This window comes from Serratia sp. SCBI (assembly GCF_000747565.1).
Lineage (GTDB): Bacteria > Pseudomonadota > Gammaproteobacteria > Enterobacterales > Enterobacteriaceae > Serratia > Serratia ureilytica.
On sequence record NZ_CP003424.1, the window covers coordinates 2,711,770 to 2,768,319 of the forward strand.

Annotated in this window: 54 protein-coding genes, 2 tRNA genes and 1 pseudogene (2 of these 57 cut by a window edge); 30 read left to right on the forward strand and 27 right to left on the reverse strand. The window is 57.9% G+C overall.

Annotated features, from left to right (window positions below; all coding sequences use genetic code 11):
* The 5 genes and pseudogenes from trpD to SERRSCBI_RS12635 all read left to right on the forward strand — a co-directional run.
* Positions 1-14: pseudogene (gene trpD, locus SERRSCBI_RS25110) on the forward strand (bifunctional anthranilate synthase glutamate amidotransferase component TrpG/anthranilate phosphoribosyltransferase TrpD); it begins 1,583 nt to the left of the window's first position.
* Positions 15-17: 3 nt separating this feature from the next.
* Entirely contained in the window at positions 18-1,379 is a 1,362-nt protein-coding gene (trpCF, locus tag SERRSCBI_RS12620; RefSeq protein WP_198036341.1) for a bifunctional indole-3-glycerol-phosphate synthase TrpC/phosphoribosylanthranilate isomerase TrpF, read from the forward strand.
* Positions 1,380-1,405: 26 nt separating this feature from the next.
* Complete coding sequence (gene trpB / locus SERRSCBI_RS12625; RefSeq protein WP_170852993.1) at positions 1,406-2,611, forward strand: tryptophan synthase subunit beta; 1,206 nt, start codon at positions 1,406-1,408, stop codon at positions 2,609-2,611.
* A complete protein-coding gene (gene trpA / locus SERRSCBI_RS12630; protein ID WP_033650237.1) occupies positions 2,611-3,417 on the forward strand; it encodes a tryptophan synthase subunit alpha in 807 nt (268 codons plus the stop codon). Before trpB ends, trpA begins: the two co-directional genes overlap by 1 nt.
* A 218-nt stretch (positions 3,418-3,635) precedes the next feature.
* Positions 3,636-3,950, forward strand: coding sequence for a BON domain-containing protein (locus SERRSCBI_RS12635; protein ID WP_016927515.1), 315 nt, complete (start codon positions 3,636-3,638; stop codon positions 3,948-3,950).
* A 44-nt stretch (positions 3,951-3,994) separates the two neighbouring features.
* Here the strand turns inward: SERRSCBI_RS12635 and ompW are convergent, their stop codons facing one another.
* On the reverse strand, positions 3,995-4,627 hold the full coding sequence (gene ompW, locus SERRSCBI_RS12640) for an outer membrane protein OmpW (protein WP_099785823.1): 633 nt from the start codon (positions 4,625-4,627) through the stop codon (positions 3,995-3,997).
* 286 nt (positions 4,628-4,913) lie between these two features.
* On the opposite strand from ompW, the gene SERRSCBI_RS12645 reads away from it, so the two are divergent.
* Positions 4,914-5,354, forward strand: a complete 441-nt coding sequence (locus tag SERRSCBI_RS12645) for a YkgJ family cysteine cluster protein (protein WP_033643277.1) — start codon at positions 4,914-4,916, stop codon at positions 5,352-5,354.
* 34 nt (positions 5,355-5,388) lie between these two features.
* On the forward strand, positions 5,389-6,141 hold the full coding sequence (locus tag SERRSCBI_RS12650) for a YciC family protein (protein ID WP_033643278.1): 753 nt from the start codon (positions 5,389-5,391) through the stop codon (positions 6,139-6,141).
* A 50-nt stretch (positions 6,142-6,191) separates the two neighbouring features.
* Here the strand turns inward: SERRSCBI_RS12650 and SERRSCBI_RS12655 are convergent, their stop codons facing one another.
* Positions 6,192-7,895 (reverse strand): SulP family inorganic anion transporter, encoded by a 1,704-nt coding sequence (locus SERRSCBI_RS12655; RefSeq protein WP_033643279.1) that lies wholly within the window; start codon positions 7,893-7,895, stop codon positions 6,192-6,194.
* 221 nt (positions 7,896-8,116) lie between these two features.
* Between SERRSCBI_RS12655 and SERRSCBI_RS12660 the strand changes: the two genes are divergently transcribed.
* Positions 8,117-8,656 (forward strand): septation protein A, encoded by a 540-nt coding sequence (locus tag SERRSCBI_RS12660; protein WP_033643280.1) that lies wholly within the window; start codon positions 8,117-8,119, stop codon positions 8,654-8,656.
* Positions 8,657-8,732: 76 nt separating this feature from the next.
* The gene (gene yciA, locus SERRSCBI_RS12665; RefSeq protein ID WP_004932085.1) at positions 8,733-9,161 is read left to right on the forward strand and encodes an acyl-CoA thioester hydrolase YciA; all 429 of its coding nucleotides are present in this window, start codon (positions 8,733-8,735) and stop codon (positions 9,159-9,161) included.
* A 70-nt stretch (positions 9,162-9,231) separates the two neighbouring features.
* Here yciA and tonB read toward each other — a convergent pair whose 3' ends face one another.
* Positions 9,232-9,975 carry a TonB system transport protein TonB gene (gene tonB / locus SERRSCBI_RS12670; RefSeq protein ID WP_033643281.1) on the reverse strand — a complete coding sequence of 248 codons (744 nt, stop codon included), beginning with the start codon at positions 9,973-9,975 and terminating at the stop codon, positions 9,232-9,234.
* 235 nt (positions 9,976-10,210) lie between these two features.
* Positions 10,211-10,864, reverse strand: coding sequence for an epoxyqueuosine reductase QueH (locus SERRSCBI_RS12675; RefSeq protein ID WP_033643282.1), 654 nt, complete (start codon positions 10,862-10,864; stop codon positions 10,211-10,213).
* A gap of 176 nt (positions 10,865-11,040) precedes the next feature.
* Between SERRSCBI_RS12675 and SERRSCBI_RS12680 the strand changes: the two genes are divergently transcribed.
* A complete protein-coding gene (locus tag SERRSCBI_RS12680) occupies positions 11,041-11,337 on the forward strand; it encodes a YciI family protein (protein ID WP_033643283.1) in 297 nt (98 codons plus the stop codon).
* Between the two features lie 109 nt (positions 11,338-11,446).
* Here the strand turns inward: SERRSCBI_RS12680 and SERRSCBI_RS12685 are convergent, their stop codons facing one another.
* Complete coding sequence (locus SERRSCBI_RS12685; protein ID WP_033650235.1) at positions 11,447-12,301, reverse strand: LysR family transcriptional regulator; 855 nt, start codon at positions 12,299-12,301, stop codon at positions 11,447-11,449.
* Between the two features lie 91 nt (positions 12,302-12,392).
* Here SERRSCBI_RS12685 and SERRSCBI_RS12690 point away from each other — a divergent pair, with 91 nt between their 5' ends.
* The gene (locus SERRSCBI_RS12690) at positions 12,393-13,352 is read left to right on the forward strand and encodes a DMT family transporter (RefSeq protein ID WP_042784689.1); all 960 of its coding nucleotides are present in this window, start codon (positions 12,393-12,395) and stop codon (positions 13,350-13,352) included.
* A gap of 37 nt (positions 13,353-13,389) precedes the next feature.
* Here the strand turns inward: SERRSCBI_RS12690 and SERRSCBI_RS12695 are convergent, their stop codons facing one another.
* Positions 13,390-14,391, reverse strand: a complete 1,002-nt coding sequence (locus tag SERRSCBI_RS12695) for a LacI family DNA-binding transcriptional regulator (protein WP_042784690.1) — start codon at positions 14,389-14,391, stop codon at positions 13,390-13,392.
* 71 nt (positions 14,392-14,462) lie between these two features.
* Positions 14,463-15,017, reverse strand: a complete 555-nt coding sequence (locus SERRSCBI_RS12700) for a D-lyxose/D-mannose family sugar isomerase (RefSeq protein WP_042784691.1) — start codon at positions 15,015-15,017, stop codon at positions 14,463-14,465.
* Between the two features lie 228 nt (positions 15,018-15,245).
* Between SERRSCBI_RS12700 and SERRSCBI_RS12705 the strand changes: the two genes are divergently transcribed.
* Genes SERRSCBI_RS12705 through SERRSCBI_RS12725 form a run of 5 tightly spaced genes read left to right on the forward strand, consistent with a single transcriptional unit; the run spans position 15,246 to position 21,400 of the window.
* A complete protein-coding gene (locus tag SERRSCBI_RS12705; protein ID WP_042784692.1) occupies positions 15,246-16,280 on the forward strand; it encodes an NAD(P)-dependent alcohol dehydrogenase in 1,035 nt (344 codons plus the stop codon).
* Positions 16,281-16,284: 4 nt separating this feature from the next.
* A complete protein-coding gene (gene xylB, locus SERRSCBI_RS12710; RefSeq protein ID WP_042784693.1) occupies positions 16,285-17,802 on the forward strand; it encodes a xylulokinase in 1,518 nt (505 codons plus the stop codon).
* Positions 17,796-19,304, forward strand: coding sequence for a sugar ABC transporter ATP-binding protein (locus SERRSCBI_RS12715; protein WP_369795933.1), 1,509 nt, complete (start codon positions 17,796-17,798; stop codon positions 19,302-19,304). Before xylB ends, SERRSCBI_RS12715 begins: the two co-directional genes overlap by 7 nt.
* Before the next feature lie 17 nt (positions 19,305-19,321).
* On the forward strand, positions 19,322-20,359 hold the full coding sequence (locus tag SERRSCBI_RS12720) for an ABC transporter permease (protein WP_042784696.1): 1,038 nt from the start codon (positions 19,322-19,324) through the stop codon (positions 20,357-20,359).
* A gap of 33 nt (positions 20,360-20,392) precedes the next feature.
* A complete protein-coding gene (locus SERRSCBI_RS12725) occupies positions 20,393-21,400 on the forward strand; it encodes a substrate-binding domain-containing protein (RefSeq protein ID WP_042784697.1) in 1,008 nt (335 codons plus the stop codon).
* 142 nt (positions 21,401-21,542) lie between these two features.
* On the opposite strand, the gene SERRSCBI_RS12730 is transcribed toward SERRSCBI_RS12725, so the two are convergent.
* On the reverse strand, positions 21,543-22,106 hold the full coding sequence (locus SERRSCBI_RS12730) for a TetR/AcrR family transcriptional regulator (protein WP_042784698.1): 564 nt from the start codon (positions 22,104-22,106) through the stop codon (positions 21,543-21,545).
* 127 nt (positions 22,107-22,233) lie between these two features.
* On the opposite strand from SERRSCBI_RS12730, the gene smfY reads away from it, so the two are divergent.
* Positions 22,234-23,706, forward strand: coding sequence for a multidrug efflux MFS transporter SmfY (smfY, locus tag SERRSCBI_RS12735; protein WP_042784699.1), 1,473 nt, complete (start codon positions 22,234-22,236; stop codon positions 23,704-23,706).
* A 200-nt stretch (positions 23,707-23,906) separates the two neighbouring features.
* Complete coding sequence (locus SERRSCBI_RS12740) at positions 23,907-24,398, forward strand: Dps family protein (protein ID WP_019452735.1); 492 nt, start codon at positions 23,907-23,909, stop codon at positions 24,396-24,398.
* Between the two features lie 46 nt (positions 24,399-24,444).
* On the opposite strand, the gene SERRSCBI_RS12745 is transcribed toward SERRSCBI_RS12740, so the two are convergent.
* The gene (locus tag SERRSCBI_RS12745) at positions 24,445-24,621 is read right to left on the reverse strand and encodes a YciY family protein (RefSeq protein WP_025159792.1); all 177 of its coding nucleotides are present in this window, start codon (positions 24,619-24,621) and stop codon (positions 24,445-24,447) included.
* A gap of 242 nt (positions 24,622-24,863) precedes the next feature.
* On the opposite strand from SERRSCBI_RS12745, the gene cls reads away from it, so the two are divergent.
* Both cls and SERRSCBI_RS12755 read left to right on the forward strand, forming a co-directional pair.
* Positions 24,864-26,324 (forward strand): cardiolipin synthase, encoded by a 1,461-nt coding sequence (gene cls / locus SERRSCBI_RS12750; protein ID WP_042784700.1) that lies wholly within the window; start codon positions 24,864-24,866, stop codon positions 26,322-26,324.
* A gap of 56 nt (positions 26,325-26,380) precedes the next feature.
* Positions 26,381-26,704: an HI1450 family dsDNA-mimic protein gene (locus SERRSCBI_RS12755; RefSeq protein ID WP_004932139.1), complete on the forward strand. Its 324-nt coding sequence runs from the start codon at positions 26,381-26,383 to the stop codon at positions 26,702-26,704.
* Positions 26,705-26,775: 71 nt separating this feature from the next.
* Here the strand turns inward: SERRSCBI_RS12755 and oppF are convergent, their stop codons facing one another.
* The 7 genes from oppF to SERRSCBI_RS12790 all read right to left on the reverse strand — a co-directional run bounded on the left by oppF (position 26,776) and on the right by SERRSCBI_RS12790 (position 35,493).
* Positions 26,776-27,777 carry a murein tripeptide/oligopeptide ABC transporter ATP binding protein OppF gene (gene oppF / locus SERRSCBI_RS12760; protein WP_019452737.1) on the reverse strand — a complete coding sequence of 334 codons (1,002 nt, stop codon included), beginning with the start codon at positions 27,775-27,777 and terminating at the stop codon, positions 26,776-26,778.
* Positions 27,774-28,790, reverse strand: a complete 1,017-nt coding sequence (locus tag SERRSCBI_RS12765; RefSeq protein WP_042784702.1) for an ABC transporter ATP-binding protein — start codon at positions 28,788-28,790, stop codon at positions 27,774-27,776. Before SERRSCBI_RS12765 ends, oppF begins: the two co-directional genes overlap by 4 nt.
* Positions 28,791-28,801: 11 nt before the next feature.
* Positions 28,802-29,710 (reverse strand): oligopeptide ABC transporter permease OppC, encoded by a 909-nt coding sequence (oppC, locus tag SERRSCBI_RS12770; RefSeq protein ID WP_033643297.1) that lies wholly within the window; start codon positions 29,708-29,710, stop codon positions 28,802-28,804.
* A 14-nt stretch (positions 29,711-29,724) separates the two neighbouring features.
* Positions 29,725-30,645 carry an oligopeptide ABC transporter permease OppB gene (oppB, locus tag SERRSCBI_RS12775; protein WP_004932150.1) on the reverse strand — a complete coding sequence of 307 codons (921 nt, stop codon included), beginning with the start codon at positions 30,643-30,645 and terminating at the stop codon, positions 29,725-29,727.
* An 83-nt stretch (positions 30,646-30,728) separates the two neighbouring features.
* The gene (gene oppA / locus SERRSCBI_RS12780; RefSeq protein WP_033643298.1) at positions 30,729-32,366 is read right to left on the reverse strand and encodes an oligopeptide ABC transporter substrate-binding protein OppA; all 1,638 of its coding nucleotides are present in this window, start codon (positions 32,364-32,366) and stop codon (positions 30,729-30,731) included.
* A gap of 149 nt (positions 32,367-32,515) precedes the next feature.
* Positions 32,516-34,153, reverse strand: a complete 1,638-nt coding sequence (locus tag SERRSCBI_RS12785; protein WP_042784704.1) for an ABC transporter substrate-binding protein — start codon at positions 34,151-34,153, stop codon at positions 32,516-32,518.
* Positions 34,154-34,848: 695 nt separating this feature from the next.
* A complete protein-coding gene (locus SERRSCBI_RS12790) occupies positions 34,849-35,493 on the reverse strand; it encodes a YchE family NAAT transporter (protein ID WP_015378089.1) in 645 nt (214 codons plus the stop codon).
* A gap of 529 nt (positions 35,494-36,022) precedes the next feature.
* Between SERRSCBI_RS12790 and adhE the strand changes: the two genes are divergently transcribed.
* Positions 36,023-38,695 (forward strand): bifunctional acetaldehyde-CoA/alcohol dehydrogenase, encoded by a 2,673-nt coding sequence (gene adhE, locus SERRSCBI_RS12795; protein WP_033650225.1) that lies wholly within the window; start codon positions 36,023-36,025, stop codon positions 38,693-38,695.
* Positions 38,696-38,814: 119 nt separating this feature from the next.
* On the opposite strand, the gene SERRSCBI_RS12800 is transcribed toward adhE, so the two are convergent.
* Entirely contained in the window at positions 38,815-39,399 is a 585-nt protein-coding gene (locus SERRSCBI_RS12800) for a thymidine kinase (RefSeq protein ID WP_033650224.1), read from the reverse strand.
* Positions 39,400-40,102: 703 nt separating this feature from the next.
* On the opposite strand from SERRSCBI_RS12800, the gene hns reads away from it, so the two are divergent.
* The gene (gene hns, locus SERRSCBI_RS12805; RefSeq protein ID WP_004932170.1) at positions 40,103-40,510 is read left to right on the forward strand and encodes a histone-like nucleoid-structuring protein H-NS; all 408 of its coding nucleotides are present in this window, start codon (positions 40,103-40,105) and stop codon (positions 40,508-40,510) included.
* 188 nt (positions 40,511-40,698) lie between these two features.
* Here the strand turns inward: hns and SERRSCBI_RS12810 are convergent, their stop codons facing one another.
* The 5 genes from SERRSCBI_RS12810 to rssA all read right to left on the reverse strand — a co-directional run bounded on the left by SERRSCBI_RS12810 (position 40,699) and on the right by rssA (position 46,256).
* A complete protein-coding gene (locus SERRSCBI_RS12810; protein ID WP_042784705.1) occupies positions 40,699-41,709 on the reverse strand; it encodes an NAD-dependent epimerase in 1,011 nt (336 codons plus the stop codon).
* A gap of 9 nt (positions 41,710-41,718) precedes the next feature.
* Positions 41,719-43,062, reverse strand: a complete 1,344-nt coding sequence (locus SERRSCBI_RS12815; protein WP_042784706.1) for a UDP-glucose/GDP-mannose dehydrogenase family protein — start codon at positions 43,060-43,062, stop codon at positions 41,719-41,721.
* A 43-nt stretch (positions 43,063-43,105) separates the two neighbouring features.
* Positions 43,106-44,023 carry a UTP--glucose-1-phosphate uridylyltransferase GalU gene (gene galU, locus SERRSCBI_RS12820; RefSeq protein WP_033650221.1) on the reverse strand — a complete coding sequence of 306 codons (918 nt, stop codon included), beginning with the start codon at positions 44,021-44,023 and terminating at the stop codon, positions 43,106-43,108.
* A 213-nt stretch (positions 44,024-44,236) separates the two neighbouring features.
* Entirely contained in the window at positions 44,237-45,250 is a 1,014-nt protein-coding gene (gene rssB / locus SERRSCBI_RS12825) for a two-component system response regulator RssB (protein WP_042784707.1), read from the reverse strand.
* 103 nt (positions 45,251-45,353) lie between these two features.
* Entirely contained in the window at positions 45,354-46,256 is a 903-nt protein-coding gene (rssA, locus tag SERRSCBI_RS12830; RefSeq protein ID WP_042784708.1) for a patatin-like phospholipase RssA, read from the reverse strand.
* 118 nt (positions 46,257-46,374) lie between these two features.
* On the opposite strand from rssA, the gene SERRSCBI_RS12835 reads away from it, so the two are divergent.
* The 7 genes from SERRSCBI_RS12835 to SERRSCBI_RS12865 all read left to right on the forward strand — a co-directional run bounded on the left by SERRSCBI_RS12835 (position 46,375) and on the right by SERRSCBI_RS12865 (position 50,331).
* Positions 46,375-46,839, forward strand: coding sequence for a YchJ family protein (locus SERRSCBI_RS12835; RefSeq protein ID WP_033643306.1), 465 nt, complete (start codon positions 46,375-46,377; stop codon positions 46,837-46,839).
* Positions 46,840-46,907: 68 nt separating this feature from the next.
* On the forward strand, positions 46,908-47,756 hold the full coding sequence (purU, locus tag SERRSCBI_RS12840) for a formyltetrahydrofolate deformylase (RefSeq protein WP_004932187.1): 849 nt from the start codon (positions 46,908-46,910) through the stop codon (positions 47,754-47,756).
* 175 nt (positions 47,757-47,931) lie between these two features.
* Positions 47,932-48,016 (forward strand) — tRNA-Tyr (locus tag SERRSCBI_RS12845).
* A gap of 96 nt (positions 48,017-48,112) precedes the next feature.
* Positions 48,113-48,197, forward strand: a tRNA-Tyr gene (locus tag SERRSCBI_RS12850).
* A gap of 206 nt (positions 48,198-48,403) precedes the next feature.
* Positions 48,404-48,976 (forward strand): TIGR00730 family Rossman fold protein, encoded by a 573-nt coding sequence (locus SERRSCBI_RS12855; RefSeq protein ID WP_004932190.1) that lies wholly within the window; start codon positions 48,404-48,406, stop codon positions 48,974-48,976.
* A 102-nt stretch (positions 48,977-49,078) separates the two neighbouring features.
* The gene (gene xthA, locus SERRSCBI_RS12860) at positions 49,079-49,885 is read left to right on the forward strand and encodes an exodeoxyribonuclease III (RefSeq protein ID WP_004932192.1); all 807 of its coding nucleotides are present in this window, start codon (positions 49,079-49,081) and stop codon (positions 49,883-49,885) included.
* A gap of 44 nt (positions 49,886-49,929) precedes the next feature.
* Positions 49,930-50,331: a pyrimidine (deoxy)nucleoside triphosphate diphosphatase gene (locus SERRSCBI_RS12865; RefSeq protein WP_042784709.1), complete on the forward strand. Its 402-nt coding sequence runs from the start codon at positions 49,930-49,932 to the stop codon at positions 50,329-50,331.
* A 21-nt stretch (positions 50,332-50,352) separates the two neighbouring features.
* Here the strand turns inward: SERRSCBI_RS12865 and SERRSCBI_RS12870 are convergent, their stop codons facing one another.
* From SERRSCBI_RS12870 to SERRSCBI_RS12890, 5 genes are all read right to left on the reverse strand, one after another.
* Positions 50,353-50,649 (reverse strand): YnjH family protein, encoded by a 297-nt coding sequence (locus SERRSCBI_RS12870; protein ID WP_033643308.1) that lies wholly within the window; start codon positions 50,647-50,649, stop codon positions 50,353-50,355.
* Entirely contained in the window at positions 50,646-52,571 is a 1,926-nt protein-coding gene (locus SERRSCBI_RS12875; RefSeq protein ID WP_042784710.1) for a DNA topoisomerase III, read from the reverse strand. The genes SERRSCBI_RS12870 and SERRSCBI_RS12875 overlap by 4 nt, the downstream gene beginning before the upstream one ends.
* Complete coding sequence (gene mnmH, locus SERRSCBI_RS12880; protein WP_042785713.1) at positions 52,571-53,680, reverse strand: tRNA 2-selenouridine(34) synthase MnmH; 1,110 nt, start codon at positions 53,678-53,680, stop codon at positions 52,571-52,573. Before mnmH ends, SERRSCBI_RS12875 begins: the two co-directional genes overlap by 1 nt.
* A gap of 8 nt (positions 53,681-53,688) precedes the next feature.
* Positions 53,689-54,732, reverse strand: coding sequence for a selenide, water dikinase SelD (gene selD / locus SERRSCBI_RS12885; RefSeq protein ID WP_042784711.1), 1,044 nt, complete (start codon positions 54,730-54,732; stop codon positions 53,689-53,691).
* Positions 54,733-54,889: 157 nt separating this feature from the next.
* A complete protein-coding gene (locus SERRSCBI_RS12890; protein ID WP_004932204.1) occupies positions 54,890-55,441 on the reverse strand; it encodes an NAD(P)H nitroreductase in 552 nt (183 codons plus the stop codon).
* Positions 55,442-55,601: 160 nt separating this feature from the next.
* On the opposite strand from SERRSCBI_RS12890, the gene sppA reads away from it, so the two are divergent.
* Positions 55,602-56,550: the 5' portion of a signal peptide peptidase SppA gene (sppA, locus tag SERRSCBI_RS12895; protein WP_033643311.1), read on the forward strand. It continues 908 nt past the right edge of the window; 949 of the gene's 1,857 nt are visible here — the first part of the coding sequence; it begins with the start codon at positions 55,602-55,604; the stop codon falls past the right edge of the window.

Sequence of the window (56,550 nt, forward strand, 5' to 3'; positions counted from 1 at the left end):
CGGCAAGAGGATAAATGATGCAGGAAACCGTGCTACACAAGATTGTCCGCGACAAAGCGCAATGGATCGCGGCGCGACAACAGCAACAGCCCCTGGCCGGCTTTCAGAATGACATCGTACCGAGCGAACGCAGCTTCTACCACGCGCTGCAGGGCACCCGTACGGCTTTCATTCTCGAATGCAAGAAGGCCTCGCCTTCCAAGGGGCTGATTCGCGAGAACTTTGATCCGGTGGAGATCGCCACGGTCTATAAAGATTTCGCCTCGGCGATCTCGGTGCTGACCGACGAGAAATACTTCCAGGGCAGCTTTGATTTCCTGCCGCTGGTGAGCAAAACCGTCAGCCAACCGGTGTTGTGCAAAGACTTTATCATCGACCCGTATCAGATTTACCTGGCGCGCTACTATCAGGCCGACGCTATCCTGCTGATGCTGTCGGTGTTGACCGACGAACAGTACCGCCAGCTGGCGGCGGTGGCCCACAGCCTCAATATGGGCGTGCTGACAGAAGTGATCAGTGAAGAAGAGCTGCAGCGGGCGATCGCGCTGGAAGCGCGCGTGGTCGGCATCAATAACCGCGATCTGCGCGATCTGAGCATCGATCTGGACCGCACCCGGCAGTTGGCGCCGCGCGTGCCGCATGGGGTGACGGTGATCAGCGAGTCGGGCATCAACAACTACGGGCAGATCCGCGAGCTCAGCCACTACGCCAACGGTTTCCTGATCGGCAGCGCGCTGATGTCGGAACCCGATCTGCGCGCCGCCGTGCGCCGTGTGATCCTGGGCGACAATAAAGTGTGCGGCCTGACTCGCCCACAGGACGCCGCCGCCGCGTATCAGGCCGGCGCCATCTACGGCGGATTGATTTTCGTCGGCCGCTCGCCGCGCTATGTGGATATCGTCCGCGCCCGCGAAGTCATTTCCGGCGCGCCGCTGAAGTACGTCGGCGTCTTCTGCGACGCCCAGCTCGATACCGTGGCGCTGACCGTGGAGCGCCTCGGTCTGCAGGCGGTGCAACTGCACGGCGCGGAGGACCAGGCCTATATCAGCGCCCTGCGCGCTCGCTTGCCGGCCGATTGCCGCATCTGGAAAGCGCTGAGCGTGAAAGAACAGGTGCCGCCGCGCGATCTGCAGCATGTCGATCGTTATCTGCTGGACAACGGCGCAGGCGGCACCGGCCAACGCTTCGACTGGTCGGTATTGCAAGGCGAAGATCTGACTAACGTTATGCTGGCGGGCGGTCTGCGCGCCGACAACTGCGTCGAAGCGGCCAAGCTCGGCTGCGCCGGTCTGGACTTCAATTCCGGCGTGGAAAGCGAACCGGGCATCAAGGATCCCGCGCGCCTGGCCTCGGTCTTCCAAACCCTGCGCGCTTACTGAATACGGCTCTACATTAATAACGGATAATGACGGGAACTCTCATGACGCTGCTTAACCCCTACTTCGGCGAATTTGGTGGTCAATACGTACCGCAAATTCTGATGCCGGCCCTGAAACAACTCGAAGAAGCCTTTGTCAGCGCTCAGCGCGATCCGGCGTTTCAGGCGGAATTCATCGATCTGTTGAAGAACTACGCGGGCCGCCCTACGGCGCTGACGCTGTGCAAAAATCTCACCGCCGGCAGCAACACCAAGCTCTATCTGAAGCGGGAAGATCTGCTGCACGGCGGCGCGCACAAGACCAACCAGGTGCTGGGCCAGGCCCTGCTGGCCAAGCGCATGGGCAAAACCGAGATCATCGCGGAAACCGGCGCCGGCCAACACGGCGTCGCGTCGGCGCTGGCCTGCGCGCTGCTCGGCCTGAAATGCCGTATCTATATGGGCGCCAAAGACGTTGAGCGTCAGTCGCCGAACGTGTTCCGCATGCGGCTGATGGGCGCGGAAGTGATCCCGGTGCACAGCGGCTCCGCCACCCTGAAAGACGCCTGCAACGAAGCGTTGCGCGACTGGTCCGGCAGTTATGAAACCGCGCACTATATGCTCGGCACCGCGGCCGGCCCGCACCCGTACCCCACCATCGTGCGTGAATTCCAGCGCATGATTGGCGAAGAGACCAAAGCGCAGGTGCTGGAGCGCGAAGGCCGCCTGCCGGATGCGGTCATCGCCTGCGTCGGCGGTGGCTCCAACGCCATCGGCATGTTCGCCGATTTTATCGATGACGCCGACGTTGGGCTGATCGGCGTGGAACCCGCCGGTCTGGGCATCGAAACCGGTCAGCACGGCGCGCCGCTCAAGCATGGCCACGTCGGCATCTATTTCGGCATGAAGGCGCCGATGATGCAGACCGCCGAAGGCCAGATTGAAGAATCCTATTCAATCTCCGCCGGGTTGGACTTCCCGTCCGTCGGGCCGCAACACGCCTACCTGAACAGCACCGGTCGCGCCGAATACGTGTCGATCACCGACGACGAAGCGTTGGAGGCGTTCAAAGCGCTGTCGCGCCATGAAGGCATCATCCCTGCGCTGGAATCTTCACACGCCCTGGCGCACGCGCTGAAAATGATCCGTGAAACGCCGCAAAAAGAGCAAATCCTGGTGGTCAACCTGTCCGGCCGCGGCGACAAAGACATATTTACCGTTCACGACATTTTGAAAGCACGGGGAGAAATCTGATGGAACGTTATCAGCAACTGTTCACGCGTCTGGAAAGCAGCAAGGAAGGCGCCTTCGTCCCGTTCGTGACGCTGGGCGATCCTAATCCGGCGCTGTCGCTGCAGATTATCGACACCCTGATCGAAGCCGGCGCGGACGCGCTGGAGCTGGGTATCCCCTTCTCCGATCCGTTGGCGGATGGCCCAACCATCCAGAGCGCGACGCTGCGCGCCTTCGCCGCCGGCGTTACGCCGACCCAGTGTTTCGAGCTGCTGGCGGCCATTCGTCAGAAGCACCCGACCATTCCCATCGGCCTGCTGATGTACGCCAATTTGGTGTTCCATAAAGGTATCGATGCTTTTTACCAACGCTGTGCGGAAGTGGGCGTGGATTCGGTGTTGGTCGCCGACGTGCCGTTTGAAGAATCGGCGCCGTTCCGCGCCGCGGCCGTGCGCCACGGTATCGCGCCCATCTTCATTTGCCCGCCGAACGCCGACGACGATCTGCTGCGTGAGATCGCTTCACACGGTCGCGGCTACACCTATCTGCTGTCGCGTTCCGGCGTCACCGGCACCGAAAGCCGGGCGCAGTTGCCGCTGCATCACCTGGTGAACACGCTGCGCGAGTATCACGCCGCGCCGCCGCTGCAGGGCTTCGGCATCTCCGAGCCCGAGCAGGTGAAGGCTGCGCTGCAGGCCGGCGCCGCCGGCGCCATCTCCGGATCGGCAATCGTCAAAATCATCGAACGGCACCATGCCAACCCGGCGGAAATGCTGACCAAGCTGGCGGCCTTCGTCAGCGCGATGAAGCACGCGACCCGCGCGTGATCCCCTTCGGCGAGCGCCTTGCCGGCGCTCGCTTTAACAGCTTGTTTCCCCTCAAAGTTTGTTCTATTTATTTACAGCAAAAATTTGAACAAACCCGCGTCTTGTCTCACAATAAACATTGTTCGCTATGCATTTCTTCGTTTGATTTGGGGAATGCGCTCGCTGCGGCGAAAAAACCGCATCGAATTTCAACCATAACATTGCATGGAGAGTAATTTATGAAGCTGTTTAAAACCCTTTCGGCCTTGTGCATGGCAGCCGTTGTGGCGGTCGCGGTGAGCGCTTGCGCACCGACGGCGAAATCAGAGGGAACAGGCGGTTATATCGATGACACCGTGGTCACCACCAAAGTGAAATCGGCGCTGCTGGCGGATAAAAACATCAAGTCGCGCGAAATCAGCGTGGAAACCTTTAAAGGACGCGTGCAGTTGAGCGGCTTCGTGACGTCAAGCGATGACGCCAACCGTGCGGTGCAGGTCACACGCGGCGTGGCCGGCGTGAAATCTGTTGAAAACGTCATGCAGGTTAAATAATACCGACACAGGGAGGCGCAATGCCTCCCTGTTTGCGGCCTTCATCAGAAGCGGTAACCCGCCCCAAACATAAACACCCACGGATCCAACCGCGTATCGAAGCTGTGGTGCCCACCGCTCGCGTCGTTGAAACGCGTTTTGGTTTCGATGTTCATCCACCACACCGACATGTTCAGCATCCAGTGCTCATCCAGGTTGTAATCCAGACCGGCCTGCGCCGCCACGCCCCAGGAGTCTTTCAGATCGAGGTTGCTCAACCCGGCGCTTTTGCCGTAGTCGTTGAACTTCTCGTCGAAGAAAGTGGTGTAGTTAACGCCGACGCCCAGATAAGGACGCAGTTTGTCCTGCTTGTCGCCGAAGTAGTATTGCGCCATCAGCGTAGGCGGCAGTTGATGAACGGTCGCCAGATCGGTGCCGCCCAGGGTAACCTTGTGGCGGAATGGTGTCGCGGCCAACAACTCAACGCCGATGTTGTCCGTCACCATATAACCGAAGGTCAAACCGAGCTGGGTATTGTTTTTCGCATCCAGCGATCCCAAACCCAATACGTTGTCCGAGCCCGCATTTGGACGCACCGTCGCGGTGCCCGCACGGAACAGGAAATCACCGGCCTGATGCGCACTTGCCAACATAGGCGCCATCATCGTCGCCAATACCACCAGAGTTGTCTTTTTCATTATCCATTCCATTTGTGTGGTTAATCTCTCGAGGGGGAATATACCTACTTTCGGGTATTTGTGATCCCATCGAGATCACATCTTATGTGTAAAATTTTAAAATCCCACCAAAAACAAGGTTACCTAACCGCTTAATAAATCAAGGATTGATCTGCATCAAAAAAACGATTTTGTTGCAAATTATCTACATGTTCAAATTTCAGTTGCGGAAAAAAATACGGCTGAGGTAATTTCATCTTCCGTGTTGGTTTTGGTTGGTGCCGTGAGGAGTCGGCGGGCAATCAAGATGAGCGAAATCCTTAATCCCTGTGTCAGCTGCGGCGCATGCTGCGGTTATTTTCGAGTGTCATTCTATTGGGCCGAAGCCGAAGACGGCGGCGGCACCGTTCCCCTTTCCCTGACGGAGCCTCTGACCCCGTTCCTGCGCTGCATGCAGGGGACCAACAGCAAGTCTCCGCGCTGCACCGCGCTGGACGGCGAGATTGGCAAAGCCGTGTCGTGCTCGATTTATCTTAATCGGCCCAGCCCGTGCAGAGAGTTCGATCAGTCCGGTGAAAACGGCCTGCGCAACGAAGCCTGCGATCGCGCTCGCGAACGCTACGGCCTGCCCCCCTTGCCGGTGCCCTTGCCGCTGTCGTTGCCTGAGACGACGATCGTTGAAGAAATAGACGTAGTGCAATTCGCGGGGTGCCACAGCGGCGTGGAACAGGGTACAATCACCCACTGATTTATCTCTGTTTTCTCGACGCCAAGGAGTCTGCATGCCTATCACGGCCAACGCTTTGTACCGTGACAGTTTTAACTTTTTACGCAATCAACTGGCCAGCATCCTGATGCTGGCGCTGTTGACGGCGTTTATCTCGGTGCTGCTGAACCAAGCTTTCAGCCCCGATGCCGAACAGTTGGCGACGCTGGCCGCCTCCACCAGCGATTTCGCGTCGTCAACCGGCATGGGCATTCAGGACGTGATCCAGCAGATGACGCCGGAACAGCAGATGGTGTTGCTGAAAGTGTCGGCCGCCGCCACGTTCTCCGCGCTGGTCGGCAACGTGCTGCTGGTCGGTGGGATGCTGACGTTGATCCGTCTGGTGTCTCAGGGGCAACGCACCAGCGCCCTGCGCGCGCTCGGCGCCTCGGCGCCCGATCTGCCGCGCCTGCTGCTGCTGCTGTTTATCTGCACCTTGCTGATCCAGCTCGGCCTGACGCTGTTCGTGGTGCCGGGCGTGATCATGGCTATCGCCTTCGCGTTGGCGCCGGTGATCGCCTCCGTCGACAAGAAAGGCGTCTTCGCTTCGCTCAAGCTGAGCAGCAAATTGGCCTTCGCCAATGCGCGCGTGATTGTGCCGGCGATGATGCTGTGGTTGGCGGCCAAGCTGCTGGTGCTGTTTTTAGTGAGCCATCTGTCAGTGCTGACGCCGAACGTGGCCAGCGTCGTGCTGACCGCGTTAAGCAACCTGGTCTCCGCCCTGCTGCTGATCTATCTGTTCCGTTTGTATATGCTGCTGCGCGGCTGACGCCGGCGCAACAAATGCCCAGGGGCACGCTTCGGCGCGCCCCTTTTTGTTTACCCCACCGCGGCGGCTTCCGCCTGTTCCTTACTCTGAATCAGCTTTAGCGCCAGATAGAGATCCGGCACCAAAATCAGCTCCTTGTCCCGCCCCAACCGATTGATGCGGAACCAGCGCGTCAGTTCAGTGCGGCGCCCGGCCAGCACCAGTTTGACGTTACGCTGCAACAGATCGCGTTTCAGTTCGTCGATGGCCGCCAGCACGCTGATATCGGCATGGGTAAAGCTGGCCACCGCGTCCACCACCACCCAGCGCGGCTGGAATGGCGTACTGTCGACCAAATTGAGAATGCGGCGTTTGAAGTAGGCCACGTTGAAGTAGGTCAGCGGCGAATTGAAGCGATACATCATGACGCCGGGCACCGCCTTCACCCCATTGTTGTTGCCCATGGAATGGATCATGCCTTCGTCGTTAACGCCCAGCAGCTGTTCCGTCGGCCGAAAGACGGTGTGCAGAAACTGCATCAGCCCCAGCAACACCGCCAGCCCGATGCCGCTGATCACCCCGACCAACAAGACGCTGAGGAAGGTAAATATCGCCAGGCGGAAAGCCTGCGCGTTGCGGCGGCGCAAGATCCAGATGCCGCGAAAATCCAGCAGCGACCAAGCCGCATACATCAGCACCACGCCCAATCCCGCCACCGGAATAAACTGCAGCGGCGCCATCAGGAACAGCAAGACGAAAGCGATCACCGCGGCGGCGATGATCGACACGAGCTGGCTCTTGCCGCCGTTGGCGTCATTCACCGCGGTGCGCGAATCCGCCCCGCTGATGGCGAAGCCTTGCGACAATGCGGAGACGATATTCACCATCCCCAGCGCGCGAAACTCAGCGTCAGCGTTGACCTCATAGCCGTTTTTGGCCGCGAAACTGCGGGCGGTCAGCATCATGCTGACAAAGCTCACGACCGCCAGGTTGAGCGCCGGGATCACCATGTCGCGCAGCAGCCCGGGCTGAAAGTCCGGCCACTGGACGATCGGCAACACGCCGCTGAAACCGCCCACCGTCACCACGCCATACTGCTGCAATCCGCCCGCCCAGGTGACGAACGCCGCCAGCACGATGGCGAACAGCGGCGCCGGCCAGTTAGGCCGCCATTTTTTAAATCCGAGCAGTGTCACCAGCGTCAGCAAGGACACCGCCATCGTCAGCCAGTCGCTGTGCAACAGGTTGGCCGGCAGCGCGTAGATGCGCTCGATCAGCTGCGCCGGGCGCACTGTGAACCCCAACACCTTGCCGATCTGATCGACGATGATGGTCAGCGCCACGCCGTTCAGCAGCCCGCTGAGGATCGGCCGCGACAGCAGATCCGCCAGCGCCCCCAGCTTGAACCGGCTGGCCAACAGGCACCAGCCGCCCATCATCGCGGTCATCATGATGGTCAACTGCCAATGGCGTTCCATATTGCCCGCCGCTAGCGGCGTCACCACCGCGGCGATCACCGCACAGGTGGCGGCATCGGGCCCGACGATCAGCTGGCGTGACGAACCGAACAGCGCATAGGCCACCATCGGCAAGATACAGGAATAAAGCCCCACCACCGGGCTAACCCCGGCCAGTTCGGCATAGGCGATGGCCACCGGCAAGGCGACGGCGGCGACGGAAAGACCGGCGCGCATATCCGGTTTGAGCCAACTGCGTTGATAGCCCAATAAATGAGTCAAACCAGGCGTCAGGGCCTGGAGAGATTTCCACTGCATGCTGTTTTCCGCGGTAAATTATCTGGTTATTATGGCACTTACTATGCGATCTGCGGCCAGCGCTGGCAATGCGCCCGTGCTTTCTTGCGTAAGTTTATGCAAATTCCTGCTTTCGCGGCAGAAATCCGCCGGCCAAACGCCGATAATCGGCAGCGCCCGGCGGTACACAGAACTCGCCGAATCCGGTATAGTCGGCCGATGAACAGATGATGGATTGATTTATGAAGCAGTTTCTTGATTTCCTCCCGTTAATTGTCTTTTTCGCTTTTTACAAGCTGTACGACATTTACGTCGCTTCCGGCGCATTGATCGTCGCCACCGCGCTGGCGCTGGTGTTCACCTGGGTGAAATACCGCAAGGTCGAGAAGATGACGCTGATCACCTTCCTGATGGTGCTGGTGTTCGGCACCCTGACGCTGGTGTTCCACAACGATTTATTCATCAAGTGGAAAGTGACGGTGATTTACGCGCTGTTCGCGCTGGCGCTGCTGATCAGCCAGTGGGTGCTCAAAAAGCCGCTGGTTCAGCGCATGCTGGGCAAAGAGCTGACGCTGCCGGACAAAGTGTGGAGCAACCTCAACCTGGCCTGGGCCCTCTTCTTCCTGGCCTGCGGCCTGGCGAACATCTATGTCGCCTTCTGGCTGCCGCAAAGCGTCTGGGTCAATTTCAAAGTCTTTGGCCTGACGGTGCTGACGCTGGTATTCACCCTGCTCAGCGGCATCTATATTTACCGGCACATGCCGGCAGAACAGAAAAAATAGTTACAAATTTGTTAATGCCTGCGGCGCTTGCCGCGGGCAGTATGATGTGATTCCCTCCTTTTAAAAGCAGACTGCTATGACACAACAACGACCTTTACCCAGCGGCGAGCTGGTGCTGCGCACGCTGGCGATGCCGGCCGATACCAATGCCAACGGCGATATTTTCGGCGGCTGGCTGATGTCGCAAATGGACATCGGCGGCGCTATCCAGGCAAAAGAGATCGCCGAGGGGCGCGTAGTGACGGTACGCGTAGACGGCATGACCTTCCTGAAACCGGTGGCGGTAGGCGACGTGGTTTGCTGCTATGCGCACTGCATCCGCACCGGGCGCAGCTCGATCACCATCAATATCGAAGTGTGGGTAAAGAAAGTCTCCTCCGCCCCAATCGGCCAACGCTACCGGGCGACCGAAGCGGTGTTCACCTACGTGGCGGTCGATGCGGAAGGCAACTCGCGCGCGCTGCCTGAGGGTAAAATGAATTTCCGCGTCGGCTTCGAAGAGTAAGCCTGCGGCTGCGCCGCAAATGCAAAAAGGGTCGCCGAGGCGACCCTTTTTTTCTTGGCGCAAACCGAAATCAGTTCATTTCGGTGGTGCCGTTCAGCTTGAAACGAATATTGACGATAAGATCCTTCGCTTCTTTGGCTTGATACCGCCATTTGCGCAGCGCCTGTTTCACTTCACGCTCGAACATGTTGCGCGGCTCAGCCGACAAGATGCGCACGTTGGTCACGCGGCCATCGCTGTCGACGTCGAACTGCACCCGCACGTTGCCTTCGATCTGCAAGGCTCTGGCGCGCGGCGGATAAATCGGTTCCGCACGGCTGATCGGTTTTGGCCCGACCTCGCGCGAGTTGCCCTGTACCGGCGCGGCGGGCGCTTGTTTCACCGGCGCTTTATCGATGGGTTTGGCCGGCGAGTCGTTATTGAACGGCGAAGGCTCGCGCGGCTCGACCTTCTTCGGCTCCGGTTTCACCGGTTTTTCTACCTTCGGCTTTGGCTTGGGCTTCGGTTTCGGCTTGACCGGCTCCGGTTTCACAATCGCCTTCGGCGGCGGCTCCACAATAGGTTCTGGTTCAGGTTCCGGCTCAGGTTCCACCTGCGGCGGCTCCGGTTCCGCCGGAGCAGGCGGCGGCGGTTCAGCCATCGCGGCGGTGTTGACCATCATGACGCTGATCGGCGCCTCTTCAGGCTTTGGCAGCTCAACCACTTCTTTTACCGAAGCGTAAAGCAGTCCCGCCACCAGGGCGCTGTGCAGGCCTACGGACAAGACGAAAGGCACGGATATACGGCGATTAAGGAACATCTTTTTTAGCGGCATAATGATTCTGTTTCCTCTGGTTCGCCAAGTTTAAATGCAAATAGCAATCATATTCAATAACGAAAGGCAAACTATCGCTTTAATCGTCAGTCTCCGCGGCGAAAACCAGCAAACTCATAAGGATATTAACCTGAACGTTGCTTTTTTACCGCCGAATCAACACGCTTCATTAACGTTCAGACGGCGCTAAAAAATAAAAAACCCGCCGTAGCGGGTGGATTGCGGTGATTAAGCGTTATTCTTCATCACCATAGTAGAGCACGCCCAGTTTGATCAGCGGCCGCCCTTGCGCTTTGCGATGCAGGTTGGTGTCGCGCAGCGAATAGACGCAGCCGCAGTATTCCTGCTGATAGAAGCGTTCGCGCTTGCTGATCTCTATCATGCGGGCCGCGCCGCCCTTCTTGCGCCAGTTGTAATCCCAATACACCAGATCGGGATACTTTTCCGCCGCCCGAATGCCGCAGTCGGTAATCTGCTGCATGTTCTTCCAGCGCGAGATGCCGAGCGAGCTGGAGATGGTGTCGTAACCGTGCTCATGCGCATACAGCGCCGTGCGCTCAAAACGCATGTCGAAGCACATGGTGCAGCGAATGCCGCGCTCCGGCTCATGTTCCATGCCCTTGGCGCGTTCGAACCAGTTGTCGGTGTCATAATCGGCATCGATGATCGGCACCCCGTGCTTTTCGGCGAAACGGATGTTCTCTTCCTTACGCAGCAAATACTCTTTTTGCGGGTGAATGTTGGGGTTATAGAAGAAAATAGCGTACTCGATGCCGGACGCCTGGATCGCTTCCATCACCTCGCCGGAACAGGGCGCACAGCAAGAATGCAGCAGCAGTTTGCTTTTGCCCGCAGGCAAATCGAGTTTTTCCCTTACCAGTTCCGTCATGTCCTCACCTCAATGGCATATCTGTTTAAGCGCGCCGCACTATACGAATAAAAAGTAGCGGCTTCAAGGCATAAGCGCCAATCCCCCCCATAAATTCACCGCGCGCCGTTCCCCTGCCGCGCCTTTTGCGCTACCTTGGTAGCACCGTTTTATAGCCATGATTTTACAGGTGAAATATGCTTTATCTGATCTACGCGCAAGACGTTCCCCACTCACTGGAAAACCGTCTGGCGGTGCGCCCGGCACATCTGGCGCGCCTGCAGGCGCTGCGTGATGCCGGCCGTCTGGTGGTCGCCGGCCCCAACCCGGCCATCGACAGCAACGATCCCGGCGCCGCCGGCTTCACCGGTTCAACGGTGATCGCCGAGTTCGCCTCACTGGCGGAAGCCCAGGCCTGGGCGCAGCAGGATCCGTACGTCGCCGCCGGCGTCTACGCCGACGTGACGGTGAAGCCGTTCAAACAGGTGTTCTGATCTCCAGCCCTCCGAATACCGGGAACGCCCCGCTATACGGCGTTTCCGGCGCTAGCCACACCTCAGCGTCACCGTCGCGCTCGGTTCGCCTTCCCCGCGCGGTCGATATTCATGTTCCGCCCCGGAAATACTCACCGATAACGCTTTCCAGCATCGCCACCGCCGATTGACCGGCGGCAGCGGCAGAGCGCAGCAGCTGCACTTCGTGCGGAGCGACCGACGGCAATTCGTCGAGGATCCGCATCGCCGCCGTCACGCGTGCGCGGTCGAGCAGCGTGACGGCCAATCCTGCCTCGACGGCGGCAGCCACCACGCTGGCCGATGGGCTGCTCACAACCACTCGCCAATGCCTTCCCGCCCCGCTCAATGCATCGATCATAGCCTCTCGGTAAGGGCAATCGGCGGCATGCAACGCCAATGGTATCGGTTGGGCCATATCCAGCGCCAATCGGCGGCCGCCAACCCAAACCGGCGCAGTCACCGCAAGCGGCATCTGACGCAGTCCCCCCATCGGCAGCACCGCTAACGCCAGCTGTAGCCGGTTGCGTCCGATCTGTTCAACCAACGCCTGGCTGGCGGCCGTAGACACCTCCAGCATCACCGCAGGAAAACGGGTGGCAAACGCCGGCAGCACATCGCGCATGACATGTGATGCGTATTCATCAGGCACTCCCAGCTTGATGTGCCCACTCAGCGGTGCGCCCTGCAGCTCACGCAGAATATCGTCGTGGGCATTCAACAGCCCGAGCGTCGAGGCCAGCAGTTTGTCGCCTAAGGGCGTCAACACGACGGACTGATTGTCGCGCTCCAGCAAGCGGCCGCCCACGACCTGTTCCAGACGCTGAATATGAACGCTCACCGCGGCTGGGCTGCGATGAACAAAGGCCGCCGCCGCACGAAATTGCCCCAAACGGGCGATAGCGTGAAAAGTGCGCAAAAGATTAATGTCCAGGGTTGGCCGCATGGTTTAACTCCATTAAACAACTGAACGAAAATTATTCGATTTATTAAATTATAGCGGCTCACTACCCTTGGGGAAAAAGGAGAAGATCACCATGCCCCTGTCAGAATTTCGTCCACCTTCCTGCCGCGATAAGGTGGGCGACAAAGCCGTCGTCTGGTTGCCGGCAGCGGAAGTCCTGCTGATCGTCGCCTGGAGCTCGGGCTTTGTCGGCATCCGTTTCGCCGCCGATTACGCGCCGGTGTTGCTGGTGGCGTTCTGGCGCTGTGTCGTGGTCGCTTTACTGCTGATGCCGTTTAGCCTTCGCGCCATCAGGCGCTCCTCGCCGCAGTCGGTAGCCGCTCACGCCGGGATCGGGCTGCTTGCCATGACCGGATACCTGACCGGCGTCAGTAAAGGTATCGAGTACGGCGTGCCGACCGGGTTGGCCGCGCTCATCGCCGATTTGCTCCCTCTCGGCACCGCACTCTTGAACATGCTGTTTCTACGCCGGCTGCCCGATGGCCGCGTCTGGCTCGGCCTGGTATTAGGCTCTCTCGGGGTGATATTGGCGACGGGCGGTGCTATTTCCTGGGGAAGTGCGCCATTGTGGAGCTACCTGTTGCCGCTGGCGGGGATGCTGTCACTGGCACTGGCGACGCTGTGGCAGCAACGGCTGCCGCAGGCGCAAGCGGTGAGCCTGCCCGCCAGGTTGGGGATACAAAGCGCGATTTCAGCGCTGGCTTTTGCCCCACTGGCAGGCGCAGAAAGCCCGCTGCTGCCAACCATGACGACAGGGTTGGTTATCGGCGTGCTTTGGACCGCGCTTTTGGCCACCCTGGCCGGTTACGGTTTGTATTGGTTCTGCCTTAGGCATACCTCTGCATTGCGTGTGACGAGCCTGCTGTTCATCAGCCCCTTCGTCACCTTCTGCTGGGCATGGTTAATGTTCGATGAGCCCCTTTCCTGGCCCATGCTGCTGGGTGCAGCAACGGCGGGGAGCGGCTTATGGCTGCTTATCCGCCCCCCGATGAGGGGCCGGACTGAACGCGCTGAAATGAATAATGGCAGATAAGGTTTACGGAGATGTCGGCTACACGTTGCCGGCACCGTTACACGACGAGTTTTCCCCGCACCACCACCTTGCCCGGTTTTATCTCAGGATCGGCAATACGGCGGATCGCCAGATTCAACGCTTGCCAGGCGATCTCTTGCAAGTCGTGTGACACACAGGGGAAATGGAAACCGTAGATCTCGGCATGTGAAACCTCATCGATGCTGAACAACGACACGTCCTGCATCAACGGCAACCGATGTTCGATACAGGCCTTGATGATGCCCAGCGAGATCTGGTTATTGCAGCCGACGAAAAAATCGGGGGCGGGGTTATTGGCCAGCCAGCGGCTCGTCTCTTGCCAGGCGACATCCATAAAGAAATCGGCATACCGCACGTCGAGCGAAGCCACCTTCCCTTGCAATGCCGCCTGCAAGCCAGTGACCCTGTCACGCGCAACGTTGGAATTCTCCGGCCCGGAGATCACCACCACCCGCTGCGCCTGCTGTTCCAGAAGCCAACGCCCCGCCTGAAGGCCGCAATCCAGATTATCAATATACACCCCGCTGCAGTGGTGACTCTCCAATTCCCGATCGATCAACACCACCGGTATATTGAGCGTTTCCAGACGTTTGAGGTAGGAAGGCCGGTACAGATGATCGTTGGAAATGACCGAGAGAATAATCGCATCGACGTTGTAGCCAATGAGTTTGTCGATGATCCTGTCTTCGCTTTCCTGAGACTCATAGGAGTCGAACACCAGCGTGTCGTACCCCATCTTTTGCGCTTCAAGCGTCATCAGGCGCGCCAGGCCGCCAAAGAATGGGTTGGCCATGTCCGGGTTGACGATGCCAATGGTTCTGCTGCTTTTCGCCCGCAGATTGCGCGCCGCGGCATTGACCACGTAACCGAGTTCGGCTGCGGTCTCCCGAATTCTCCTCAACGTTTCCGGATGGACCTTGTCCGGCTGTGAAAATGCCCGCGAAGCGGTTATTTTGCTGACGTTCGCCTGTGCGGCGACGCTAGCCAGCGTCGCTTTCCGTCCTCGACCCACGGCCAAATGCAGCTCCTTAGCTTGAATGTATCATTTTGTATCATTCCCGGCATCATGACAGAACTTTGTTCTTGGCGCTAATGGTTTACGCCGGCAAGACGGTTAATTCGCGGATCGGTAAAAATATCCAGCTCGTCACGGCTCTCGGAAGAGAACTCAGACACCACCGCGCCCTGCTTCCCCGCCTGAAACCAGTGACGGGTATTGGGCGCAATGGTGTATTGTTCCCCCGGCCGCAAGAGGATATAGCGATGACAGGTATACCACTGCTCCGCGCCCTCCGGCACCCGGCATACCGGTTGGCCGCCGCGATCGTTGGGCGTCAGACTTTCATCATCGACAAACAAAAACACCTCTCCCCAACGGCAACGGAACGTCTCTTGCTTGCCGGGCGTGCCGGCAAAGGGAGGGTGTAAATGTTCCGGGCAAGTCTGCCCAGGAAACAGCACCAGCTCTTTCGCGCAATACCGAGGTGAGTTGACGTAGGTCAGCAGCTGCAACCCGGACGCGGGATAGTCGGCCAGACCAAACGTCGCAATTTCAATGCGTTGCTGTTCTTCTTCGGTCAAGATAATGTCCGCCTGGCGCAAATACTCCAGCGTAGCGGCTCTGGCGCTTTGTTGTTTGTTCATCATTCCCCCGGCAAAGTAACGGTATCGATATCAACAGGCCGATATTAAAACCGTCATTACCACGCCGATTTTGTGACCACCGTCGCTATATTGAATAACAACCCGCCAGCAAAATTAACTCTCGTCGAGTAATTCCAACATTGATCACAGTTTAACCACCCGCATTGGCTCACTATCGCCGCATTGAAATGATATCGTTACCATAAAAATGATTCACCAGGAGGCAATATGAAAGCATTAGTGCTGGCCAAAGCAGGGGAAATCGCTATCGAGGACGTCCAACTGGCCGAAACGCTGGGGCCCGACGATGTACAGATAAAAATTCATTCCGTGGGCATCTGCGGCAGCGATGTGCACTATTACCAGCATGGCCGCATTGGCCCGTTTGTGGTCAAAGCCCCGATGGTGCTCGGCCATGAGGCCGCCGGCGTGGTGCTCGCGACAGGTGAAAACGTCACTCACCTCAGCGTTGGCGATCGCGTTTGCATGGAGCCCGGCATTCCCGACCTCAACTCGGCGCAGACGCGCGCCGGGATTTACAACCTGGACCCCGCCGTTCGCTTCTGGGCGACGCCGCCGGTGCACGGCTGTTTGCGCGAAACCGTCATCCACCCCGCCGCATTCACGTTCAAACTGCCGGACAACGTCAGTTTCGCTGAAGGCGCCATGGTTGAACCCCTGGCCATCGGCATGCAAGCGGCCACCAAAGCCGGGATCAAACCCGGCGATATCGCGCTGGTGATCGGCGCTGGGCCGATCGGCGTGGTCACCGCCCTCGCGGCGCTGGCGGGTGGCTGCTCGGACGTCATTATCTGCGACCTGTTTGACGAGAAACTCGCCGTGGCGGCCAGCTATGAAGGGCTGCACGCCGTCAATATCAAAACCGGCGACCTGGCGGGTAAAGTGGCTGCGTTCACCAGCGGCAATGGCGTCGATATCGTGTTTGAATGCAGCGGCGCAAAACCGGCTATCGCTACGCTGGCCGAACATGCGGCGCCAGGGGCGACCGCCGTGCTGGTCGGCATGCCGATCGACGCCGCGCCGATGGATATCGTCGCAGCACAGGCCAAGGAAATCACCTTCAAGACCATTTTCCGCTACGCCAACATGTATCCGCGCACGCTGCGGCTGTTGAGCAGCGGCAAATTGCGCGTCCAACCGTTGATAAGCCAAACCTACAAATTCTCCGACAGCGTGGCGGCCTTCGAGCGCGCGGCGGCGGGACATGCCTCGGACATCAAAATCATGCTGGAAATGGAGTGATCCTATGGCACTCTATGCTGGCATAGACTGCGGTACGCAAGGCACGAAAGTCGTGATTGTCGACAGCACACAGGGCGTGATCCTCGGTGAGGGCAGCGCCCCTCACCGCCTCATCAGCCAAGCCAATGGCCGGCGCGAACAAGAGGCCGACTGGTGGATTGAGGCGTTGGTCACCGCGTTTCATCAAGCCGTGACTAACGCCGGTATTGATGCCGGGGAAATTAACGCTCTCGGGGTCTCGGGCCAACAGCATGGATTTGTGCCGCTGGACGCAGATGGCAACGTGCTGCACAGCGTCAAGCTGTGGTGCGATACCGAAACCGCGGAGGAAAACGAACTGCTGCTGCAGCGGCTCGGCGGCGCCAAGGGCTCGCTGGACAAGCTCGGCCTGCGGCTCGCCACCGGTTATACCGCGTCAAAAATCCTTTGGTTCAAGACGCACCATCCGGCGCTCTGGGCAAAACTGCACACCGTGCTGCTGCCGCATGATTATTTGAACTTCTGGCTGACCGGGGAGCGTGTAGCGGAATATGGCGATGCTTCCGGCACCGGGCTGTTCGATGTGCGCGCCCGTAGCTGGAGTCAAGCCGCCGTCAATCTTATCGATGACAGCGGCCGTTTATGGCATGCCCTGCCGCCGCTCAAAAGCGCGGAATGCTGCATCGGCACGGTGCGCCCCTTCGCGGCGGAAAAGCTCGGCCTCGGCCCGGCAGTTCGGGTCTCGACCGGCGGCGGCGACAACATGATGGCGGCCATCGGTTCCGGCAACATCGAGGCCGGCACCGTTACCCTAAGCCTGGGCACCTCCGGCACGCTATTCGCCTGGTCCGCCGCGCCCGTCGTGGCGGAATCCGACATGATTGCCGGTTTCTGCTCCAGCACCAACGGGTGGCTGCCCTTGATATGCACCATGAATGTCACCTCGGCCACCACGGCCATGCAGACGCTGCTGGACGAAGATCTTGACGGCTTTAACCGCTTATTGGCGCAGGCGGCGCCGGGTGCCGGCGGCGTCGAGATGCTGCCGTTCTTCAACGGCGAACGCGTTCCCCCGCTGCCCCACGCGCGCGCCAGCCTGCATAACCTCGATAGCGACAATTTTACTCGCGCCAATCTCTGCCTGGCGGTGGTTGAAAGCGCCACCTACGGCCTGCGCTATGGCATCGAGCTGTTTCGCCGACAGGGCATCGAAACGCGCGAGATCCGCCTCACCGGCGGCGGCGCCCGCAGCGTCGCCTGGCGACAAATCGTCGCGGACGTGATGGGGTGCCCGGTGGTCTGCCTGAATGTCAAAGAGACCGCCGCGCTGGGCGGCGCCATTCAAGCGATGTGGGCGACGTCGTTGGCCGATCGCCCGCACCAGAACGCCGCCGGGCTCTTGGCTGAACTGTGCCAACGCTTCGTTTCCCTGGATGAAGCCACGCGCACGATGCCAAACGCCGACAGGCAAACGCAATACGAGACGCTTTATCAACGGTACCTGCAGCGTTTGCAGCGGACATACCCGGAGGTTCAATCGTGACGCGAGATCCCCATACGCAAGCCCCTGCCTACCTGCTGGAAGTCAGCGGCGTCAGGAAAGCCTTTGGCCCGGTCGTGGCGCTCAAGAACGCCGAGTTTTGCCTGCGGCGCGGATCCATCCATGCCCTGTGCGGCGGCAACGGCGCGGGGAAATCCACCTTTCTCAGCATTCTGATGGGCTTTATTCAACCCGATGGCGGCGACATTTTTATCAATGGCCAACGCTGTGAATTTCATCATCCCCGGGAAGCCCTCAATGCCGGCATCGCCATCGTGCAGCAGGAGCTGAGCGCGATCCCGGACCTGACGGTGGCCGAAAACATTTGGCTGGGCCGCGAGCCGAGACGCCTGGGCTTCGTCGACTTTGCGACGCTCAACCAACGCACCACCCGTCTGCTCGAGGAACTTGATTTCAAGATCGACGCCCGAGAAAAAATGCGCAACCTGAGCGTCGCCGAGCAGCAACTGGTCGAGATCGCCAAAGCGCTGTCGCACGCCAATGCCGACATCATCATCATGGATGAACCCACCTCGGCGATTGGTGAAGAGGATGCGCAAAAAATCTTTCAGACGCTTCAGCAACTGGCGGCGAAAGGTAAAGGCATTATCTACGTCTCCCACCGTTTGTCCGAGATATTCCAAATCGCGGACAGCTACACCATTTTCCGCGATGGCGCCTATATCCATGAAGGCTATATCGCCGACATTACCCGCGAGCAGTTGATCGAACACATTATCGGCGGCGAGTACGACAGCGAGTTCGCCAAGTTCAATCAACCCGGCGAAGAGGTCTTGCTGGAGGTCAACGGCCTGTGTTGGCGCAGCAAGATAAAGGATATCAGCCTGCAACTGAAGCACGGTGAGATCCTGGGCATCTACGGCCTGGTGGGATCGGGCCGCAGCGAGTTTCTCGATCTTATCTTCGGCATTCAGCATGCCGACGCCGGCACGATTCGCTTGGGCGACAAGACGCTGAACCGCCATTCCCCGCGAGAGGCCATCGATAGCGGCATTGCCTACGTGACGGAAGATCGCAAGGAAACCGGCCTGGTGCTGTGCCGTTCCGTCAGTGAGAACATCAATATCGCCTCTTTTGCCGGCATCAGCCGAATGGGGTTCGTCAGCGAGAAACGGGAGCAGGCGCGAACCCGCGACATGATCCAGCGCTTTAACGTTAAAACCCACGATGGCGAACAGCCCGTGGGCAACCTGAGCGGCGGCAACCAGCAAAAAGTGGTGCTGGGCCGCTGGGCGCTGTTGGATCCGGAGGTTTTGCTGCTCGACGAGCCGACGCGCGGTATCGACGTCGGCGCCAAGAAAGAGATCTATCGATTTATGTCGGAGTTCGCCTTGCAAAACAAAGGGATCATCATGGTTTCCTCCGAGCTTTCGGAAATTATCGGCATGAGCGATCGCATCCTGGTGTTTCGTGACGGGCAGTTGGCCGGCGAGCTTTCGGCAGCCGATGCGACTCAGGCAGCACTGATGAAACTTGCGGTTTAACAGAGAGAGAAAAACAAATGAGCAGCGCCCACTCCTTATCACCAGGAATGTCATTTTTCACCCGCAATAAGCGCCGTATGCACAAATACGGCATTATCATCGCCTTCTTCGCGCTGTGCCTGATCGCGGCGCTGATTGGCGAATATCAGGTCGCCCAGGGGGCCTGGAGCAGCAATTATTTTCTCAGCAATGAAAACACCCTGATCGTACTGCGCCAGGTCTCGATCAACGGCATTCTGGCGATAGGTATGACCTTCGTCATCATCACGGCAGGCGTCGATCTCTCCGTCGGCTCGGTGCTGGCGTTAAGCGGCATCGTCGCCGCCCGCTTCGCCACCAACAACAGCGGATTGGCTATCGGCGATACCGCGACCGCCGTTATGGCGCCGCTGATCGTGGCGCTGGGGATCGGCATCGTCTGCGGCCTGGTGAACGGCACCGTGTTGGCTCGCTACCGGCTGCAGCCGTTTATCGTCACCATGGGCATGCTCTCCGCGGCGCGCGGGTTAACCATGTTGACCACCAACGGCAATCCGGTATCGCAATTGAACAGCGATTTCCGCTGGTTAGGCAATGGCTACCTCGGCGGCGTTCCGGTGCCGGTCATCATCTTCATCGTGCTGTTCGCCCTCGCCTGGCTCGTGCTGAATAAAACCCTCTTCGGGCGCTACATCTACGCCGTCGGCGGCAACCCGAAAAGCGCGCGCACCTCGGGAATTAACGTCACGCGCATCAAAATACTGGTGTATACGCTGTGCGGCGCGCTGGCCGGCATCGCCGGCCTGATCCTCACCGCGCGCACCGGTTCGGCGCAAACCAACGCCGGCGCTGGGTATGAGCTGGACGCCATCGCGGCGGTGGTGATCGGCGGCACCAGCATGGCCGGCGGCGTCGGTACGCTGGTCGGCACCTTCTTCGGCGTGCTGATTATCGGGGTGATGAATAACGGCCTCGATCTGCTCGGCGTGCAATCGTATTACCAACAAATTATCAAAGGCGCATTGATCGTTCTTGCCGTCTTGCTCGACCCATCGCGTAAGCAACAGCGCGATTAATAACATCAGACCCAACTCTACCAGGAGAAAACCATGAATAAGACCAAGATAGCGTTGTTTGCCTCTGCCATGCTGTTCGGCAGCCTGTCGGCGGCTCAGGCCGCCCCGGTTAAAATCGCGGTATTGATGTACGGCAACAAAGCCGAGTTCGTGCAATTAATGGAAAGGTTCGGGAAAGAACACCCGGCGGTGAAAAGCGGCGAAGCGGTGCTGACCTTCTACGATGGGCGTTATGATGCATCGGTGCAAAACGATCAGGCCGCCACCGCTATCCAAACGCGCGCCGATGCCATTATCGTCAACCCGATGGATTTTGAGGCCAATATCGATATCGTCACTAATGCCAACGAAGCCAAAATCCCGGTGGTGGTCACCAACGCGCGCCTGAACACGGACGCGATGACGTCTGAAGTGGTGTCTAATGACGAGTTGGGGGGATACCTGGAAGCCAAAGCCGTACTGGACAAACTCGACTGCAAGAACCAGAAGGTGAACGTGGTGATTATCGAAGGCCCGAAAGGCGGCAGCGGCGAGATCCAGCGCGGCAAGGGCAATGATAAAGCGATTGCCGAGTGCGGCGCCGGCCAGGTGACCGTGCTTGAACGTAAAACGGCCAACTGGTCACGCGCTGAAGCGCAGCCGTTGATGGAAAACTGGCTGCAGAAACACCGGGGAAAAATCAACGGCGTGATTGGCCAGAACGACGAGATGGCGCTGGGCGCCATCGAAGCGATTAAAGGGGCCGGCCTGAACGTGAAAGACTTCGCGATTGCCGGCGTTGACGGCGTTTCCGACGCGATTCATGCGGTGCAGGCCGGTGAAATGGTCTCTATCCTGCAAGATGCCAAAGGCCAGATGCAGGGTTCCATCGACGTCGCGCTGCGCGCCGTGAAAGGGGAACGTTATCAACCACAGTCGGATATCTGGAAACAGTACGCCAAAGATCTGAAATGGGAGGGCGGCACGCAGAAGCATTATTATATTCCGTGGACCGTCGTCACCGCAGAGAATGCCCAGCAACTGTTGGACGCGCGCGAGTAATGTCCGGCGCCCCCTGCCCTCAGGGGGCCTTTGCTCCGAAGCTTGCCGCAGGCAAAAAAAAGCCAGCACGGAGGGGCTGGCTAAAAAGTTCTTCGAGGGAATATCTTGTGCGATAAACATACGCCTTTCGCCGCACGCTTTACTAGCTATCAGTGCGATAGGCGCTGCCCGTTAAAATCAACGCCTGCATATCGGCGAACATCGTTTCCCATTCCGCCTGGCCGATATCCATCAAACCAAAGTAACGCAGCATAAAGGCGCCTTCGGTGGCGAGAAACGCCAGCCGCGCGCGCTTACCCTCTTCGGTAGTCAAATCCAGCCCGGCGATGCGGCTGCGATACCATTCGCGCGTGCTCGCCAGATGCTCCGGCGTTTGAATCAGCGTCGCCATCAACCCGGCGGCCTTGGCGCTGGCGGTCTGATCCGAACTTTGCGTCGCCAGCATATGCGCCCGCACGCCGGTCTGCGGCGAAGGATCGTCGCCGGCGATCTCCGCGAACAGCGTTTCATAGGCGCTGCCCCAGCGATCGAACATCGCGTCGATCAGGGCGTCTTTGCTGCCGAAGCAATACTGCACCCCGCCCTTGGAGATCCCCATCGCTTTGGCGACGGCGTCGATGGTCAAACCGGCGGCGCCCTGGGTGGCGACAATCTCTTCGGCGGTGTCCAAAACCTTGTCGCGATCGATGCTGCGTTGACGTCCCATTAAGAAACCCTTCTTTTCAATACGAACGTATGGATATATATTATCACCAGTATACCACCCGGCATCGCCGGAGGGTTACCGCAATGGCGGCGCCTTCGCGCCGCCCACGTAAACTGGATTATGACTTATGTACGCCAAGAACCGCTGGTTGATCCTGACGATGGTCGCCAGCGCCCTTTTCCTGATTGTTATCGACATGACGGTGCTCTATACCGCTCTGCCACGTTTAACCCAGGCGCTGGACGCCAGCGCCTCGCAAAAACTCTGGATCGTCAACGCCTACCCGCTGGTGGTCGCCGGGCTGCTGCCCGGCGCCGGCATGCTGAGCGATCGCGTCGGCCATAAGCGGCTGTTTCTCGCCGGGCTGCCGGTGTTTGCCGTCGCTTCGCTGTGCGCCGCCTTTTCGCCCACCGCCGAATGGCTGATCGCCGCACGGGTGTTCCTCGCCGTTGGCGCGGCAATGATGATGCCCGCCACGCTGTCCATCGTGCGCCACGTCTTTACCGACGAACGCGAACGCGCGCTGGCGATCGGCATCTGGGCCTCGGTGGCCTCGGGCGGCGCGGCCATCGGCCCGGTGGTCGGCGGCCTGCTGCTGGAGTATTTCTGGTGGGGATCGGTGTTCCTGATCAACGTACCGGTGGTGTTGCTGGTCTGGCCGCTGGCGTGGAAACTGATCCCCCGCTGCGGCGGCGATAACCCACGTCCCGCCGATATCGTCGGCTCGGTGCAGATCATGATCGGTCTGGTCGGCTCTATCTATGCGCTGAAGGAACTGAGTAAGCCGGCGCCTGACGTCAGCGCGTTGCTCGCAGCGGCCCTGATCGGCATCCTGTTCCTGGCGCTGTTCGTGCGTCGCCAGCAGCGCAGCGCCCACCCGATGATCGATTTCTCTCTGTTCCGCAACCGGCTGTTCGCCGGCGGCATCGGCGTGGCGCTGCTGTCGATGGTGGCCCTGATCGGCGTCGAGCTGGTGCTCAGCCAGCGATTGCAACTGGTGCTCGGCCTCAGTCCGCTGCAGGCGGCGCTGTTTATTTTGCCGATCCCGCTGGCCTCGGCGCTGGCGGGGCCGATGGCCGGTTTACTGTTGCCGCGCTATGGCGAACGCAGCATCATCCTCGGCGGTTTCGCCCTGACCGCCTTCGGCATCGCCGGCCTCGCCCTGTTGTATCAAAGCAGCATGGTGCTGCAGCTGGTGAGCCTGGCGTTGGTGGGCTTTGGTCTCGGCGGCGTGATCACCGCCGCGTCCACCGCCATCATGCTGAACGCGCCGGAGGAGAAGTCCGGCATGGCGGCGTCGATCGAGGACGTTTCCTACGAGCTGGGCGGCGTGCTGGGCGTGACGTTGCTCGGCGGGCTGATGACGGCGGTCTACAGCCATAGTCTGGCGCTGCCGGCGGAGCTGCCGGTCAGCGAGTTGGCCTACGACAGCATCGACGAGGCGTTGCGCCTGGCGGCCGGGATGGCGGCCGATCGCGCGCAGCAGCTGACGCAGTTGGCCCGTTTGGCCTTCGATCGCGCGTTTATCATGGTGCTGATCGCCGCCGCGCTGTTAATGGCGCTGGGCGCCGGCGTGGTAAAACTGGCGCTGCGCAAGTAACCGATAAAAGCGACTTTTTTCGCCTGCGGATCCTGCGTAAACTGATTCGGCAATTTGCTCGACGGATTTATCGTCATCGGTTTGAGCGATGGCAATGATGCCTGTTATCGTGTTTAACCCTGCGATAAATCCGGTTACTGTAACAGCTATGGAAATTGATTCTGTCTACCCTTGGAACGAATAATCAGGAGAAGATTATTATGGCAACGGCGAAGAAAGCAGCGAAAACCCATATCGGCCTCGACAGTAAACAATCGGCAAAACTCGCCGAAGCGCTAAATGCGCTGTTGGCGAATTATCAGGTGCTGTATATGAATGTGCGCGGCTATCACTGGAATATTACTGGCCCGCAATTCTTTGAGCTGCACGCGAAATTCGAAGAAACTTACAACGATCTGTTGACCAAGGTGGATGAGCTGGCGGAACGCATTCTGACGCTGGGCTCGCAGCCGCGCCACGCTTACAGCGACTATCTGAAAACCGCCGATATCAAGGAACACACCAATGTGACCGATGATAAGGGCACGCTGCGCGGCCTGTTGGAAGGGTATTCAATCTTGCTGCAACAGCAGCGTGAACTGCTGACGGTCGCGGCGGACGCCGGCGACGAAGGCACCGCGTCGCTGATGAGCGATTACATCAAAGAGCAGGAAAAACAGGTCTGGATGCTCAACGCCTACCTCGGCAAATAAACCCAGGCGCCATAACAAAACAGTCCCTCACGGGACTGTTTTCGTTTTACCACTCGCAGGATACCGCAAACAGCAGCGCGCGCCGATGCTGATCGTCCAGGCGACGGCGCACCCGGATAATATGGCGATTGCTGCAAGACTGGCGCTCCAGCCAACGATGCCGACGGCGTTGGCTCTGCCGCAACATTCGCCAACGGCCCACTTCATTTCTACTGCGTCTCATAATTCCGTCACTCGTTCGTCTAATGCCAACCGCGGGCATTATAGCCCTTTCAGCCCGCGATCCAAGTCGCCGTTATCGGCAACATCGCAGGCGCCGCGCCGCTAAAAGCCGCCCTTTCGATTTCGGCAAGTGCCTTAACTTCATCATATTTATGTAACATAAGCGCCGATAAAAGGTTTCGCCTTGACCGATCTGTGCGTACACTCATCATTGGTGGTTTGCGAACGGGATTTTTCGCCTTTATGACAACATTTTATACCGTAATCAGTTGGCTCATGGTGTTCGGCTACTGGCTGCTGATCGCCGGCGTGACGATGCGCATTTTGATGAAACGCCGTGCGGTTCCCTCTGCCATGGCCTGGTTGCTGGTTATCTATATTCTGCCGCTGTTCGGCATCGTCGCCTATTTATCGTTCGGCGAGCTGCATCTGGGCAAGCGCCGGGCCGAGCGCGCCAAGGCCATGTGGCCGTCGACCGCGCGCTGGCTGAAAGAGCTGAAAGAGAGTCGCCGCATCTTCGCCACCGAATACAGTAAAGTCGCCGAACCGCTGTTCCAGCTGTGCAACCGCCGCCAGGGCATCGACGGCGTCAAGGGCAACCAGCTGCAGTTGCTCACCACCACCGACGACACGCTGAAAGCGCTGATCCGCGACATCGAGCTGGCGCGCCACAACATCGAAATGGTGTTCTATATCTGGCAGCCCGGCGGCCTGGTCGATCAGGTGGCCGAATCGCTGATGGCCGCCGCGCGGCGCGGCGTACACTGCCGTCTGATGCTGGACTCCGCCGGCAGCCTGCAATTTTTCCGCAGCCCCTACCCGGCGATGATGCGCAACGCCGGCATCGAAGTGGTCGAAGCGCTGAAGGTCAACCTGCTGCGCGTATTCCTGCGCCGCATGGATCTGCGCCAGCACCGCAAGGTGGTGCTGATCGACAACTACATCGCCTATACCGGCAGCATGAACATGGTCGATCCGCGCTATTTCAAACAGGATGCGGGCGTCGGTCAATGGATCGATCTGATGGCGCGCATGGAAGGCCCGGTGGCCACCACCATGGGCATCGTCTATGCCTGCGACTGGGAAATTGAAACCGGCAAGCGCATTCTGCCGCCGCCGCCGGACGTCAACATCATGCCGTTCGAGCAGGAAAGCGGCCACACCATTCAGGTGATCGCCTCCGGCCCCGGCTTCCCCGAGGAAATGATCCACCAGGCACTGCTGACCTCGGTTTATTCCGCGCGCGAACAGCTGATCATGACCACGCCGTACTTCGTGCCGAGCGACGATCTGCTGCACGCCATCTGCACCGCCGCTCTGCGCGGCGTCGAGGTCAGCATCATCGTGCCGCGCGACAACGATTCGATGATGGTGCGCTGGGCCAGCCGCGCGTTCTTCTCCGAGCTGCTGGAAGCCGGCGTGAAAATCTATCAGTTCGAAGGCGGCCTGCTGCACACCAAGAGCGTGCTGGTCGACGGCCAGCTCAGCCTGGTCGGCACCGTCAATCTGGATATGCGCAGCCTGTGGCTGAATTTCGAAATCACCCTGGTGATCGACGACGACGGCTTCGGCAGCGATCTGGCCTGCGTGCAGGAAGATTACATCGCTCGCTCCAAGCTGCTGAACGCCAAAGAGTGGCTGAAGCGGCCGTTCTGGCACCGCCTGGTCGAGCGCCTGTTCTACTTTTTCAGCCCGTTGCTGTAAAAGCCGCGGCGAGCGTGCTTTAATAGCGCCAAATCATTTGTTATCAGGATTTTTTTATGGATTTGAATAACCGCCTTACCGAAGACGAAACGCTGGAACAGGCCTACGACATCTTCCTCGAATTGGCCGGCGACAATCTGGATCCGGCGGATATTCTGCTGTTCAATCTGCAGTTTGAAGAGCGCGGCGGCGCAGAACTGTACGACCCCTCCGAAGACTGGAGCGAGCACGTGGATTACGACCTGAACCCGGACTTCTTCGCCGAAGTGGTGATCGGTCTGGCGGACAGCGACGGCGAGCCGATCAACGACGTGTTCGCCCGCGTGCTGATCTGCCGCGAGAAAGACCACAAGCTGTGCCACATTCTGTGGAAAGAGTGATTCGCCGCTAACGTTTCGGATAAAAAGCCCCGCTGAATAAGCGGGGCTTTTTGTTGCCGGCTAGCGGCGCATTACAGCGGATCGACCTTCAGGCACGAAACCGCATGGCGGAAACTGCCCTCCAGCAGCGGGCGCGTCTTGGCGCACTCCGGCCCGGCGATCGGGCAGCGGGTGCGGAACACGCAGCCGGACGGCGGGTTGATCGGCGAAGGCAGCTCCCCTTCCAACAGCTGGATCTGCTTTTCCTTCTCCTTGTCCGGATCCGGAATAGGCACCGCCGACATCAGCGCCTTGGTGTAAGGGTGCTGCGGATTGTGGTACACCTCGTCATAGGTGCCCAGCTCCACCGCATGGCCCAGATACATCACCAGCACGCGATCGGAAATGTGCTTCACCACCGCCAAATCGTGGGCGATAAAGATCAATGACAGCCCCATTTCGCGCTGCAGCTGCTGCAGCAGGTTCACCACCTGCGCCTGAATCGACACGTCCAACGCGGAGACCGGCTCGTCGCAGATCACCAGCTTCGGTTCGAGGATCAGCGCGCGCGCGATGCCGATACGCTGGCACTGGCCGCCGGAGAACTCGTGCGGATAACGGTTGATCAGGTTAGGCAGCAGGCCGACCTTCAGCATCATCGCCTTGACCTTGTCCTTCACTTCCTGACGCGGCATTTTCGGGTAGTAGGTGCGCAGCGGCTCGGCGATGATTTCGCCGATGGTCATGCGCGGGTTGAGTGAAGCCAGCGGATCCTGGAAGATCATCTGGATATCGCTGCGTGTTTTGCGCCAGTCGGCGTCGCTCATGCCCAGCAGATCTTTACCCAGCCAGGCGACGCGCCCGCTGGTGGCCTTCACCAGGCCGATGATGGCGCGTGCGAAGGTGGATTTGCCGCAGCCGGATTCGCCGACCACGCCCAGGGTTTCCCCTTCGAACAGCCGCAGCGTAACGCCGTCGACCGCCTTCAGGGTTTTCGGCGGCTGCCAGAACCACTGCTTGTCGTCATGAATGTCGAAGTGCACTTTCAGATCGGCCACTTCGAGCAGCACTTTCTTGTCGGTTACCGCTGTCATACCAACGCCTCCACCGGTTTAAAGCAGGCGCGCAGGCGCCCTTCCCCAAATTGCTCCAACGGCGGAGCGCTCGCGCACTGTTCCATGGCGTACGGGCAGCGCGGCTGGAACGGGCAGCCTTTCGGCAACCGCAGCAGGTTCGGCGGGTTGCCGGGAATGGTCAGCAACGCCTCGCCTTCGGCGTCGAGACGCGGCACCGCGTTCAACAGACCGATGGAGTACGGGTGGCTCGGCTGGTAGAACACCTCGCGCGCGCTGCCGTATTCCATGGTACGCCCGGCGTACATCACCAGCACCTTGTTGCAGATGCCGGCCACCACGCCCAGATCGTGGGTGATCATGATGATGGCGGTGTTGAACTCGCGTTTCAGCTCGTTGAGCAACGTCATGATCTGCGCCTGGACGGTCACGTCCAGCGCGGTGGTCGGTTCATCGGCGATCAGCAGCTTCGGCCGGCACAGCAGCGCCATGGCGATCATCACGCGCTGGCGCATGCCGCCGGAAAACTCGTGCGGGTACATGCGCATGCGCTTGCGCGCTTCCGGCATTTTCACCGCGTCGAGCATGCGTACCGACTCTTCGAAGGCTTCGCTTTTACTCATTTTCTTATGCAGCATCAGCACTTCCATCAGCTGTTCGCCAACGCGCATATAAGGGTTCAGCGAGGTCATCGGGTCCTGGAAGATCATCGAGATTTCCTCGGCCCGCAGCTTGTTGAGCTGATTTTCCGGCAGGTTGAGGATTTCACGGCCGTTGAATTTGGCCGAGCCGCCGATGCGGCCATTGCTGGCCAGCAGCCCCATCAGGGCGAACGCGGTCTGCGATTTGCCGGAGCCGGATTCACCGACGATGCCCAGCGTTTCACCGGCGCGCAGATCGAAGTTCAGATCGTTCACCGCCGTCACGTCGCCGTCCGGGGTGGAAAACGTGACGCGCAGGTCTTTCACGTCCAGCAGCGGCGACGCTTTGACGCCGGGGGCGGTTTGCAGTTGAGGATGTTCAATGGTGCTCATGGTTGCACTCCTTAACGATCTTTCGGGTCGAGGGCGTCACGCAGGCCATCGCCGATAAAGTTGAAACAGAACAGAGTGACGACCAGGAAACCCGCCGGGAACAGCAGCAACCACGGTGAAACTTCCATTGAGTTGGCGCCGTCGCTGAGCAATGCGCCCCAGCTGCTCAACGGTTCCTGCGTGCCCAGCCCCAGGAAGCTGAGGAAGGATTCGAACAGGATCATGCTCGGCACCAGCAGCGAGGCATACACCACCACCACGCCGAGCACGTTAGGCACGATATGCCGCAGCACGATGTTGCGCGTGGAGACGCCGCACACCAGCGCCGCTTCGATGAACTCCTTGCGCTTCAGGCCAAGGGTTTGCCCGCGCACGATACGCGCCATATCCAGCCACGACACCATGCCGATCGCCACGAAGATCAGCAGGATATTCTGACCAAAGAAGGTCACCAGCAGGATAACGAAGAACATGAACGGGAAGGAGTTGAGGATCTCCAGCAGGCGCATCATCACCGAGTCGACCTTACCGCCCAGATAGCCGGACATCGCGCCGTACAGGGTGCCCACCACTACCGCCACCAGCGCGGCGGCCACGCCGACCATCAGCGAGATGCGCCCGCCGATCGCCACGCGCACCAGCAGATCACGTCCGGAGGAGTCGGTGCCGAAGTAGTGCCCCGATTCCATGCTCGGCGCGGCGGACATCATCGCCCAATCCGTATCGTCGTAGGCAAATTGCGACAGCATCGGCGCCAGCACCACAAACAGCGTGATCAGCGCCAGAATGAACAGGCTGCCGACCGCCGCGCGGTTGTGCATAAAGCGCCGACGCGCGTCTTGCCACAGGCTGCGCCCTTCCACTTCCAGCTTCTCGCTGAAGTGCTCCAGAGCTTCGCTGTTCTTTTTAGTCAACATCATTCGCGTGCTCCAGATTAATAACGGATTTTCGGATCGATGACCGCATACAGCACATCGACGATCGCGTTGAACAGAATGGTCAGAGCGCCCACCAGAATGGTCAGGCTCAACACCAGAGAGTAGTCGCGGTTCAGCGCGCCGTTAACGAACAGCTGGCCGATCCCCGGCAGACCGTAGATGGTTTCGATCACCATCGAGCCGGTGATGATCCCGACGAACGCCGGGCCCATGTAGGACAGTACCGGCAGCAACGCCGGCTTCAGCGCGTGGCGGAAAATGATGCGGCGCATCGGCAAACCTTTGGCGCGCGCGGTGCGAATGAAGTTGGAGTGCAGCACTTCAATCATCGAACCGCGCGTGATACGAGCGATGCTGGCGATATAGGCCAGCGACAGCGCCACCATCGGCAAGATGATGAACTTAGGCGCGCCGCCGTTCCAGCCGCCGCCCGGCAGCCATTTCAACGTAATCGCGAAGATCAGCACCAAGAGCGGCGCCACCACGAAACTGGGTATCACCACCCCGGTCATGGCGAACCCCATTACCGTATAGTCCCATTTGGTGTTTTGATTCAACGCCGCGATCACGCCGGCGCTAACGCCCAGCACCACCGCCAACAGAAACGCGGCCAGGCCGAGCTTGGCAGACACCGGGAAAGAACTGGCCACCAAATCGTTGACCGAATAGTCCTTGTATTTAAAGGACGGGCCGAAGTCTCCCTGCGCAAGCTGCGCCAGATAATGACCGTACTGTTTCCAGATCGGGTCGTTCAAATGGTATTTGGCTTCGATATTCGCCATGACTTCCGGCGGTAATGCGCGTTCCCCGGTAAATGGACTGCCGGGCGCGAGGCGCATCATGAAGAATGAGATGGTAATAAGGATAAATAGTGTCGGGATCGCTTCCAACAAGCGACGAAGTATAAATTTCAGCATTGCCCTAACCCTGTGCGACAGCCTGATGACGGCTTATTATTCTCAACATGGGCCGGCGACCTGCGCCGCCGGCTCTTACCGTATCAATGCTTGATGATGTACAGGTTCTTGTCGTACACGTTATCAAGCGGGTCTTTGCCGGTGTAACCACCGACGTAAGGTTTCACCAAACGGGCGTTCACGTAGTAATACAGCGGAACGATGGCGGAATCTTTATCCAGCTGAACTTCCGCTTTCTGATACAGATCGGCGCGCTCGTCTTTGGTCTTCGCGGTCAACACGTTGGCCATCAGCTTGTCGAACTCGGCGCTCTTGTAGTGCGGGGTGTTACTGCTGCTGTCGGACAGCATCATGTTCAGGAACGAACTCGGTTCGTTGTAGTCGGCGCACCAGCCGGCGCGCGATACGTCATAGGTGCCCTGATGGCGGGTATCCAGGAAGGTTTTCCACTCCTGGTTCACCAGCTTCACGTCCACGCCCAGGTTTTTCTTCCAGATGGAGGCGGCGGCGATCGCCAGCTTCTTGTGCAAGTCGGAGGTGTTGTACAGCAGGGAGAAGGTCAGCGGTTTACCCGGGCCGTAGCCGGCGTCCGCCAGCAGTTTCTTCGCCACTTCGTTGCGTTTTTCCTGCGTCCAGCCGAACCACTCCGGCGGGGTCAGCTTGGCGCCGTCGGTGTATGGCGGCGTAAAGCTGTAGGCCGGCAGATCGCCCTGGTTTTTCACCTTGTTGACGATGATGTCGCGGTCCATGCCCAGCTTCAGCGCTTCACGCACGCGCGCATCGGTGAACGGCGCCTTCTGGTTGTTGATTTCGTAATAGTAGGTGCACAGATAAGGATCGACGTGCACCTCTTTCGGGATCTCTTTCTTCAACTTCTGGAACAGTTCGATCGGCATGTTGTTGTAGGTCATGTCGATTTCACCGGTGCGGTAGCGGTTAACGTCGGTCACTTCCGACGAAATAGGCAGGAACGTCACTTTATTGATGATGGTTTTGGCGTTATCCCAGTATTCCGGGTTACGTTCCAGTACGATGCGTTCGTTGACAACCCAGTCTTTCAGTTTGTAGGCGCCATTGCTGACGTAGTTGGCCGGCAGCGTCCACTTCTCGCCAAACTTCTCTACCGCGTCCTTATAGACCGGTTTCATGGCGTAGTGTGGGGTCATTTCAACCAGATAAGGCACCGGCTCGCTCAGGGTCACCTGGAAGGTGTGGTCGTCGATGGCCTTCACGCCCAGCGTCGACTTGTCTTTTTTACCGGCGATGATGTCATCGACATTTTCTACGTGGGCGTACTGCAGGTAGCTGGCGTAAGGCGACGCGGTTTTCGGATCCACCACGCGCTGCCAGCTGTAAACGAAATCTTGCGCCGTCACCGGCTTGCCGTTGGACCATTTGGCGTCTTTACGCAGGTGGAAGGTCCAGACTTTGAAATCCTTGTTATCCCAGCTTTCCGCGACGCCCGGCACGATGGAACCGTCCGGGCTGTTGTTCGCCAGGCCTTCCATCAGATCGCGGGTCACGTTGTTTTCCGGCACGCCCTCGATTTTATGCGGGTCAAGCGACTGCACTTCGGAACCGTTGTTTTTGACGATTTCTTGCTTGTCGGCCAGTTGCACGCCTGCAGGAACGTCGGCCGCGAAGGCGGAGGTGGTTGCTGTGATGCCGAGCGCGGCGATGACGCCGGCGGCAATGAGGGTTTTCTTCGTGATGTTGGTCATACTTATCGACTCCAGTTTTTTATTATCACAGGCTCTTCGTGGAACCTGCGTTGCCCGTAAGCGGACTCTGTTTTCCCGCCGCTGCGGAACGAATGCGGCGGCGGGCCTTCCCCATATTCCCCTGCGGTTCAGCGTGAGGAATACCCCTTTTACTGCTTGATGATGTACAGATTTTTAACGTCGGTATAGTCCAGCGGATCTTTGCCGGTGAACCCGCCTACCGTCGGTTTGATCAAACGCGCACTGACGCGGTAATACACCGGAATCAATGCGGAGTCTTTGTCCAACTGCGTTTCCGCCTGTTGGTAGAGCGCGGCGCGCGCGGCTTCATCCGGCGCCTTCAGCGTGGCGGCCATGATGGCGTCGAACGCCGGGCTCTTGTAAAACACGGTGTTGATGCTGCTGTTGGACAGCACCAGGTTCAGGAAGGCGCTCGGCTCGTTGTAATCCCCGCACCAGGTGGCGCGCGCCACGTCGTACTGCCCCTGATGGCGGCTTTCCAGCGAGGTCTTCCACTCCTGGTTGCGCAGCGTGACGTCGGCGCCGAGGTTCTTCTTCCACATCGATGCGGCGGCGATCGCCTGCTGTTTGTTTTGATCGGAGGTGTTGTACAGCAGCGAGAACTTCAGCGGCTTGGCGGCGCTGTAACCCGCTTCCGCCAGCAGTTTTTTGGCTTCGGCGTTGCGCTGCTCCTGGCTCCAGCCGGCCCACGCGGGCTGCGTGAAGTTGGCGCCTTCGGTGAAGGTCGGCGTGAAGCTGTAGGCCGGGATCTGCCCCTGGCCCATGATTTTGTTGGCGATAATGTCGCGATCCAGCGTCATCTTCACCGCCGCACGCACCCGCGGATCGGTGAACGGCGCCCGCTGGTTATTGAGTTCGTAATAGAAAGTGCACAGATAAGGGTTAACGTGCAGTTGCTCGGGCACTTCGCGCTTCATTTTGACGTACAGGTACGGCGGAATGGCGCTGTTGGTGATATCGATCTCGCCGCTGCGGAAGCGATTGACGTCGCTGACTTCAGAAGCGATCGGCAGGAAGGTCGCCTGGTTGATCACCGTCTGCTTGTTATTCCAGTAGCTCGGGCTGCGCTCCAGCACAATGCGCTCGTTCACCACCCACTCTTTCAGGCGGTAAGCGCCGTTGCCGACATAGTTAGCGGGCAGCGTCCATTTATCGCCGAATTTCTCCACCACCGCGCGTTTGACCGGTTTGAGCGACGTGTGGCTCAGCATGCTGATGAAATACGGCACCGGTTCGCTCAGGGTCACCTGCAGCGTTTGATCGTCCAGCGCCTTGACGCCGAGAGTCTGCGGGCTCTTTTTGCCGGTCAGGATGTCGTCGATATTCTCGACTTTGGTGTACTGCAGGTAACTGGCGTAGGGAGAAGCGATTTTCGGATCGGCCAGGCGCTGCCAACTGTAGACGAAGTCTTGCGCAATGACCGGGCTGCCGTCGCTCCATACCGCGCCGGGGCGCAGGTGGAAGGTCCACTGCCGATAATCCTGGTTTTCCCAGCTCGCCGCCGCCGCCGGTACCACATGCCCGTTGGCGTCGGTGCTCACCAGCCCTTCCAGCAGGTTAAGAATGATATTGCTTTCGGGTACGCCCTCGACCTTATGCGGATCCAATGAAGCCACTTCGCTGCCGTTGTTGATGACAATATTCTGCTGCTGCGCCAATTGGACGCCGGCCGGAACCTCCGCCGCCAAACTGCTATTTACGGCAATGACGCTCAACGCGCCGCTAATCAACAAGGTCAAAGAAGTGCGCTTCAGGGTTTGCTGCATAATCGAGGCTCCTTTTCACCGACAAGCATCGCTTATCGAAGTTTGTGAAGTGTTTATAAGAATTCTAAATAAACGGATACCAGCAAAAATCATTCCCGTTTTTATGGCGCATTTCAGTTAATTGACCACGGGAAAGTTGCTCGGAAATTAGCAGAAGCCAAATTCCATAGCCAATAAATTTTACAAAAATGTTAAGCAATTCTCTTTTATCGCACCAAGCCCGATCCGGCCCTTGTGATGAAGGGCAAAGGAAGACATGAAAACAACTTTGATTTTAAAGGAAAAAACTCAAAATCAGTTTCATTTGAAACTGTCGACACAATCCCATTGCCGCACAAAGAAACATTCAGTTAACAAACCAGCCATTCAAAGAACAAACACCTACCTACAGGCGGTTAATCACTAATAACACCTGGATGAAAGTGAGACAAGCCCCACAGAATGATGTGATTAATTTAACAACAGCTTTACCGTTTAACGAGGAGAAAACGCGCGGAAATGGGGAAAGAAAAGTGTCTGAAATAACGCTTAGCGTTTTTTTTAAGCAGCAACATGAGATTTATGCAACATAAGAGTGCAATGGCATAAATTTTATTCATCTTGTGCACTATAATAATGCGAACCAATAAATAATTTAACTTTTAAAATTAATTTTAGCCGCGCTCAAGGTCAGAGGCGCGGCCAAGCGAGAGCGATTACAACAGGCCGGGGAATATCGCCTTAATGCCGGTAACGATAAATTCGATCCCGAGCGCCATCAGCAACAGGCCCATGATACGGGTGATCACGTTGATGCCGGTCTGCCCAAGCAAACGCACCAACAGCGGCGCGGCGCGGAACAATAACCAGCAGCAAAAAGCGAATAAGGCGATCGCCACCGTAAAGCCGAGCAGGCTTTGCCAATTGTGATAACGGGAACTCCACACGATGGTGGAACTGATCGCCCCCGGCCCCGCCATCAACGGCAGCGCTAACGGCACCACGCCGATGCTTTCGCGGATCGCGCTCTCCGATTTCTCCTGTTTGTTCTGCTTATCTTCACCCAGCTTGCCGCTGATCATCGACATGGCGATGGTCACCACCAAAATACCGCCAGCGATGCGGAACGAATCGATGGAGATACCGAACATCCGCAATATCCCTTCACCCAGGAACAGCGATGTCCATAGAATGATGGCAACCGACAGGTTGGCGGTCAGGTTGGTTTTATTGCGCCCCGCTTCCGCCTGGTAACTGGTCATACTGATAAACACCGGCAAGATGCCCACCGGGTTGACCAGCGCAAACAGACCGACAAAGAACTTGATAAAGCCGGAAAGATCCAACAGAGATTGGCCCACAGATGGCTCCGCGTTAATTGCTGTAAAGGTGTGCTAACTATGCGCGCTAATGTAATGGAATTGCCGCGGGTAATCCATCCGGCCAGAGCAGCATTTTTGACTACCAGCAAGTTAGGCAACAAAACAAATGCCCTTTGTTAAAGTGATGTATGGCCTTTTGATTTTTTATGTTGAAAAAAGAGTCACCGATCACAGTTATTGAGAATCACTCTCAAAAACACCAAGCTGAAAGGTGTCAGCTTGCACTTTTCATGATTTAGATCACAAATCAACTACCCAACAGTGGGTAAGCTCTTAGTCGTAGTCAGGGAGTAGAACAAAGTAGGCCGCAGCATCGCCGGTTCCGTTCTCCTCACTGCCTGCCCCTCCGGTTGGCGTAGGGTAAAGCTCTTTAAGCAAATCAGCAGCATGCGAAGAAATAACGCGGGAAGATCCCGGTATTCTCATCACCGCTTATCCCCGTTACGACTATACTAGTGGCTCGCACGGCTTATTTACTGAAAGAGTTTAACATTATCAGGAGAGCATTATGGCTGTAACGAATGTCGCTGAACTGAACGAGCTTGTCGCACGTGTCAAAAAAGCCCAGCGCGAATATGCCAACTTCACTCAAGAGCAAGTGGATAAAATCTTCCGCGCTGCCGCCCTCGCCGCTGCTGATGCCCGTATCCCGTTGGCCAAAATGGCCGTGGAAGAATCCGGAATGGGTATCGTCGAAGACAAAGTGATCAAAAACCACTTCGCTTCCGAGTACATCTACAACGCCTATAAAGATGAAAAAACCTGTGGCATCCTGTCTGAAGATGACACTTTCGGTACCATCACCATCGCCGAACCTATCGGCCTGATTTGCGGTATCGTTCCTACCACCAACCCAACTTCTACCGCGATCTTCAAAGCGCTGATCAGCCTGAAAACCCGCAACGGCATCATCTTCTCGCCGCACCCGCGTGCGAAGAATGCCACCAATAAAGCCGCCGACATCGTGCTGCAAGCCGCTATCGCCGCCGGCGCGCCGAAAGACATCATCGGTTGGATCGACCAACCTACCGTCGAGCTGTCCAACCAGCTGATGCACCACCCTGACATCAACCTGATCCTGGCCACCGGTGGCCCGGGCATGGTGAAAGCCGCCTACAGCTCCGGCAAACCGGCAATCGGCGTAGGCGCCGGTAACACGCCGGTCGTGGTGGACGAGACCGCAGACATCAAACGCGTGGTCGCCTCTATCCTGATGTCCAAAACCTTCGACAGCGGCGTTATCTGCGCTTCCGAACAGTCGGTCATCGTCGTTGATTCTATCTATGATGCGGTACGCGAGCGCTTCGCTTCCCACGGCGGCTATCTGCTGCAGGGCAAAGAACTGAAGGCGGTGCAGGACATCATCCTGAAAAACGGCGGCCTGAACGCGGCCATCGTCGGGCAATCCGCGCCGAAAATCGCCGAGATGGCGGGCATTAAAGTGCCAGCCAACACCAAAGTGCTGATCGGCGAAGTGAAGCTGGTCGACGAGTCCGAACCTTTCGCCCATGAAAAACTGTCGCCGACGCTGGCGATGTACCGCGCCAAAGACTTCGAAGACGCCGTCGCCAAAGCCGAAAAATTGGTCGCCATGGGCGGTATCGGCCACACCTCTTGCCTGTATACCGACCAGGATAACCAAACGGCTCGCATCGCCTACTTCGGCGATAAAATGAAAACGGCTCGCATCCTGATCAACACCCCGGCTTCTCAGGGCGGTATCGGCGACCTGTATAACTTCAAACTCGCGCCTTCGCTGACGCTGGGTTGCGGTTCCTGGGGTGGTAACTCCATCTCTGAAAACGTCGGACCTAAGCACCTGATCAACAAGAAAACTGTAGCGAAGCGAGCAGAAAACATGTTGTGGCATAAACTTCCGAAATCGATCTACTTCCGCCGTGGCTCGCTGCCAATCGCGCTGGAAGAAGTGGCGACCGACGGGGCGAAACGCGCCTTCATCGTGACCGACCGTTTCCTGTTCAACAACGGCTATGCTGACCAGATCACCAAGGTTCTCAAGTCACACGGCATCGAAACCGAAGTGTTCTTCGAAGTGGAAGCCGATCCGACGCTGAGCATCGTGCGTAAAGGCGCCGAGCAGATGAACTCCTTCAAACCGGACGTCATCATCGCGCTGGGCGGCGGTTCGCCGATGGACGCCGCGAAAATCATGTGGGTGCTGTACGAACATCCTGAAACCCACTTCGAGGATCTGGCGCTGCGCTTCATGGACATCCGCAAGCGTATCTACAAGTTCCCGAAAATGGGCGTCAAGGCGAAGATGATCGCCATCACCACGACGTCAGGCACCGGTTCGGAAGTCACGCCATTCGCCGTCGTGACCGACGACGCCACCGGGCAGAAATACCCGCTGGCCGACTATGCGCTGACCCCGGACATGGCGATTGTCGACGCCAACCTGGTGATGAACATGCCGAAATCCCTGTGCGCCTTCGGCGGCCTGGATGCGGTGACCCACGCGCTGGAAGCCTACGTGTCGGTGCTGGCGAACGAATACTCTGACGGCCAGGCGCTGCAAGCGTTGAAACTGTTGAAAGAGTATCTGCCGGCCAGCTATAAAGAAGGCGCGAAGAACCCGGTTGCCCGTGAACGCGTGCACAACGCCGCCACCATCGCCGGTATCGCTTTCGCCAACGCCTTCCTCGGGGTTTGTCACTCCATGGCGCACAAACTGGGTTCGGAGTTCCACATTCCGCACGGCCTGGCTAACGCGATGCTGATTTCCAACGTCATTCGTTACAACGCGAACGACAACCCGACCAAGCAGACGGCCTTCAGCCAGTACGACCGCCCTCAGGCGCGCCGCCGCTACGCTGAAATCGCCGACCACCTCGGCCTGAGCGCACCGGGCGACCGCACCGCGCAGAAGATTGAGAAGTTGCTGGCCTGGCTGGACGAGCTGAAAACCGAGTTGGGCATCCCAGCTTCCATCCGTGAGGCGGGTGTGCAAGAAGCCGACTTCCTGGCGAAAGTCGACAAGCTGTCGGAAGACGCTTTCGACGACCAATGCACCGGCGCCAACCCACGCTATCCGCTGATTGCCGAACTCAAGCAAATCATGCTGGATACCTTCTATGGTCGCGAATTCAGCGAAACGGTGGAAGAGGAAGCGGCTGCACCGGTCGCAGCCAAAACCGCGGTAAAGAAGTCCAAGAAATAACGGTTCCGTGAACCGATGAAAAAACCCGCCGAATGGCGGGTTTTTTATTGCGCCTGGCGCGCGGTTTTTCTTATCCCGCCGCCAAAACGCCTCAGCGGGCGCTGGCGGCATTTTCGCCCCTACTCCAGGGAGTGAATCGCCTCTTTATAATGCTTGCGACAGACGGAGACATAGCTCTCGTTACCGCCAATCACCACCTGCTCGCCGGCGTGCATCGCCTTGCCATTCTCATCCAACCGCAACACCATGTTGGCTTTACGCCCGCAGTGACAGATGGTTTTCAATTCCACCAGTTTATCGGCCCAGGCCAGCAAATATTGGCTGCCGGTAAACAACTCGCCGAGAAAATCGGTACGCAAGCCGTAACACAATACGGGAATGTCCAGTTGGTCCACCACATCGCATAATTGCTCAACCTGCGCTTTGGTCAGGAATTGGCTTTCATCCAGCAGCACACAATGCACCGGCTGCTGTTGATGCTCTTGCTGGATCATGGCGTACAGCATCGAGTCGTTGTTATAGAGCTGGGCCTGCGAGGATAAACCAATGCGCGAACTGACTTTGCCTACGCCAAAGCGGTGATCGATCTCCGCGGTGAACACCAGCGTGCGCATGCCGCGCTCTTGATAGTTATATGAAGACTGTAGCAGCGCGGTGGACTTGCCGGCATTCATCGCAGAGTAATAAAAATAAAGTTGAGCCATGGCCCCGCAACTCCGATGGTATAAGAAATATTCAAAATGTTGATTAGGACGGTAAGTGTACCATAACCCGCCCCCCGGCTCAGCCCAAAGCGAACGAATATTGCGTTCGCCGTAATAATGCGCTTTCAAGCGAAACATATCGTTCTGTCGGCCTGTTCTTTTTACAGCTATTTACAGGATAATGTATGCCTGTCATCACTATTAATTCTTGCTAATGGTTAAGCCCGGTGATTTGCCCATTAATGCCGACTTGCCCATTCCCTCTCGCTGGCGCTGCAGCCGCGGCGGAGCCCCCGTCTATTATACGCGAGCCCAATACCGGGCATTTAATCACCTGCGCCGACGCGCCAAGGTTTACTGACGCAATCTTTACCTATATACCCCTATTGTTTACAATGTCTGGCCTGCCGTGGAGTGATTAAGCCCACAGAACTCATTGTAATATTGATATAAATTACTACGATAACTTATCGATGAAAGCCTTGTGATACGCGCCTTTTAAAGCCTGTCTGCTGAAATTTTGACTTAAGCGTGCCAAGGGTAATAGTTAACAGCCCTTCCTATTATTAGTCGGACTGATCCGATTAACGGTTTTTTTAAAGGTAAATTTGAGTATTCAAGCCAATTTGGCTATTGCAGAAAAGAAAAGAGCACTCTATTATTATCGAGACGCCCCCCACCAATATAATTTGAGACTAGGACAATGAGCGAAGCATTAAAGATTTTGAACAACATCCGCACTCTGCGCGCCCAGGCAAGAGAATGCACACTGGAAACGCTGGAAGAAATGCTCGAGAAACTGGAAGTTGTTGTGAACGAACGTCGCGAAGAAGACAGCCAGGCTCAAGCAGAAATCGAAGAACGCACTCGTAAACTGCAGCAATACCGCGAAATGCTGATTGCTGACGGTATCGATCCAAATGAACTGCTGCAAACCATGGCTGCCAACAAGGCTGCCGGCAAAGCAAAACGTGCAGCACGTCCAGCTAAATACCAATATAAAGACGAAAACGGCGAACTGAAAACCTGGACCGGCCAAGGCCGTACTCCTGCGGTGATTAAGAAAGCAATCGAAGAGCAAGGTAAATCTCTGGATGATTTCCTGCTGTAATAGCGATTCAGTCCGTATCTGAAAGGCTCCCTGCGGGGGGCCTTTTCATTTTTAGAGCGTATAACCCTGATCCCGTCATTCCTCTCTCCTTTTAGTAAATATCCTAATTCGCTTTTGCGCCGTACATGAGATCGCAGCGAAAAAAAAGGGACCCAAAGGTCCCTTCTGTCGCATTTATCCGCGTTCAACTATTGAACCTGATAGAATGCCTTATACCAGTCAACAAAGCGCTTCACGCCCTCTTCAACGCTGGTTTCCGGTTTAAAGCCAATGTCACGATAAAGCTCTTCCGTATCCGCGCTGGTATCCATCACATCGCCCGGTTGCATCGGCAGCATATTCTTACGGGCCGTCACCCCCAATGCCTTCTCCAACGCACTGATATATTCCATCAGTTTAACGGGGGTGTTATTGCCGATATTATAAACGTGATACGGCGCTGAACTGGTTGCCGGCGATCCCTGTTCAACGGTCCATGACGGATCCGCCTGCGGAATAACCGCCTGCAACCGCACTATCGCCTCGGCGATGTCATCGATGTAAGTAAAATCTCGGTGCATTTCACCGCGGTTATATACGTCGATGCTCTCCCCGGCCAATATGGCTTTGGTAAACTTGAACAGCGCCATATCCGGGCGCCCCCAGGGACCATATACCGTAAAGAACCGCAGTCCGGTCGTCGGGAGACCGTATAAATGGGAATAGCTGTGTGACATCAGCTCGTTGGCTTTTTTAGTCGCCGCATACAGTGACACCGGATGATCGACAGAATCTTCGGTGGCGAACGGCAGCTTGCGATTCAGGCCATATACCGAGCTGGAAGAGGCGTAAAGTAAATGCTCAACCTTATTATGACGGCAGCCTTCCAAAACGTTTAAATGACCGATCAGGTTGGCATCGGCATAAGCCAACGGATTGACCAGCGAATAACGTACGCCGGCTTGAGCCCCCAAATGAATGACTCGCTGGAACTGATGCTCGGCAAACAATGCCGCCATGCCTTCACGATCGGCCAAATCCAGCTTGATAAAGCGGAATCCCGGCTTATCCGCCAGTCGATCCAGACGGGCCATTTTCAGGCCCACGTCATAATAATCATTCAGGTTATCAATGCCGACAACCTGATGACCGGCGGTCAACAAACGCTCTGCAACGTGATAGCCAATAAACCCTGCGGCGCCTGTAACCAGGAATTTCATGCTCACTCCTTAAATAACCGGTTTAATCGAGGCGCCGCGGCCAATTGCGTAATAGGTAAAGCCGCGATTTTCCAAACGCTCCGGATCGTACAGGTTACGGCCATCGAAGATCACCGGCTGCTTCAACGCGCCCTTGATCACATCGAAGTCCGGCGCACGGAAGTTCTGCCACTCGGTGCAGATCACCAGCGCATCGGCGCCGTGCAATGCAGCCTCTTTGGTGCCCACCAGCTTCAAATCGTCACGCTGGCCATAGATGCGCTGAACTTCGTTCATCGCCTCCGGATCGTAGGCTTGAACGGTGGCGCCTGCGGCCCACAGCTGTTCCATCAGCACGCGGCTGGAAGCTTCACGCATGTCATCGGTATTCGGCTTGAACGCCAGCCCCCACAGCGCGAAGGTTTTGCCCTTCAGATCGCCGCCGAAGTAGTCGTTGATAAAGCTGTTCAGCTTGTCTTTCTGCTGATAGTTGACCTGCTCTACCGCCTGCAACAGCTTCGGTTGGTAACCGATCTGCTCCGCCGTACGGATCAGCGCCTGGACATCTTTCGGGAAGCAAGAGCCGCCGTAGCCGCAACCCGGGTAGATGAAGTGATAGCCGATGCGTGAGTCGGAACCGATGCCCTGACGCACTTTCTCAATGTCCGCGCCCAGCATTTCCGCCAGGTTGGACATTTCGTTCATAAAGCTGATCTTGGTCGCCAGCATGCAGTTAGCGGCATATTTGGTCAGCTCCGCGCTGCGGATATCCATCATGATCATGCGATCGTGATTGCGGTTAAACGGTTCGTACAGCTCGCGAATAGGCTCGATCACATCTTTATTGTCGGTACCGATCACGATGCGCTCAGGACGCATGCAGTCTGCCACCGCCGCGCCTTCCTTCAGGAATTCCGGGTTGGATACCACGTCAAACGGCACGTTGCTGCCGCGTTTCGCCAGCGTTTCAGCCATCACCTGACGCACCTTGTCCGCCGTACCGACCGGCACGGTGGATTTGTCGATCACCACTTTGCGATCGGTCATGTGCTCGGCGATAGTGCGCGCCACCGCGGTGACATACTTCAGATCGGCGGAACCGTCTTCATCCGGCGGCGTGCCGACGGCGATGAACTGGATAGTCCCGTGCGCCACGCCCGCTTTGGCATCGGTGGTGAAATGCAGACGGCCGGCCTCATAGTTTTGCTGCACCAGCGGCGTCAGGCCCGGTTCGAAAATCGGGATATTCCCTTTTTTCAGGTTTTCGACTTTTCGCTCATCGACGTCAATACACATAACGTCATGGCCTACTTCAGCCAGTACGGCGGCCTGCACCAGACCCACATAACCAATACCAAAAACTGTTACTTTCATGTGAAAATCCTAGTTTTTCAAATTAAGACGAAAGATCACTCAATTACTTCTTGTCAGCGGCAACAACCTGTTGCAGCCACTGAGAAAATTCTTTGCCCAGGCTGGCATGGCGCATGCCGTATTCCACGAAGGCCTGCATGTAACCCAGTTTGTTACCGCAGTCATGGCTCACGCCTTTCAGGTGATACGCTTCCACCGTTTCCTGCTGCATCAGCATTTCGATGCTGTCAGTCAGCTGAATTTCGTCGCCGGCGCCCGGAGGCGTTTTCGCCAACAGCGGCCAGATATCGGCGGAGAGGACATAACGACCGACAATCGCCAGGTTGGAAGGCGCTTTCTCCGGCGACGGCTTCTCGACCACGCTGACCATCGGCGCGCTTTCGCCCGGATGCAATTCGACGCCTTTACAGTCTGCTACGCCGTAGTTGCCAACATCTTTATGCGGCACAGGTTCAACCATGATCTGGCTGATGCCGGTGGTTTCGAAGCGCTGCAGCATGTCGTGCAAGTTGTCTTTTTTCGGATCGGCGCTGTATTCGTCAAGGATCACGTCCGGCAACACCACCGCGACCGGCTCATCGCCCACCATCGGGTAGGCGCACATAATCGCGTGCCCCAAGCCTTTGGCATTCCCTTGGCGGACTTGCATTACGGTAACGCCCTTCGGGCAGATTGACTGCACTTCATCGAGCAGTTGACGCTTGACGCGTTTTTCCAGCATCGCTTCCAGTTCGAAACTGGTATCAAAATGGTTTTCGATCGAGTTCTTGGAGGAGTGGGTGACCAGCACAATCTCGTTAATCCCTGCCGCAATGCACTCATTGACGACGTATTGGATCAGCGGTTTATCAACCAGCGGCAACATTTCTTTCGGAATGGCTTTGGTGGCCGGCAACATCCGCGTACCCAAGCCTGCAACCGGGATCACGGCTTTTCTGACTTTGCGATTTACAGCAGGCATTATTTCCTCTCTTAAAGCTGAAGCGCTCATTTTATGAGCTTGGGCTCGATATAAAAAAACCTTCGGAGTATACCAGCTTATGCGCGCCTGGCATTAACCAGAACACAAATAGAAAACATTTAGGACTATTACCCGTTCTGATAATCGGGAGAAAAAATAAACGGTTTAATTACCGATAAGTGAATAGCTTAAGATATCGCCGATCAACGTCCATTATTCGGCGCTGAGCATCAGCCGCAATCGGCCGCCGCTGCCCCATACCTGACATTGCCAGGCCGTACAGCGTTGACTGATCTGGTTCATGTAGGTAGCGCCCAGCGTGCCCAGCGGCACGCCGTTGCTCAGCTGAATTTGATTGTCGCCGGTATTGACGTTGGCATGCAGCCCGGCGGAAACCAGAATCAGGTTTTTATTTTCGGCGTGATAATATCCCAGCAACAGCGGGAATTGGCCCTCTAATTTCCCCTGCCGCAATAATTGATTAACCTGCTTTAACAATGCCGACATTTGCGGCAGGCGATGTTGTTGATTAGCCAGATGGTCTTGCAGCAACCCATTAAATAATGCGCGCAACAGCAGCGCCGCCAATACGCCATTATCACCGGCGCGCGTGACGTCCAGGCAATAGAACGCCAGGTCTTTTTCTGACAATGCCGCGATATCCAGCACCAGCCCGGGATTTTCGCCCGTGGTTAACTGGCGATAGTTGATCCGGCAATGCGCAATGGTTTGCTGCACCGGCGGCTGCAATTGCTTAAGCAGTTTGACGGCTTCGGAAGGATTCTTGCTCAGCGCGTCCCAATCCTGAAACAGCTCAACCTCTTCAATCGCCTGGGAGGTGAACATATTGGGGTATAAACACGCCAGCACCGCCTCACGCAGGCGATTGAGATCGGTCAGCGGCTTCAGCAGCACATCTTGTACGCCCAAACGCAGCACCTTGGCGATGTCCGCCATCTTGTCGGTAGCGGAGATCACCAGCACCGGGATCTGCAGCCCCTGCAGACGCAGGTGTTCAACGAATTCGATGCCGCCCATTTCCGGCATCGCGAGATCGCACAGAATCAGATCCGGCTTGAAGTCATCGACGGCACTCAGCGCCTGTAAACCGTTGGTCGCCTCGCCGGTTTCAGCGCCCAGCGAGGTCAGATAACCGACCAGCACGGAACGAAAAACCTGTTCGTCCTCAACGATCAAGATACGCTTGTGAGTGAGTGGTAATGCCATCAGCCGAGCCTCGTCCCTTTCCATAGTGTAATAGTGGCTCAAAAAGGTCACTTATGCTCGTCTGAAACAGACCAACCGCGCATTGCCAACCAAGAACCGAGAATTATCTATTTTTTATCAACGGCAACAACCGATCCAGTTGTTTTTCAACCGCCAGCAACCCCGCCTCGATCGCTTCATCGGCGCGGTGGAAATCCAGCGTTGAGATCTGAGGGCAAAAAGGCTGGATCAAAACGTCCGGCGGATCGCTCGCCATCCGGTTGCGCTTCAGGCGATTTTCCAGCATTTGAATCGACGTGCTCATAATCTCCATCGCCGTCGGCGCCGTCGTCGGTTTGCGCTTGCGCATTCTGCCGACGCGCTCCCGCAGGCGCCCGCGCCAGGTCTCCGCAGGCGTATCGTCCGGGCTTTCGTCCTCGCCGCGTATCGAAAACAGATCCTGCTGCATCAAATGCGCGTCATGCTGCAGATCGACCGCAATGACAATATCGGCACCCAGCGCCCGGCAGAGCGATACCGGTACCGGATTGACCACTGCGCCGTCCACCAGCCAATAGCCGTCGGCCCACACTGGCGCCAATAGGCCGGGCATGCTGCAAGAAGCGCGCACCGCCTGATGAATATCGCCTTCGGTCAGCCACAGTTCGCGGCCGGTGCTGAGATTGGTCGTCACGGCGCCGAACTTCAGCGCACATTCGGCAATATCATTGATCTTCAACAGTTGCCCGACGGCAGTGAACACCCGATCGCCGCGCAACAAACCGCCGCGCTGCCAGGAAAAATCCATCAGACGAATGACGTCCCAATAGCTGAACGACCGCACCCACTGCTCCATTACCGGCAAACGGTGACTGGCGAATGCCGCCCCCACCAACGCACCGACAGAGCAGCCGGCAACGATATCGACCTCAATCCCCAGTTTCTTTAACGCATTGATCACGCCGATGTGCGCCCAGCCTTTAGCCGAGCCCGCCCCCAGCGCCAGTCCGATCTTGATTTGCCGCATAGCGCCATCCTCTCGGTAAAAGGTGTTCTCTGCTTTCAGGGTAGATTGTCACTGACGAATATTGTTAGGTAACATATGCGCTAAATTCATTTTCAGCCTCGTTTTCTCAGGAGTTATTTTGCCCGAATCATGCCCATGCGGCAGCGGACTGGCGTATAACGCGTGCTGCGCCCCTTTTATCAGCGGCAGTCAGCCGGCGCCGACGCCCGGCCAACTGATGCGTTCACGCTTCACCGCCTACGTGAATCATAACGTCGACTATCTGATCGCCACCTGGCACCCCGACTGCGGCGCCGAAGCATGGCGCAATGCGATCGTCGACAGTTTCAAAAACACCGAATGGCTGGGCTTGACGATCGTCGAGGAGCAAACCGGCCATGAGCCGGACGAAGGCTTCGTCGAATTCATCGCCCGCTTCACCGATGGCGAAAGCGGTGAGCCCCAGGCGATGCATGAGCGCTCACGCTTCCTTCGTCGCGATCAACGTTGGTATTATATCGACGGCAGCAAACCCCAGCCCGGCCGAAATGCGATATGTCCCTGCGGCTCAGGGAAAAAATATAAGAAGTGCTGCGGGCGCTAGCCGGCCGGCGCTTCACGTTAACGCCTGCGCAGACAGGCCGTTCAGTATCAGACAGGATCCTCAAACCCATGCCACACCAAAATGTACAACGAAAAGTGTTACGCACCATCTGCCCGGACGCCAAAGGGCTGATCGCCAAGATCACCAACATCTGTTACAAGCACGAGCTCAATATCGTCCAGAATAATGAGTTCGTCGATCACCGCACCGGGCGTTTCTTCATGCGCACCGAGCTGGAAGGCATTTTCAACGACAACACGCTGCTGGCCGATCTGGACAGCGCCCTGCCGGAAGGTTCGCTGCGTGAGTTGCACAGCACCGGACGTCGGCGCATCGTGGTGCTGGTCACCAAAGAGGCGCACTGCTTGGGCGATCTGTTGATGAAAAGCGCCTATGGCGGCCTCGACGTTGAGATCGCCGCCGTAATCGGCAACCACGACACGCTGCAAACGCTGGTGGAGCGTTTCGATATTCCTTTCCATCTGGTGAGCCACGAAGGATTGACGCGCGAACAGCACGACCGCGAAATGACGGCCAAGATCGATCAATATCAGCCGGACTACGTGGTGTTGGCCAAATACATGCGCGTGCTGACGCCGGCCTTCGTGCAACATTATCCGAATCAGGTGATCAACATTCACCATTCGTTCCTGCCGGCGTTTATCGGCGCGCGGCCTTATCACCAGGCCTACGAACGCGGAGTTAAAATCATCGGCGCCACGGCTCACTACGTTAACGACAATCTCGACGAAGGCCCGATCATCATGCAGGACGTGATCCACGTCGATCACACCTATTCCGCCGAGGATATGATGCGCGCCGGCCGCGACGTAGAGAAAAACGTGCTCAGCCGAGCCCTGTATCAGGTGTTGGCGCAGCGCGTCTTCGTCTACGGCAATCGCACCGTTATTCTGTAATCGCTCAATAAATCGGTGCATTTCGTTCAGGGATGCACCGCCAAGAATAAAAAAACGGCAAACGATTCATTTTCTGCATTTCAATGCTTTACACATCCGCTTCATTTGATATGATGCGCCCCGCTTACCGAGACAGCGCTCTCGCAAGCAAGGCCAGTTAAATAGCCATGTATATGGTGGGGTTCCCGAGCGGCCAAAGGGAGCAGACTGTAAATCTGCCGTCACTGACTTCGAAGGTTCGAATCCTTCCCCCACCACCATCTTCTCTCCGCCAGGAGCGAAGACGCAACAAAGAAACCGGCCAGGTTTCTTCTGGATAAAACCAGAACAACAATTTGTAAACCCATGAATACCATGGTGGGGTTCCCGAGCGGCCAAAGGGAGCAGACTGTAAATCTGCCGTCACTGACTTCGAAGGTTCGAATCCTTCCCCCACCACCATCTTTTACAGAAAATCCCAAAACCCACTTAAAGCACATCGCATCCAACACGTTGCATCCAATGTTCTCGTATCAATAAATCAAGTTATCTCCCCTTATTAACCGCTTTCATCCAGACGTTTTATTTCTCTCCTCCGCCCGTAACTTGAACTCCGGCCGACAATTCGCTATACCACTGGCTTCTTTAGTGCAGTAAGGAACAGGTGGATGCGAAACAATATTTGCGTTTTTTGTGGCGCCAGCGAAGGCGTCAATCCCGCTTATGCCGAGCAGGCTCGCCAATTGGGGCAATTGCTGGCCGCACAGGGACGCCGTTTAATCTATGGCGGCGGCAAAAAAGGACTGATGGGGATTGTGGCGGACGCGGTGTTGGCGGCGGGCGGTGAAGCTGTCGGCATTATCCCCGAGCGCCTGGTTGAAGCGGAAACGGCGCATCGCGGCCTGACTGAATTGGAAGTGGTGCCAGACATGCATACGCGCAAAGCCCGTATGGCGGCGCTGGCGGACAGTTTTATCGCCCTGCCCGGCGGCATCGGCACGCTGGAAGAGCTGTTTGAAATCTGGACCTGGGGGCAAATCGGGTATCACAACAAACCGGTCGGCCTGCTGAACGTCAACGGTTTCTACCGCCCACTGAGCCAGTTCCTCGAACACGTCGCCGATCAGGGCTTCATGCGCCACGACTATCTCGGTACGCTGCACATCAGCGAATCGGCGCAAACGCTGCTGCAACAGTTTGACGACTATCAACCCAAAAATTACGACCGCTGGGCGAAATAAAGCCGGCTGCGCAGTCAGCGGGCTCGCCGCTGTCTGCGTTACATTTCCCGCCAAACTCTGCTACTATCACAGCACATTTTTCTCGTGAAAACGGCACCGCTCATGAAGTTTGTCTCTTTTAATATCAATGGACTGCGCGCGCGTCCGCATCAGCTGGCGGCAATTATCGAACAGCACCAGCCCGACGTGATCGGTCTGCAGGAAACCAAAGTTCACGATGACATGTTCCCATTGGAAGAAGTCAGCCAGCACGGCTATCACGTGTTCTATCACGGGCAAAAAGGCCATTACGGCGTGGCGCTGCTGACCAAAGCGGAGCCCCTGGCCGTGCGCCGCGGCTTCCCGACCGATGAAGAAGACGCGCAGCGTCGCATCATCATGGCCGATCTGGCTACGCCGCAGGGCACGCTGACGGTGATCAACGGCTACTTCCCGCAAGGTGAAAGCCGCGACCACCCGATCAAATTCCCGGCTAAAACACGCTTTTATCAGGATCTGCAAAACTACCTGGAGCAGCAGCTATCGGCGGAATCCCCGGTGCTGATCATGGGCGACATGAATATCAGCCCCAGCGATTACGATATCGGCATCGGCGAAGACAACCGCAAACGCTGGCTGCGCACCGGTAAATGCTCCTTCCTGCCGGAAGAGCGCGAATGGATGGATCGCCTGCTGAACTGGGGCCTGGTCGATACCTACCGCCACGCCAACCCGGGGCGCAACGACGAGTTTTCGTGGTTCGACTACCGCTCCAAAGGGTTCGACGACAACCGCGGCCTGCGTATCGATCTGCTGCTGGCCAGCACCCCGCTGGCTTCGCGCTGCATCGCCACCGGCATCGATTACCAAACCCGCGGCATGGAGAAACCTTCCGACCATGCGCCGGTCTGGGCGGAATTTACGCTGTAACCCCATCACCCCGGCGCCCGCTGGGGTTTTACTCTGTGAAGCCAATGAAAATTATCGACGTGGTAGCCGCCATTCTGGAACAAAATGGCCGCATTTTGCTGGCCCAGCGTGGCGCAGACAGCGATCAGGCCGGTCTGTGGGAGTTTCCCGGCGGCAAAGTTGAGCCGGGTGAAAGCCAACCGCAGGCGCTGGCGCGCGAACTGGATGAAGAATTGGGGATTTGCGCCCGTATCGGCAACTATGTGGGCAGCAATCAGTGGCAGCAAGGCGAACGCCTCATCCGGCTGCACGCCTGGCAAGTCGCGGAGTTCTCCGGTGAACTGCAACAGCGCTGCCACTCGGCGCTGGTCTGGGTCACGCCGCAACAGGCGCAAGAATATACCCTGGCCCCGGCCGACGTTCCACTGCTGGCGGACTACATCGCCGCGCAAGGCTATGCGCGCTAAGCGCGGCGATAGGTTACATGGTCACTTCTTCAATCGCACCCAAATCAAGGGGTTGGTGCCGATGGTGTTAGGCTCACGCACGCACTGCAGCACTTCGCCTTCGACTTTGAGCACCGCGCCTTCGGAATAGTTTTGATTCTGGTAGACGCAACAGCGGTTGCAGGGTTGCGCCGGTGGCGAATTGGCGCCGTTTTTCGCCGTCCCCCAAATCTCCGGCGAAACCGGCAACACCACGTCCACATCGCCCCGGTTGGCGGCCGCCAGGCCGCAGTAGGCCAGGGCAGCGGCAGCCAGCACCCCATTGAGTCCGTGCTTCATTCACTCTTCTCCTGCGCCTTGCCGGCGCTTTTACTGCGTTTTTTGCCTCCGCTGGAAGGCGGCGGCGGCAACCCACGGAACGCCATGCTCGCCCGGCTCTGCTTGGCCTGATAAATCAGCTCTTGCAGCGTGCCGACCAACGGCTGCATAAAGTCCTGATAACGGCAGGATTTCTCACTGATTTGCGTCAGCGTTGCCTCCCAGTTGGCCGTCATATCAGGACGCGCAGCAAGATCCGGCAGCGAGTGAATCAACGCGCGCCCGGTTTCGCTGGAGTGAATATAGCGTCCCTTCTTGTACAGAAACGCCCGTTTGAACAGCAATTCGATGATCCCCGCTCGCGTCGCTTCCGTACCTAAACCATCGGTCGCCCGCAGGATTTTCTTTAGCGCTTTATCTTGTACGAAGCGCGCGATGCCGGTCATGGCCGACAACAGACTGGCGTCGGTAAACGGCCGCGGGGGCTGCGTCTGGCGCTCCACCACCTCACCGCGCTCACACAGCAGCTCATCATCTTTAGCCACCACCGGCAGCGGTGCGCCTTCATTTTCTTCGTCGCGTTCCTTGCTCCCCAGCAGCGTACGCCAACCGGCTTCCGCCAGGAAACGCGCCTTGGCGATAAATTTGCCGCCGGCGATATCCAGCTCAATCACGCATTTGCGGAATACCGCATCCGGACAAAACTGCATCAGATACTGGCGCGCCACCAGCCCATACACGTTCCGTTCATCCTGCGTCAGATTAATCTTGCCGGCACGGGCGGTGGGAATGATAGCGTGGTGCGCATCGACTTTTTTATCGTCCCAGCAGCGGTTGCGGCGATCGCTGTCGATCACCGGCTGCGGATACAGCTCAGGCTGGTGCACGCTGATGGCGTTCAGCACCGCGTGACGGCCGGCGAAATGTTCTTCCGGCAGGTAGCGGCAGTCGGAACGCGGATAGGTGATTAATTTATGAGTTTCGTACAACCGCTGGCAAACGTCCAGCACCTGTTGGGCGCTGAGGTTATAACGCCGGGCCGCTTCGATTTGCAGCGTGGAGAGCGAAAACGGCAGCGGCGCGGTATCTGATTCCCGCTTATCGTTATAGGACGTGACCAGCGCCGGCTGGCCCTCGATGCGCTTGACCACGTGCTCCGCCAACGGCCGGTGCAGCAAGCGCCCCTCTTCGTCCTGATAAGGCTCGCACGACTCGCTGGGCTGCCACAGCGCCACGAAACGCTCTTCTTTCGGCGTAACGATGTGCGCCTTGACCTCAAAGAAGTCTTTCGGCACGAAGTTTTCGATCTCTTCATCGCGCCGCACCACCAACCCCAGCACCGGCGTCTGCACCCTGCCCACCGACAACACGCCGTCATAACCGGCGTTGCGGCCCAGCAGCGTATAAGCGCGGGTCATATTGATGCCGTACAGCCAGTCGGCGCGTGAGCGCGCAAGGGCGGACACGCACAGCGGGATGAAGTCACGGTTGTCGCGCAGGCGTTCAACCGCGCGCTCCACCGCCTGCGGGTTGAGATCGTTGATCAGACAGCGGCGCACGTTCTGGCGTTTTTCCGGCGTCAGATCCAGGTAGTCCAGCACCTCATCCACCAGCAGCTGCCCTTCACGATCCGGGTCGCCGGCGTGAACCACTTCATCGGCTTCAAGCAGCAACTTTTTAATGGCGTTGAGCTGTTTACTGACCGAAGGCCGCGGCTGCAACCGCCATTTTTCGGGAATGATCGGCAGATCCGCCAACGACCAGCGCGCATAGCGGCTGTCATAAGCGTCAGGCTGAGCCTGCTCCAACAGGTGACCGACGCACCAGGTCACCACATCGTTGTTGCCGCAGGCGATATACCCGTCGCCGCGGCGATGCGGCTTGGGCAATACGTCGGCAATGGCGCGCGCCAAACTCGGTTTCTCGGCTATGAACAGTCGCATTATTCACCGTTTTTCTGGCTGAACGTCATCAAGAATTCTCTTACTTCTGCATAGTTCCCACGGAAGACAATCCGCTGGGCTTTCTTTTCCAACTGATAGCAATACATCGGATCGTAGTACTGCTGCAACAGGGGCGCCAGCCACTCGCGGTGCGCCTCGCCCTGGCCGCTGAGCCGCTGTGTCCGCAGCGCCGCTTCCAGTCGTTGCGTCAGCTGCTGGAAGCGTTCTAGCCCCAGGCGGCGGCGTATGGCAAACAGGCCGTGGTGCAGATAGTCGTCGTACTGTCGCCAGCCCTCTTCCATGCCATAGGCCTGTTCGAACTGTTCGCGCATGCCGTCGATATATTCCGCCTGCAAACGCGCCAGGCGAATGTCGAACGGATCGTCGATCACCGCCACCGGCGCCTGCTGCATCCCATTGAACAACGGCAGCGGCAAATTGTTGCTGCCGATGATCCGCCCTTCGTCTTCCAGCACCCAACGGCGGCTGCCACCATGCTGTTTTTTCAGCAATAACACAGCCAGACGATTCTCAAAATCGATCTGCGAGCTCTGGCCCGCCAGCGTTCGACCAAAAGATGAACCGCGATGGCGCGCCACGCCTTCCAGATCGACGCCGTCGGCCAGTTCGTTGACCAGCAACGTCTTGCCGCTGCCGGTATTGCCGCCCACCAGGGCTATCGGCAATGCTGCGCTTTGCGCCAGCACGCCGAGCAAATAATTGCGCAGCGCCTTGTAACCGCCAATGATCCGCGGGTACTCGACGCCGGCCTCATGCAGCCATTGCTGCACCAGCTGCGAGCGTAGACCGCCGCGGAAGCAATAGAGATAGCCTTCGGGCCGCTGCGCACAGGCCGCCAGCCAGGCGGCGGTGCGCTGTTCGCGCAGTTTGCCGTTCACCAGACTGTGGCCGAGCGCTATCGCCGCTTGCTGCCCATGCTGTTTATAGCAGGTGCCCACCGCCTGCCGCTCGCTGTCGATCATCAGCGGCAGGTTCAGCGCCTGAGCGAAGGCGCCCTGGTGAAACTCGATCGGCGCGCGCACGTCAATCAGCGGCACGTCCTGCAGGAAAATGCGTTGGTAATTGTCGCTGTCCGGCCTTCCTTGCATGTTGGACACTACACGACCTCGATCAGCGGCTTATCGGCCGATGCCACATGCAGCTCGCCGATGGCGTTGAGCGTAATGCCATGCTGTTCGGCAATCGCCAGCACCTGCGCTTCCGCCTCCGGCAATACCGCCAACAGCAAACCGCCGGAGGTCTGAGGATCGCACAGCAACTGGCGCTGCAGATCGCTCATCTCGCCCACCAGATGGCCATAGCTGTCGAAGTTGCGCCCGGTACCGCCCGGCACGCAGCCCTCGGCAATATACGCCTCGACGTCCGGCAGCTTCGGCACCCGATCGAACCAGACCGTCGCCTGCAGGCCGGAACCCTGACATACCTCGCTCAGGTGGCCCAGCAGGCCAAAACCGGTGATGTCGGTCATCGCCGTGACGCCCGCCACCTCGGCAAAGTCGGCGCCCGGCTTGTTAAGGCGGCACATCACGTCCGTCGCCAGCCCCTGATGTTCGGGGCGCAGCTTGCTTTGCTTCTCGGCGGTCGTCAGCACGCCGATGCCCAGCGGCTTGGTCAGATAGAGTTTAGCCCCGGCCCGCGCGGCGCTGTTCTTCTTCACCCGCTCGGTATTGACCACGCCGGTGACCGCCAGGCCGAAGATAGGTTCAGGCGCATCGATGGAGTGGCCGCCGGCCAGCGCGATCCCCGCCTGCTGGCAGGCGAAACGCCCACCGTCGATCACCTGCTGCGCCACCTCCGGCGGCAGTTTGGCGATCGGCCAGCCGAGAATGGCGATCGCCATGATCGGTTTGCCGCCCATGGCGTACACGTCGCTGATGGCGTTAGCGGCGGCGATGCGGCCGAAATCGAACGGATCGTCGACGATCGGCATGAAGAAGTCGGTGGTGCTGATAATGCCGACGCCGTTGCCGATGTCATATACCGCCGCGTCGTCGCGGGTTTCATTGCCGACCAGCAGACGCGGATCGACAAATTTCTCCCGCTCGCTGTGCAGGATGGTTTCGAGAACTTTCGGTGAGATTTTGCAGCCGCAGCCAGCGCCATGGCTGTACTGGGTTAAACGGATCGCTGGCGATGTCATAGTCCACTCCCTTCGATAACGGCACTCAAGATAACATAGGGTAGCGCTTGCCGAGGGGATTGATAAGAGCGTGCCGCCGATAAGCGAACGGCCTGCTCAGAAACCATGCAATTTTGCGGGGTTTGGCGCATTTTCGCCGCGCCCCGTCGGATAATACTTAGAAATAGCTGACGAAAGGCGTGCTGTCCGGCGGCGTCACTTTGGTGGCGGCCTTCAGCTGCGGCGTGCCCAGATAGAGGAAACCGACGATCTCATCCTGCTCGCGGCAACCGAAGGCTTCACGCACCAGCGCATGCTCGGTCCAGGCGCCGGTGCGCCAGATGCCGTTAAAGCCCTGCGCCAGCGCCGCCATCTGCATCGCCTGCACGGCGCAACCGGCGGAAACCACCTGCTCCCAGCGCGGCACCTTGGTTTCTTCAGTGCAATGCGCGATGACGGTGATGATCAGCGGTGCGCGGAACGGCGCCTTGGTGGCTTTTTCGATCGCCGCTTCATCCAACTGATCCTGCTTCGCCGCCGCCTGCAGCAGCTGACTGAAGCGCTCCAGGCCCTGATTCTCGATCATCACGAAACGCCACGGCTGCAGCGCGCCGTGATCGGGCGCACGCAGGCCCGCGTTGATGATGTTTTGGCGCACTTCCCCCGCCGGCGCCGGTTCCGCCAGGCGCGAAGCCGAGCGACGATTCAATAAAAGATCCAGAGCATCCATCGTAAACTCCTGATAACAATTTTCATTCCGGCCACGTTAACATAGCTAAACGGCGAGTTACAGCCTCGGCGATAGCGTCTGTGTGCCACGATTTAAAGCTGACATTTACCCGGCCGCTCATTAGGATAGCGGAACATTCTCGACTCTTGTTGGAGAGCACATGCGCACATTGTGGCAAATTATTGCCGGCATTTTCCGGTGGACATGGCGTCTGCTGAATTTTATCAGGGAACTGATCCTTAACCTGTTCCTGGTCCTGCTGATCCTGGTTGGGGTCGGCATCTATCTGTCCTTCCAAAGTTCCTCCACCTCGACGGCCCCGGCGCGCGGCGCGCTGTTGGTCGATTTAAGCGGCGTGGTGGTCGATCAGCCTTCGGTAAACAACCGGGTGCGGCAATGGGGGCGTGAACTGTTGGGCGCCTCCAGCAGCCGCCTGCAGGAGAACTCGCTGTTCGACGTGGTAGACAGCATCCGCAAGGCCAAAGACGACAAAAACATTACCGGCATGGTGTTGCAGCTGAATGACTTCGCCGGCGCCGATCAGCCGTCGCTGCGCTATATCGGCAAAGCGCTGCGCGAGTTCCGCGACAGCGGCAAACCGATCTTCGCCATCGGCGACAGTTATAATCAAACGCAATACTACCTGGCCAGCTACGCCAACAAGGTCTACCTCTCGCCGCAGGGCGCGGTCGATCTGCACGGTTTCGCCACCAACAACCTGTATTACAAGTCGTTGCTGGACATGCTCAAGGTCACCACCAATATCTTCCGCGTCGGCACCTATAAATCAGCGGTCGAACCGCTGATCCGCGACGACATGTCCCCGGCGGCGCGCGAAGCGGACAGCCGCTGGATTGGCGGTCTGTGGCAGAACTATCTGGAAACCGTGGCAGCCAACCGGCAGCTGACGCCGCAGCAGCTGTTCCCCGGCGCAGCCGGCGTGCTGAGCGGCCTGCAGGCGGCAGGCGGCGACACCGCCCGCTATGCGCTGGACAATAAGCTGGTGGACGAGCTGGCGTCGCGCACCGCGATCGAAAATCAGCTGGTCAAAACCTTCGGCTGGGACAAACAGGCGAACGATTTCAACGCCATCAGCATCTACGACTACC

Coding starts and splice junctions, on each gene's coding strand:
- SERRSCBI_RS12730 (WP_042784698.1), bottom strand. CDS start 22,106: ATGGGACGTCAACGCAGCATCGATCGCGACAAGGTTTTGGACACCGCC.
- SERRSCBI_RS12705 (WP_042784692.1), top strand. CDS start 15,246: ATGAAAGCATTAGTGCTGGCCAAAGCAGGGGAAATCGCTATCGAGGAC.
- rssB (WP_042784707.1), bottom strand. CDS start 45,250: ATGGCATTACCACTCACTCACAAGCGTATCTTGATCGTTGAGGACGAA.
- SERRSCBI_RS12865 (WP_042784709.1), top strand. CDS start 49,930: ATGAAAATTATCGACGTGGTAGCCGCCATTCTGGAACAAAATGGCCGC.
- SERRSCBI_RS12815 (WP_042784706.1), bottom strand. CDS start 43,062: ATGAAAGTAACAGTTTTTGGTATTGGTTATGTGGGTCTGGTGCAGGCC.
- xthA (WP_004932192.1), top strand. CDS start 49,079: ATGAAGTTTGTCTCTTTTAATATCAATGGACTGCGCGCGCGTCCGCAT.
- mnmH (WP_042785713.1), bottom strand. CDS start 53,680: ATGCAAGGAAGGCCGGACAGCGACAATTACCAACGCATTTTCCTGCAG.
- SERRSCBI_RS12740 (WP_019452735.1), top strand. CDS start 23,907: ATGGCAACGGCGAAGAAAGCAGCGAAAACCCATATCGGCCTCGACAGT.
- SERRSCBI_RS12655 (WP_033643279.1), bottom strand. CDS start 7,895: ATGCAGTGGAAATCTCTCCAGGCCCTGACGCCTGGTTTGACTCATTTA.
- galU (WP_033650221.1), bottom strand. CDS start 44,023: ATGCCTGCTGTAAATCGCAAAGTCAGAAAAGCCGTGATCCCGGTTGCA.
- SERRSCBI_RS12725 (WP_042784697.1), top strand. CDS start 20,393: ATGAATAAGACCAAGATAGCGTTGTTTGCCTCTGCCATGCTGTTCGGC.
- SERRSCBI_RS12675 (WP_033643282.1), bottom strand. CDS start 10,864: ATGACGGAACTGGTAAGGGAAAAACTCGATTTGCCTGCGGGCAAAAGC.
- SERRSCBI_RS12635 (WP_016927515.1), top strand. CDS start 3,636: ATGAAGCTGTTTAAAACCCTTTCGGCCTTGTGCATGGCAGCCGTTGTG.
- SERRSCBI_RS12680 (WP_033643283.1), top strand. CDS start 11,041: ATGCTTTATCTGATCTACGCGCAAGACGTTCCCCACTCACTGGAAAAC.
- ompW (WP_099785823.1), bottom strand. CDS start 4,627: ATGAAAAAGACAACTCTGGTGGTATTGGCGACGATGATGGCGCCTATG.
- SERRSCBI_RS12785 (WP_042784704.1), bottom strand. CDS start 34,153: ATGCAGCAAACCCTGAAGCGCACTTCTTTGACCTTGTTGATTAGCGGC.
- SERRSCBI_RS12720 (WP_042784696.1), top strand. CDS start 19,322: ATGAGCAGCGCCCACTCCTTATCACCAGGAATGTCATTTTTCACCCGC.
- xylB (WP_042784693.1), top strand. CDS start 16,285: ATGGCACTCTATGCTGGCATAGACTGCGGTACGCAAGGCACGAAAGTC.
- tonB (WP_033643281.1), bottom strand. CDS start 9,975: ATGCCGCTAAAAAAGATGTTCCTTAATCGCCGTATATCCGTGCCTTTC.
- SERRSCBI_RS12650 (WP_033643278.1), top strand. CDS start 5,389: ATGCCTATCACGGCCAACGCTTTGTACCGTGACAGTTTTAACTTTTTA.
- selD (WP_042784711.1), bottom strand. CDS start 54,732: ATGACATCGCCAGCGATCCGTTTAACCCAGTACAGCCATGGCGCTGGC.
- SERRSCBI_RS12685 (WP_033650235.1), bottom strand. CDS start 12,301: ATGCGGCCAACCCTGGACATTAATCTTTTGCGCACTTTTCACGCTATC.
- SERRSCBI_RS12660 (WP_033643280.1), top strand. CDS start 8,117: ATGAAGCAGTTTCTTGATTTCCTCCCGTTAATTGTCTTTTTCGCTTTT.
- trpCF (WP_198036341.1), top strand. CDS start 18: ATGCAGGAAACCGTGCTACACAAGATTGTCCGCGACAAAGCGCAATGG.
- SERRSCBI_RS12855 (WP_004932190.1), top strand. CDS start 48,404: ATGCGAAACAATATTTGCGTTTTTTGTGGCGCCAGCGAAGGCGTCAAT.
- SERRSCBI_RS12645 (WP_033643277.1), top strand. CDS start 4,914: ATGAGCGAAATCCTTAATCCCTGTGTCAGCTGCGGCGCATGCTGCGGT.
- SERRSCBI_RS12870 (WP_033643308.1), bottom strand. CDS start 50,649: ATGAAGCACGGACTCAATGGGGTGCTGGCTGCCGCTGCCCTGGCCTAC.
- oppC (WP_033643297.1), bottom strand. CDS start 29,710: ATGATGTTGACTAAAAAGAACAGCGAAGCTCTGGAGCACTTCAGCGAG.
- SERRSCBI_RS12745 (WP_025159792.1), bottom strand. CDS start 24,621: ATGAGACGCAGTAGAAATGAAGTGGGCCGTTGGCGAATGTTGCGGCAG.
- trpA (WP_033650237.1), top strand. CDS start 2,611: ATGGAACGTTATCAGCAACTGTTCACGCGTCTGGAAAGCAGCAAGGAA.
- SERRSCBI_RS12765 (WP_042784702.1), bottom strand. CDS start 28,790: ATGAGCACCATTGAACATCCTCAACTGCAAACCGCCCCCGGCGTCAAA.
- SERRSCBI_RS12810 (WP_042784705.1), bottom strand. CDS start 41,709: ATGAAATTCCTGGTTACAGGCGCCGCAGGGTTTATTGGCTATCACGTT.
- purU (WP_004932187.1), top strand. CDS start 46,908: ATGCCACACCAAAATGTACAACGAAAAGTGTTACGCACCATCTGCCCG.
- oppA (WP_033643298.1), bottom strand. CDS start 32,366: ATGACCAACATCACGAAGAAAACCCTCATTGCCGCCGGCGTCATCGCC.
- SERRSCBI_RS12890 (WP_004932204.1), bottom strand. CDS start 55,441: ATGGATGCTCTGGATCTTTTATTGAATCGTCGCTCGGCTTCGCGCCTG.
- smfY (WP_042784699.1), top strand. CDS start 22,234: ATGTACGCCAAGAACCGCTGGTTGATCCTGACGATGGTCGCCAGCGCC.
- SERRSCBI_RS12800 (WP_033650224.1), bottom strand. CDS start 39,399: ATGGCTCAACTTTATTTTTATTACTCTGCGATGAATGCCGGCAAGTCC.
- adhE (WP_033650225.1), top strand. CDS start 36,023: ATGGCTGTAACGAATGTCGCTGAACTGAACGAGCTTGTCGCACGTGTC.
- SERRSCBI_RS12755 (WP_004932139.1), top strand. CDS start 26,381: ATGGATTTGAATAACCGCCTTACCGAAGACGAAACGCTGGAACAGGCC.
- hns (WP_004932170.1), top strand. CDS start 40,103: ATGAGCGAAGCATTAAAGATTTTGAACAACATCCGCACTCTGCGCGCC.
- rssA (WP_042784708.1), bottom strand. CDS start 46,256: ATGCGGCAAATCAAGATCGGACTGGCGCTGGGGGCGGGCTCGGCTAAA.
- SERRSCBI_RS12875 (WP_042784710.1), bottom strand. CDS start 52,571: ATGCGACTGTTCATAGCCGAGAAACCGAGTTTGGCGCGCGCCATTGCC.
- oppF (WP_019452737.1), bottom strand. CDS start 27,777: ATGACAGCGGTAACCGACAAGAAAGTGCTGCTCGAAGTGGCCGATCTG.
- trpB (WP_170852993.1), top strand. CDS start 1,406: ATGACGGGAACTCTCATGACGCTGCTTAACCCCTACTTCGGCGAATTT.
- cls (WP_042784700.1), top strand. CDS start 24,864: ATGACAACATTTTATACCGTAATCAGTTGGCTCATGGTGTTCGGCTAC.
- SERRSCBI_RS12700 (WP_042784691.1), bottom strand. CDS start 15,017: ATGAACAAACAACAAAGCGCCAGAGCCGCTACGCTGGAGTATTTGCGC.
- oppB (WP_004932150.1), bottom strand. CDS start 30,645: ATGCTGAAATTTATACTTCGTCGCTTGTTGGAAGCGATCCCGACACTA.
- SERRSCBI_RS12690 (WP_042784689.1), top strand. CDS start 12,393: ATGCCCCTGTCAGAATTTCGTCCACCTTCCTGCCGCGATAAGGTGGGC.
- yciA (WP_004932085.1), top strand. CDS start 8,733: ATGACACAACAACGACCTTTACCCAGCGGCGAGCTGGTGCTGCGCACG.